Raw genomic sequence first — 54,745 nt, 5'->3', positions numbered from 1 at the left:
CGGCGATAGCCCAGGATCGGATGACGGCGCATTCCGTACCGGGATGAAATGCGTCCCGGCACCGGCGCTATCAGACCGCCGCGCTGCTCACCCACTCCCGATGCCTCGTAGAAACGCCCCTCATCACCCCACCGCATCAATTGCGTGCGCGGCTGCCCGCCGCGGTCGATCCCCGCATAGAGCAAATTGCCCGCTTGCCGCTCGCCCGTCGCGGCGCGGCGATATGCGACAATAATGTCGAACTCATCGGACGCGCGCACCTCGCGGTTCAAGTTGATCTGGTTATCGAGCGCCTTGATATAGTCCTGAACGGCGCTTGCCGGGACACCTGCCGAGCGCATCGAACGGTACAGGCTCGACCCGACCTTGCCGCGCACGCGCAGCGGCGTGTCGTCGACCCGGATGACATTGCGCTGGAGCGCTAGCATGCCGGTCTCGCCGGTATCCGCATTGAAGCCGCGCCTGCCGATCTCCAGTTCCAGGTCGAAACGCGCGCGGAACTTGAGCGCGTCGAGCGGACGCGGCGTACCGGGCTGCATCCGGCGACCAAGGGTAATGTCGATCTGCGTGCCCGGTTCAATGTCCGAAAGCGGCATCGCATCGTCGATCAGTGCGCTAACCCGGCTGACATCGCTGCTCGACACTCCTGCCCGGCGCAGCATCGTCGCAAAGCTGTCACCCGGTGCGAGCGTGGCCAGGACGTCGATCTGCGGACGCTCAGGCGCGCTGGCGAGTGGAATGACCTGCGAGGTCGGCCCCATCTTGCGGCCGCTATCTGCCCCGTAGGCCAACGGCATGATCATCTGGCTGCGGAACTCGTCGCGGATTTCCTCGCCTTCTGGCATTGCAGAGCGAGCTTCGAGCGGAGCAAAATCGGGCCAGAACGCAAGCGCGACGGCACCCAGGGCAATCATCGTTCCGAGACCGCGAAACCATCGGCGACTGCCAATATTCTCGGCGAGGTCAGGCGCCAGATCCAGCTCGCCGAGCCATGTTCCGGCGTGTATTTTCCATTCGTCGTAGCGTTCGCCAAGGCCGCTCACACGGGGAATGACCCGGCGTCCCGCAGTGCTGGCTGGAGAGGGTTTGTCCTTGCGCGCCAGCCTTCCGAAATAGGCGGATATGGATTGCACCGTCGAATTCTGGCCATCTTCCGCGCGTGCGCGCGCCGCTGGCAGAGCAGGAGCGTCCGCTTCTGCCGACCCTTCTTCGCTATCGCAGCTAGGGGCAATCTCGCGCCCGTAATCCAAAGGTAATTCCCCCTGAGACCGCTTTCGGCCACCGACCGTGTTCCTAATGGCCCAAAACCTTGGCGGAACAAAGTAAATCTACACTTAACCAACGATCAGGCGAGTCAGCGATGCGACAAACCGTGCCGCGAAGCAGAGAAGGTGCAGTCGTCAGGCCATTGCTCCCGCTTGCCAACACTGACAAAAGCGCAGCCGTGAGCCCGATTTCCAGCGATTCCAGGGTCCGGGCGGTGCTCGGACCAACCAACACCGGCAAGACGCACCTCGCGATCGAGCGGATGTGCGGCCATTCCAGCGGGATGATGGGATTTCCGCTGCGCCTGCTCGCGCGCGAAGTTTACGACCGGGTTCGTGCAATCAAGGGTGACGATGCGGTCGCGCTCATTACCGGCGAACAGCGGATAGAGCCTCCGAATGCGCGGTATTTCTGCTGCACTATGGAGGCGATGGACCGGCTTGGCTGGGGACATGCCTTCGTCGCGATCGACGAGGCACAGATCGGTGCCGACCCGGAACGCGGACATATCTTCACCGACCGACTGCTGAATGCGCGCGGCCGCGAAGAGACGATGATCCTGGGTTCGGCCACGCTCGAGCCGATCGTCAGGGCGCTGATCCCGGGCGCGGAAATGGTCGAGCGCCCGCGCTTTTCCACACTCACGCATGCGGGCACCGCAAAGCTTTCGCGCCTTCCCCCGCGCAGCGCGGTCGTCGCATTCTCGATCGAGCAGGTTTACGCCATGGCCGAAGCGCTCCGCCGGTTTCGCGGTGGGGCGGCGGTCGTGATGGGCGCGCTTTCACCCGAAACACGCAACAGACAGGTTGAACTGTTCCAAAATGGTGAGGTTGATTACATCGTCGCCACCGATGCCATCGGCATGGGGCTCAATCTCGATCTCAATCACGTCGCCTTCGCGGCGCTTTCCAAGTTCGACGGCCAGCGAAAGCGCCGCCTTATTCCCGCCGAAATGGCGCAGATCGCCGGGCGCGCCGGGCGCCACCAGACCGATGGCAGTTTCGGGACTTTGGCCGGCGGTGGCACCCGTTCAGGCGCCCCGCTCGAATTCACAGAAGAAGAGATTTACGCGATCGAGGAGCACCGGTTCGCGCCGCTGACGAAACTCTATTGGCGCGAGGCCGAGCCTCGCTTCGACACACTCCCCGTCCTGATCGGCGATCTCGAAAGCCGTCCACGTCACGACGTGCTGCGCGCCGCGCCCGAAGCCATCGATCTATCGGTGCTCAAACGGCTCGCAGAGGATCCGATTGCCAGCACCGTGCGCGGAAGCGGCCTCGTCCGACGCTTTTGGGAGGCATGTTCATTGCCGGATTTCCGGCAGGTCGGTGTCGATCCCCACGCGCGGTTCGTCGCGAGATTGTGGCATGATCTGTCGGGTGGGTATCTCGGCGCGGATTTCGTTGCCGCCAGGATCGCAGAACTCGATCGCACAGGCGGGGATATCGACACCCTGCAGGGAAGGATAGCCGCGATCCGATCCTGGGCCTATATCTGCCAGCGACCCGACTGGGTGCTGGCGCGCGACGAAATGGCTGCGCGGGCCCGCGCAGTCGAAGCGAAGCTCTCGGATGCGCTGCACGCGCGCCTCACCGAGCGCTTCGTCAACCGAAGGACGACGATACTGATGAAATCGCTTGGGCAGGATGCAAGCGCTCTCCCCATCACGCTGGAGACCGATGGACGGCTTACGGTGGAAGATGAACCGATCGGCAGGCTCGACGGCTTCCGCTTCGTGGTCGATCCCGATGCGACCGCCGCCGATCGCAAGATGCTGCTCGCGGCAGGAGAAAAGGCGCTGCCCGGCATCCTTGCCAAACGGGCAGAGTGGCTACTTTCCGAGGGCCTCGGAGAGCTTTCGATCGAGCGCGGCGCAATCCGCTGGCAGGGCCGCGCGCTGGCCGGCATCGAGATATCCGACGATTTCGGCACAGCGCGACTCGATCTTTCGCGTGACGTTTCGCTGCTCGCCGAACCGGCGCGATCCCGGCTCGAGGCTGGATTGAGCGAATGGCTCGGTAGCCAGCTCGAACCATTGGAACCCCTCCGCAAATTGGCCGCTGCGGCGCGCGATCCCGAAGCAGGGTCGCAGGCGCGCGCGCTTCTCATTACGCTGATCGATGCGCGCGGCGTTGTTAGCCGCGAGGCTGCTGGCCTTCAGCATCTGCCCAAGGAAATGCGCCCGTTCCTGCGCAAACTGGGTGTGACGTTCGGCGCGCTCGACGTCTACGCCGCGCCGCTATTGAAGCCGGCACCGCGGCAATTGCTGCACGCGTTGGACCTGGATAAGCGGCCACTGCAGGACGCCATGCTCCCGGTTCTGCCAGAAGCGAAGAAACTGCCCGCAGGGTACCGGCCCGCGGGATCGCAGATCATCCGAGTGGATCTCGCCGAAAAGATCCTGCGCGCCGCGTTCGATGCGCGCAGCAAGGCCTCAGCAAAAGCCGGAAAAGAGCGCAACACTCGCTTTCTGCTCGACCTGTCCCTTCCGATCTCGATCGGGCTGGAGGAGGAAAATGCCCGCAGGTTGCTGGGCAGCGCCGGGTTCCGTTTACAGCGCGCGCGAACTTTGGGGGATGGCGTCTTCGGTCCCCCTGCCCCCGACACATGGACCTGGCGTCCACGCCGTTCGGGCGACAATCAGCAACGCGGTCGCAGGCCCGATGATCGACGCGCGAAGGGGCGGGGCGACAAGCGCCCTCGCGGGAAAAAGGGCCCGCCACGGCAAGTAAAGCCGAAGGTCGAAACAGGGCCCGCTAAAGCCGGCGGCGCATTCGATGGTCTCGCCGACCTGCTTGGCTAATGAAGGGGGAAGAGCGTTCCTGCGAAACTCAGCCGTCGATCCGGATCGATCGGCTGCTCGTCTATCTCCGCTTTGCCCGGACCCGTTCAGCCGCCCATGCCGTGATCGAAAGCCATGCGCTGCGACGAAACGGGCAGCATGTCCGGCGGGCGAGCGAGAATGTCTGTGTTGGCGATGTCATCACGCTCGTTCAGGGCGGCGAGGTTCGGATTGTCGAAATCCTCGCTCTTCCTGCGCGCCGCACATCGCCCGCTGCGGCGAAGTTTCACTACCGGGAACTAAACCGAAACTGATCCAGTCCGGTCATTTTGCAGGCTTGACCCACGCAAACAAATCGACATAGCAGGCCCCGTGCAATCCGCCCCTGTTTCGAGAGTTCGCTTAAATGACCTACGTCGTCACCGATGACTGCATCAAATGCAAATACACCGACTGCGTCGAGGTCTGTCCGGTAGACTGTTTCTACGAGGGCGAGAACATGCTCGTCATCAATCCAAGCGAATGCATCGATTGCGGTGTATGTGAGCCGGAATGCCCGGCAGAAGCGATCCTGCCGGATACCGAGGACGGGCTCGAAAAATGGCTTGAGCTCAATACGAAATTCTCGGCGGAATGGCCGAACATCACCAGCCAGAAAGAGCCGCCCGCCGACGCCGACGACCACAAGGGTGAAGAGGGCAAGTTCGAAAAGTACTTCAGCTCGAACCCCGGTGAAGGCGATTAATCTCGCGCGGTCGGTGGCGGATAAAAACCTAACAATTCTAGCGGCATAAAGCTGCGCCCACGCTCGCTAACATTGCGCCCAGCGGCCGCAACCTCCTTGCGAACCGAGCGGACTCGCAATTTTGTTGCGATTGTGCTATATAATCGATCAACCGCGCTTGGTGATACCGGCGCTGGCCGATTAGAAGTAGGAAGGTCGCTACCCAGCAACACAGCTTCGGACAAGATCGCAACGGCGCACGTCTCTCTCAGCAGGAGTCAGTGCGCCGCGTGGCAAATTGTCCCATCTGTGGCTGCTGAAGGCCGAATGAAAGGAACTCGCATGGCAAGCAATGCGCCCGCATTTGTCGTCGGAGATTACGTTGTTTACCCCAAGCACGGCGTTGGCCGTGTGATCGAACTTCAGAACGAAGAAATCGCCGGCATGCAGCTCGAACTGTATGTCCTGCGTTTCGAAAAAGAACGCATGACCCTGCGTGTTCCGGTCAACAAGGTTGAATCCATCGGCATGCGCAAATTGTCTTCGGACAAGACGCTGAAAGAAGCGATGGAGACACTCAAGGGCAAGCCCAAGGTGAAGCGCACCATGTGGTCGCGCCGTGCGCAGGAATATGAAGCGAAGATCAATTCCGGCGAGATCGTCCTGATTGCCGAGGTGACGCGCGATCTGTTCCGCCCCGACGACCAGCCGGAACAAAGCTATTCGGAACGTCAGATCTTCGAAGCGGCATCCAGCCGCCTCGCCCGTGAATTGGGCGCGATGGAAGAGACGGACGAAGCCACCGCGCTCGAGAAGATCCTCGAGGTTCTGCGCGAACATGCGCCGCAATATTATAACAACGATGACGAAGAGGGCTAAGCCCCGATCATCAGATACGCTTTTTGAAAGGCCGCCCTCGCTGGGGCGGCCTTTTTTGTGGTCGCCACACTCTTGCAATGGGTCACATGCTGTATTATGTCAGCAATACGCATTTGGGTGGAGGTATTATGATCGATCGGTTTGTTCGCGGCTGCGCCAAGAGCGCGGCACCCCTGGCAGTGTTGGCTCTGGGCACCGCACTGTCTGGCTGCGCATATATGGATGACTGGGACAATGTCGACGGAGTGCCACTCGCGGAGCTCGACACCAGCGGCGCTGCACCGTCTGAAATCGTGCTCGCAGGGCCGGACAGGATCATCATCACGGAAGCGAGCGAACTTGCCATCTCGGTTGAAGGCGATGCGAAGGCTGGCCAAGCCTTGCGGTTCGACCGAAACGGCGATCGACTGACGATCGCCCGTGATCGCAACATCTTCGACGGATCGGGCCGTGCCACAATTCTGGTGAGCATGCCACCACCCGCCGAGTTGGGTATTGCCGGAAGCGGCGCGATCGAAGCAGCGAGCATGGCAAGGCAGGATGCCCAGCTCGAGATTGCAGGGTCAGGCAACATCGTGGTTGGCGCAATCGATGCTGATCGGCTGGAAGTCGAAATTGCCGGGTCGGGTGATGTGACTGCTGCAGGCAGAGCAACGCGGCTGTCGATCGAAATTGCCGGGTCAGGCGATGTGAACTTCGCAGATCTCACCGCCGATGATGTGAGCGTAGAGATTGCAGGGTCGGGCGATGTCGAACTGGCCTCAGACGGCGTGGTCGCGGCGGAGATTGCCGGATCGGGCGATGTCACCGTGTATGGCTCAGCAAGCTGTTCGGTGGAGAGCGCGGGCTCCGGTTCGCTGACATGCCGTCCACCTGAAACGGCGGCCGCTGCGTCGAGACGAGAGGTGGCGGCGGACGAATAGCTCGTTAGCCGCTCTCGGCGGGTTGCATTCGCGCGTCAGCGCGCGCAAACACCCGGAATGCGAGCACTTTCCGTTCTTTCCGTCATCGCCATGTCGACCGTCCTGTCGGGCTGCCTTGTCAAGGCGGCCGCGGATGTCGCCACCGCCCCGATCCGGGTCGGCAGCAAGGCCGTCGATCTCGCGACAACCAGTCAATCCGAAGCGGATGAGAAGCGCGGGCGCGAAATTCGCAAGCGTGAAGAGCGATTGGGCAAGCTCGACCGTCGTTACAACGACGAGATCGAGGATTGCCGGGACGGCGACCAGGCAGCCTGTGAAGACGCGCGCGCAACCTACGCGGAAATTCAGGAAATAATGCCGACCGTTCCTGCCGAACCGGATCGCGATTAATCGGCCCCGGCACCTGGCGGCGTCGCCGCCCTCGCCAGCCGGTCGTTGATTGCGCGTCCAACTCCCTCGTGCGGAACCGGCGCAACGGCAATTGCTCGCTTGTTCGACAGCGCCGCTTCGTGAAGGCAGCTGTACAGGCGCGCGGCCGCCTCCTTCAGGTCACCTGCTGGTGACAGATTGCAGTCACCACGAACCGGTCCGAAACCTATCAGGAATTCGCCCGCTTCGGCACGCATCGCTTCCAGCCTCACTGGCTTTCCGGGAGAGTAATGGCGCGATAGTTGGCCGGGCGCTTCAATCATGTCGTCGGCATCGTCACTTTCCGTGCCAAGGATACGAACCAACGAATCCTTCGTGATCGGACCCGGTCTTAGAAGCGACCAACCACCCCCTGCCCGCAGCGCGATGATCGTCGATTCCACCCCGCGTTCGCACGGTCCGCCATCCAGCACCATCGGGATTTCCGAACCCAGCGATCCCAGAACATGCTCTGGGCGCGTCGGGCTGATCCCTTCGCTGCGATTGGCCGAAGGCGCAGCGAGCGGGTGACCGAGTTTCGCGAGCAAGGCTTTCATCATCGGGTGCGAAGGTTGGCGCAGCGCAATGGTCGAAAGGCCAGCTGTCACCGCGCTCGCAATCGACGCGTTATCGCACAGCGGCAACACAAGCGTCAGCGGCCCGGGCCAGAACCGTGCGGCCAGATCGAACGCGCGTTCATCGAAATCAGCGATTTCGAGCGCCTGCTCGAGATCGCGAACATGTACGATGAGCGGGTTGAAATCGGGGCGCCCCTTCGCCGCGTAAATCTTTGCCACCGCATTGCCGCTGTCGGCGCGCGCAGCAAGCCCGTAGACCGTTTCGGTGGGCACTGCGACCAGTCCGCCGGATTCGAGTATCTGCGCCGCGCGGGCGATCCCCGCTGCGTCCGCTGCCACCACTTCCGTAACGTCCTTGTCGCTCATCGCATGGTCGCTATATTCTGACGCAAGCGCTGCCAAGCAAAAGGCGCTTTTCCCGTTGCCCAGCGACCCATTAAACAGGACGAGATCCGCCCGTGACACCCTATACACCGCCGACCCAAGACCAGCTGCTCGCCATTAGCGTCAATGCCGGGATAGAGGAGCTCACCCAGAGCGAAAAATTCGCTCATGCCGAATCCGACCTGGTCGAGGCGATAGTCGAGGGTGTTGGCCAATTCGCCGCAGGCGAGTTCGCACCGCTCAATCGCATCGGCGACCTCGAAGGCGCGAAGCTCGAAAACGGCGTGGTCCGTCTGCCCGACGGGTTCAAGGAAGCGTACGATGCCTATGTCGAGCAGGGTTGGAACGCGATCGCCTCGCCTGAGGAATTCGGTGGTCAGGGCCTGCCCTTTACCCTGTCGTGCAACGTCCTTGAGAACCTCGGCGCGGCAAACATGGCTTTCAACCTGCTGCCGATGCTGTCCGTGGGCGCGATTGAGGCGCTCGAACACCATGGCAGCAAGGATCAGCAAACGAAATACCTGCCCGATCTCGTAAGCGGCAAGTGGTCGGGCACGATGAACCTGACCGAGCCGGCGGCCGGCAGCGATGTCGGTGCACTCCGCTCCACAGCGGTCCCGATCGAGGAAGGAGAGCACGCAGGCAAATACAAGATTGCAGGCCAGAAAATCTACATCACCTGGGGTGAACACGAACTGGCGGAAAACATCATCCACCTCGTGCTCGCCCGCCTTCCTGATGCGCCCAAGGGATCGCGCGGGATTTCACTGTTCCTCGTGCCCAAGTATCACGTCAACGACGATGGCTCGCTCGGCAACCGCAACGATCTTCGCTGCGTCAGCCTTGAGCACAAGCTCGGCATCAATGCCTCGCCAACCTGCGTCATGAGCTATGGCGATAACGACGAGTGTATCGGCGAGCTTGTCGGGCAGGAGAATCGCGGATTGTTGGCGATGTTCACGATGATGAACAACGCGCGCATCAATGTCGGCAATCAGGGCGCGCATATCGCCGAACGCGCCACCCAGCAGGCGCTGTACTATGCGATGGACCGCGTGCAATCAGCGCGCGCGGGCGCACCGGACAAAACGCCGGTCGCCATTATCGAACATCCCGATGTGCGCCGAATGATCCTCCGCATGAAGGCTCTGACCGAGGGCGTGCGCGCGCTTCTCTATTACTGCGCAGGCCAGGTCGATCGCGGCACGATTGGCGACGGTGATGCAAAGAACCGCGCCGAGATCCTCGTACCGTTGGTAAAGGCGTGGGGCACGGACACCGGGGTCGAAGTCACCGGCATCGGTATCCAGATTCACGGGGGCATGGGCTTCGTCGAAGAAACGGGCGCCGCGCAGCATTGGCGCGATTCGCGGATCGCTCCGATCTATGAAGGCACCAACGGCATTCAGGCCGCCGACCTTGTGACCCGCAAATTGGGGATCGAGGGCGGTGAAGCGATGATCGCCCTTTTCGATGAGATCGCCCGCGACGCCGCGGAGCAACCCACGCTGCTGGCTCTGGCCAAGGACTGCGCGCATATCGTCCGCTGGATGCGCGACGAAGCGAGCCTCGATGATCGGCTTGCGGGCAGCGTCCCGTTCTGCACGATGGCAGCGGTCGCCGTCGCAGGCTGGCAGCTTCTGAAGCAGGACAAGGCGGTATCGGCCGGTGCTGCGCCCGCCCTGGCGGAGAGCAAGCCCGTGAGCGTGCGCTTCTTCCTCGACCACATCGTGCCCGAGGCGCACGGATTGAAGGCGAGCGCGATTGCAGGCGCGGATTTGCTCTACACCCTGCCAAGCGACAAGCTTGTTGCCGGGTAGCGGAATCCGTCGGTGAGCGAGCCGCGCGATCCCCTGGAGCGTATCGCTGTGGCGCTCGAGAGGCTTGTCCAGCGACCGCCTCCACCGGTCGATTGGCGGGCCCATCCCGCCTACATCTGGGAGGGAGCGGGCGCGCGTGAGTTGCATGTGTTTCAAGCACTCGGCCTGAACCAGCTGCGCGCAATCGACACGCAAAAGAAGCGGGTTCATGACAACATAGGCCGGTTTGCGCGAAGGCAGGCAGCGCACGACATGTTGCTTTGGGGCGCGCGGGGAATGGGAAAATCGGCGCTCGTCCGAGCTTGCGTGAAAGACGTCCAGAGCGAGGATCCCCGGGCGCTTGCATTGGTGCAGGTCGCGGCGCACACGCTCGACAGCCTGCCAGAACTGTTTGAGGCGCTGTCGGGCGTATCGCGGCAATTCGTCATATTCATTGATGATCTGGGATTTGCCGAGGACGACATGGCAGGCCCTCGAAAATTGCGCAGCTGGCTCGAAGGCGGGGTCGAGGCGCGAGCCGACAACTGCCGCTTGGCTGTTACGTCCAACCGGCGCGCCATTCTCACTCGTCAGGCAAAGGAACAGGATCCCGGCTTAGACAATGGGCCTTTGAACCCGCGCGATGCCGTTGATGACAAACTTGCGCTCGCCGACCGTTTCGGCCTTGCAGTCGGCTTTCACCCGTGTGGCAGGGACGAATATCTCGACATTGTCCGCACCTATGTCGAACCGCTGGGTATAAGCTTCACGGATGAAGAAGCGCTGGCTTGGGCTGTGGAACGCGGCCAGCGATCGGGGCGCGCCGCGTGGCAATTCATGGTCGAGATTGCGGGTAAGGCGGGTAAGGCGATCGCGTCTTGAACGCTTATTGCGCCTGCCCTGCCTGCGTCCTCAGATAATCCTCTTCGAAAGTCGCGCGCGGATCGCGCAACTCCCGCTGCGGCGGCAAGGCTTCACCGCTGATCCGGGCGATGGCTGCACCGGGCTGCGCATCGGGCGCGGCAGCGCGCCAGATTATCCCGGCCGTGTCGTCCGACACCAGCAACGATCCGTCTCCGGCCCACTCAACCCAGGTCGGGCGGCCCTTTGTCGTGCCATCGTTGTTTAGGAAACCGCCCAGGAGTTCGACTGGCTTACCCACCGGGTTTCCGCGTTCGTCGAATTCAACATACACCACGTCGTAACCCGACGGCGGTTTGCGATTCCACGATCCGTGCCGAGCGATGAAGGCTCCGCTGGAGAAGTCCTCGCCCATGAGGTGGCCTTCTTTGGTGAACACAAGCCCTAGAGCGGCGACGTGCGGTCCGACGGCGTAGACAGGATTCCTTGTATATTCAATGAGATAGGCGGGCATTGGTGCTTCAACACGGCGATCAATGTTGTTCTTGTAATAGACCCACGGCCAGCCATATTGCGCACCGATCGGCACATTGGTGAGATAGTCCGGCACCAGGTCGGATCCCAGCATGTCGCGCTCGTTCACGGTCGTCCATAGCTCGCCCGACCAAGGGCTGAAATCGAGTCCGTTGGCATTCCGCAGGCCAAGAGCGAACTGGCGCTGACGGTTGGTGGTGAGGTTGTACTCCCAGATCATCGCGCGGCCTTGTTCTACGTCCATGCCGCTTTCGCCGATATTGCTGACCGAGCCGACAGCGATGAACAAACGGTCGCCATCCGGGTGGATTTCCATATTGCGCATCCAGTGGCCGCCGCCGGGGGGCAGGTCCATCAACTTGCGCGGGTCGCCCGAAACCGTGTTGCTGCCGAGCTCGTAATCGAATTCGAGCACCGCGTTGTGATTGGCGACATAAAGCTTGCCATCGTTCCAGCTCATTCCCGAAGGGGAGTCGAGGTCCTGTTCTCGGATGGCTGTTTGTATTTCGGCGATGCCATCTCCGTCGGAATCGCGCAGCATGACGATCTGGTTAGGCGATTCTCCGGCGGAACCGGCTTTTTCAAACAGGAAAGACGCAACCCAGCCTCGGATCGTATCCATGATGCCGCCGTCGCCGTCCGCTTCGACCTTGGGTGCGCGGGTCAGCGTGACGAGAACGTCGCCGTTGGGCAGCGTATATAGCACGCGTGGGTGATCCAGGCCCTCGGCAAAGCGATTGACGCTGAGACCCTCCGCCGCTGTCGGAAGGTCGCCGTCGGCCCAACCGACTGGCTCCGCGATCTGAACAGTTGGGAAGGTTTCGGGATCCGGCTCCTGCAGCGTCGGATCTAGTCCTGCGACTTCCTCGACCGACAGATCGGCAGTGTCGCCGCGCGACAGGAAATAGAATGCGATGCCGAGAACAGCGATCAGGACGACAAAACCAATTGCGAGCTTGCGAAGAATAGCCATGTGCGAAGGAAATAGAGCCGCAATCCGCTTGCGGCAACAGCGTAACGCATTCAAGGAAAGTCGATGTACGATTTTAAACCCGACACGGCGCTCGATACAGGAGAGCGGTATCGCCAGTTGTGCCAGGCCGCCGATGGGCTGACAGCTGGCGAGCCCGACGCGGTGGCAAACATGGCCAATGTCGCAGCGCTTCTCTGGGAATTTCTGCCGAACCTCAATTGGGCGGGATTTTATCGTGTCGGCCCGTCGAAGTCAGGCGGAGACGAGCTGGTCCTGGGGCCGTTTGTGGGTCGCCCGGCATGCATTCGCATTCCATTAGGCCAGGGTGTGTGCGGGACGGCCGTATCCACTGGCGAAACGCAGCTCATCGAAGACGTACACGCCTTTCCGGGCCACATCGCCTGCGACGCTGCGAGCCAGTCGGAACTTGTCGTTCCGATATTCCGCGATGGCGCGGTTACCGCCGTGATTGATCTCGATAGCCCGGAGAAAGCGCGATTCACATCGCAGGATGCCGCAGGTCTGGAGCAATTGGCAGGGTTGCTGGCCGGCCGTATCTAGGCCCATCCCTGCCATTGTGGCGCGCACAAAAGTCGCGCGGCGCAACTTTTCCCGGTGGCTCAGAAATCTCCGCCCGTCAGACGCTGGCAAACCAGATCGAGCTGATCGAGTGAGCCGTAGCGGATCGAAATCGAGCCGGTACGCGGATCAGCATCCGCCTTGATCCGAACGGGCAGCCCGAGAAACTCCTCCAAATGATTTTGAACAGCCGCGATGTCGGCATCGTCCGCCGAACTGCGATTGTCGATAGGCTTGGCAGTCCCCTCTTTCACGCTTTTTGCGACCTTGCGGACCATTTTCTCGATCTCGCGCACCGACAAGTTTTCACTTACGGCCTGATTGGCCAGCGTTGCCGCGTCCTCGTGGCCGATCAAAGCGCGCGCATGCCCCATTGAGAGTTTCCCGCCTTCGACCAGATCGAGAATCGCCGCAGGGAGACCTAAGAGTCGCTGAATATTGGCCACATGGCTGCGCGATTTTTCGACCATCCGGGCGATTTCTGCCTGGGTCATACCCTCATCGTCAGCAAGTCTTTGATAAGCCCGCGCTTCTTCGACCGGATTGAGATCTTCGCGTTGAAGGTTCTCGATCAGCGCGAGCGCCATCACTTCGCGGTCATCGAGTTCACGGACAAGCGCCGGCAGCTCGTGCAGCCCGGCCTTCTGTGCCGCGCGCCAACGCCGTTCCCCCGCGACGAGCTGATATCTTCCATTACCCTGCGGACGGACGATGATGGGCTGGATTACGCCGCGTTTCGCGATCGATGCTGCTAGTTCATCCAGCGCTTTCTCATCGAAGTGCTTACGAGGGTTGCCCGGTAGCGGTGAAATCGACGCCGTAGAAAGTGTCTTGAGCGGCGATCCACTATCCGAATCCGGCTCGATATCCGCATCGGGCCCAGGGGCTCTGACAAGCGGTTCTTCGCGCCTCGTCTCCCCCAGCAGGGCACCGAGCCCCTTCCCCAGCTTCTTTTTCTTGTCAGCAGGGCCCCGTTGAGGGACCGAAAAACGTATTGGATCGGTGTTCTTGTTCATGCGGCCTGCCTTTCAGGCGGAAAACGACCGATCAATTCGCGCGCTAGCGAAATATAGGCGCGGCTGCCCGTGCAGGCATGGTCGTAAACAAGCGCGGGGAGCCCGTGACTGGGGGCTTCGGAAAGCCGGACATTGCGCGGAATAACGGTTTCAAACACCAAATTGCCGAGACAGTCGCGGACATCGTCGGAGACCTGGTCGGTGAGGCGATTGCGTCGGTCGAACATGGTCAGCGCGACACCGATGATGTCGAGCGATGGGTTGAACCGCTGCTGCACCCGCTCCACCGTCTGCAGAAGCTGGCTGAGGCCCTCGAGCGCGAAAAATTCGCATTGGAGCGGGACTAGCAGCGTGTCCGCGGCGCACAATGCATTCAGCGTAAGAAGACCCAGCGAGGGTGGGCAATCGATAAAGCAAATCTCGTGCCCACGGTGATCATTTAGCGCCTTGCGCAATCGCGCGGTCCTCTCTTCGACCGAAACAAGTTCGATTTCAGCGCCGCTTAAATCCTGAGTCGCCGGAACGAGGTCCAGGCCAGGTATGCTCGTTTCAACTACAGCATCGGCTAGCGGAGCTTCATCGACGAGCAAATCGTAGCTCGAAATCCCACGTGCGGCTGAATCCACGCCCATTCCGGTCGATGCGTTCCCTTGGGGGTCGAGATCGATAAGAAGTGTTCGCCACCCAGTCGCCGCCATGGCGGTTGCCATGTTGATCGCTGTTGTGGTCTTGCCCACCCCACCCTTTTGGTTCGCTATCGCTATGGTCAGCATGATTTTCGTGCCTGATGGCCCTTTCTGCGCCCGATTTGCGCTATTTGTGGCTCGGAGAACTCACGATGATGCCTGCATCGCGATCGGTCAATGACTGTTCCACGTGAAACATTTTCCGAATCGGTGCTTTTTGCTGTTCCAATTCGTGCGCCGCAGACCGTCCTTTGGGCAATAGATGGGTGGTGGCCGCTGTGGAGAAGGGTGCGGATAATCGCAAAAGTTTATCGAGGGGCGCGAATGCACGTGCCGATATGACACTGGCGTGGAATGGCTGAACACGCTCTAGCCGATCGCCCAGGACTTGGCATCGATCCAAACCGAGTTTTTCGACGCAATCCTTAAGGAAAGCAACGCGGCGTGCCCGCGATTCTACCAGTCTAACCTGTAGATCAGGCAGCAGAGCGGCGATAACCAGGCCCGGAGGCCCGGCCCCCGTCCCGAGATCGAGCCAAAGCGCCTCTTCGCGCTCGAGTGTTTCACGTGGAACATGCTCCAGTAGTTGCGCGCTATCGGCGATGTGTCGCTGCCAGATATGTTTTTCGGAGGCCCTGCTGATCAAATTCTGATGCTTGTTCTCTTCAATCAGAAGTTCTGCGAACCGTCCAAGCCGGTCCGTGGCGGCGGCATCCACAAACTTCCCAACATATGCCCGGGCATCGGCTTCGGATTCCACAAGCGTGACAGGTGTCATGCCGCAGCCTGACCCCTCTGCTCATAACGCCGCGCATAGACGAGCAATGCCGACAGGGCGGCAGGTGTGATGCCTGGAACGCGTCCTGCTGCCGCAAGCGTCGCCGGGGAAGCAATCGTTAGCCTCTCCACCATCTCATTCGAAAGACCTGGGACCTCCCCGTAGGGAAAATGACGACTTAACACCATTTCCTCTGATGCGCGCAGATTCCGCAGCTCCGCATCCTGCCGAGCCAGATAGGGGGCATAGGCTGCATCCTCAGCCATTTCCGCGGCAAGATCAGGGTTGTCCTGCGTTATGTCACCCAGCCACGGCGAGAGTGCGCCGAGATCCAGCCCATCATGCCTGAGCCAATCGGCCAACGCCTTGTCACCACCATCTCTACGTACGGGCAGACCGGCGTCTGCGATTTCCTTGGCACTTACCATCCGGGAAAAGGCGTCCTCAAGCGCCGCTCTGCCTTGCTCGCGCTGTTGATACCACGCGCGTCGCTGATCGCCGATACATCCAGCACCAATTCCGAGCGGCGTCAGCCGTGTGGACGCGTTGTTCGCCCGCAGACGCAGCCTGTATTCGGCCCGGGCGGTCAGCATGCGGTAAGGCTCGGTCACGCCTTGCAAAGTCAAATCGTCGACCATCACCGCGATGTACGAATTGGCGCGATCGAGCTTAGGCGGATCGATACCCAACGTCGCCGCAGCCGCGCCAAATCCGGCCACCAGGCCCTGCGCCGCCGCTTCTTCATAGCCGGTGGTACCGTTGATCTGGCCGGCACAATACAGTCCCGGTATCGCACGCAATTGAAGGTCTGGCGTGAGAGCGCGCGGATCGATGTGATCATATTCGACCGCATAGCCGGGAACAGCCATCTCGACACGGTGCAGCCCCGGCATTGATCGAAGCATGTCCTGCTGCACGTCCACCGGCAGCGAAGTGCTAATCCCGTTCGGATAGACCAAATGCGTTGTCAGGCCCTCGGGCTCCAGAAACACCTGATGGCCATCGCGGTCACCGAAGCGGTGGATCTTGTCCTCGATGGAAGGGCAATATCGGGGCCCTGCAGCATCGATCGCTCCCGAAAACAAAGGCGAACGGTGCAGGTTTGCGCGAATGACATCGTGTGAGGCCTCGGTAGTGCGCGTGATTGCACAGAAGACCTGAGGGTTTACACGCCTGCCGGTGAGGGGTGACATCGTCCATTCATCGGCTTCGGACATTTGCTCCTCAAGCACGCCCCAATCGATTGTGCGCCCATCAAGACGGGGCGGCGTACCGGTCTTGAGGCGAGCCATTGGCAGCTCCGCTCCTCGCAATTGATCGGCAAGACGCTTGGCGGCGTTCTCTCCGATACGCCCCCCTTCGAAACGCTCTTCTCCGCGGAAAAGCACCCCGCCAAGGAACGTCCCGGTGCAGAGGATAACCCGCGGTGCCCGGAATATTGTCCCATCGGCAAGTTCAAGACCGCATACATGACCGCCCTCAAGGACGAGCGCCGCCGCCTCCCCGGCAATCAGTGTGAGATTGCCCTGAGTGTGCACTGCATGCTGAACAGCCACCTTGAAGAGAACTCGATCTGCCTGCACGCGCGGACCCCACACCGCGCTACCCTTCGACCGGTTGAGCATGCGGTAGTGAATCGCTCCCGCATCGGCGGCTCTTCCTATGATACCATCGAGAGCATCGACTTCGCGCACCAGATGACCCTTACCCAAGCCTCCGATTGCGGGGTTGCAACTCATTGCGCCGATAGCGTCAAGATCGAAGCTCACGAGGCCAGTACGCGCACCCATCCGCGCGGAAGCGCACGCTGCTTCCACACCGGCGTGTCCGCCGCCGACGACCAGGACATCAAATTCGTGCATGGTTGGCGAGATAGGTGGTGTCCGCCCCGAGGTCAAAACCTGTTTGCAGGTGTTTCACGTGAAACACTCATGCGGACAGCGTTTTACTTTCCAATACAAAACCGTCCAAAAAGCGCATCGAGCATGTCCTCCGTGGTGGACCGGCCAACCAGCCTGTCGAACGCGACCCTCGCCCGCCGCAATTCCTCACCGATCAACAAGGGATCGCGAAGCGCACCGACGGACCTAAGTGCACTTGCAGCCTCTTCTAAGCGCCGATGCTGTCGGGCATTCAGGGACGCCTGGCTTGGCTTTGGAAGGAACGAACGCGCCGCATTCACCAGCGCGTATTTCAACTCAGCCAGACCTGCTCCGGTGGCTGCAGACACATGATGCACACCGTCACCCGATTTTCGGGAAGAACCCTTAAGGTCAGCCTTGGCCGAAACCTCCCACGCATTGATCGGCCCCTCACCCTCTTCTCCGAGCCAAAGCACGATATTCGCGCCGGTCAAAGCCTCGCGCGCACGGTCGATACCGATCGCTTCGATCGGATCCGCTGTTGGATCCAAAGACAGGTCGCGCAGGCCTGCCGTATCAATAAAGGTGAACGGGACCCCCTCGACATCGACCGAGCGCTCAATCAGATCGCGGGTTGTCCCGGCGATGGAAGACGTGATTGCCGCCTCGCTTTCAACCAGCGCGTTGAACAATGTCGACTTGCCGGCATTGGGCGGTCCGGCAATGGCTACCCTGACGCCTTCCCCAAGCATTTCCGAACGCGGCCGGGCCAACCACTCATCAATCTCACCGAGAAGCGCTGAAGTGTTCCACGTGAAACTCTGGGGCAGTTCTTCGACGTCATCTTCATCGGAGAAGTCCAATGCAGCCTCTATCTGCGCAGACAGTCGCAGCAGTTCGCTACGCCAAGCCTCGACCTTCTGTGATAATGCCCCGTTGGCATTGGTTATCGCTGAGGCCCGTTGCAGCTCGGTCTCTGCTGCGAGCAGGTCGGCCAACCCTTCCGACTCCGCCAAGTCGATCCGACCATTGGCAAAGGCGCGGCGTGTAAACTCACCAGGCTCAGCCCTGCGAAACCCGTCCAATTTCGCCAGCGCCGCTTCAACCGCTGCAAGGACAGCCCGCCCTCCGTGGCAATGGAACTCAGCCAGGTCTTCTCCGGTTGCGGTATTCGGGCCGGGAAACCAGAGGACGAGCGCCTCATCGAGCACTTCACCGCGCGATCCGCGCAATTTGGCAAGACTAGCATGTCGAGGTTCGATGCACCTTCCGGCAAGCTCGCCAACTGCTCGTCCAGCACGCCCCCCACTCACCCGAACAACACCGATCGCGGCGGGAGGCGCGCCGCTCGAAACGGCAAAAATGGTATCGGTCATTTATTTGGCTTCGGTGGGAGGTATCAGTCGTCCGACTTGCTCGATGTCTTGCCCGCCGCTGCGGCTCCTGCGCGCATTCCGCCCTCGACGAAGCTCTGGAACAGCTTGAGGCCCACCTGGCCCATCGGAGCCAGCGCCTGAGCATATTGCTGCAACTGATCTGGGCTGCTCACGCCCTTCATCGCATTCGCGATGTTGTCGACATAAATGCTGTTCGCCTCCGACACATCGGGCAGCCCCATCAGGCTCCTCGCTTCTTCTGGGGTGCACTCCACCTCGACATTGACCTTCACAGCATATCTCCCGTTTCAACGCCGACATCTCGCAGCATCATTGATCGCTTTGTGGCATTTGGGTTTGGCAATGCCAAGGCGCAATGGATAGAAGCTTTGCCACGACATCACACGGCCTGGATATTACATGAGCCGCGTTTAATCTGCTGAAAAGGAGCTCTACCGTGGGCAACACGATCAAAATCTCGACACTCGAAGGCAGCGACAGCTTTAACGCCTATGTTGCCATGCCGGAAGGTACGCCCAAGGCGGCGATCATCGTCATCCAGGAAATCTTCGGAGTGAACGCCGGTATTCGCCGGAAATGCGACAAATTGGCGGCCGATGGTTATCTCGCGGTCGCACCCGATCTGTTTTGGCGTTTGACCCCCGGAGTGGAACTCGATCCCGATGTGGAGCCTGAATTCCAGAAGGCGCTCGATCTGATGGGCAAGTTCAACCAAGACCTCGGTATTCGGGATATCGAAGCGACAATTCATCACATCCGGCGCGAGATGGGCGTCGCCAAGGTCGGATGCGTCGGTTACTGCCTCGGTGGACGGCTTGCCTACATGACAGCAGCGCGCACCGATATTGATGCAACGGTCGGCTATTATGGAGTGGGCATTGACGGCCTCCTCAATGAGAAGCACGCGATCTCAAACCCGCTCATGCTCCACATCCCAACCGAAGACGGGTTCGTTGACAAGGATACGCAAAAGGCGATGCACGAAGGCCTCGACCATCACCCGCGCGTGACGCTGCACGATTACGTCGGTCTCGATCACGGATTTGCCACAGAGACAGGAAAGCGACGGGACGAAGAGGCGGCAACTGTTGCGGACGGCCGCACCGCTGCCTTCTTCGAAGGACATCTGGGCTAAGCGCTATGAAAATGGATGTGCACGCCGCCCTCGCCCGTTGGCACGAAGTCGCAGAGAACGGGAGCAAACCCGATGACCTCGAAGCGATCATGCGGGAAGACGCCGTCTTTCACTCGCCAGTCGTCCATACACCGCAAGAGGGCCGCGCCATCGTCGTCGCTTATCTCAGCGCCGCCAGTCAAACCCTCGGCAATGACAGCTTTCGCTATGTTCGCGAGGTGGTGAGCGGCGATACCGCTGTGCTGGAGTTCATGACCGAGATGGATGGCATTCTCGTCAACGGAATCGATATGATCGCCTTCGACGAGGAAGGGTTGATCAAGGATTTCAAAGTGATGGTTCGGCCACTCAAGGCCGTGAACAAGGTCTGGGAAATGATGGCAGCCCAGCTGGAAGCGCAAAAAGCGTAACTAATTCAATACCGCGAAGTTCATGATCACCTTGCGAAGACCGGCATCGAGGGTTTCCGGCAGCTCGGATTCCAGAAGTTCGCGCCGCTTCTCTGGGCTTTCCGCAATGACGATGCGCTTCATCGCCCAGTCAGGGCACGATCTGCGCTCGATACGGTTGCTTTCGAGGATCGAAATGCCTGTGTGACGCGGATCGTGGGTGATCCGAACCATGAGCGAAACCAGTTCCGCCTCATCACCTTCGAGCAATTGAAGAAAATTCCGCCCGTTATAGATCAGGAGACCCGTAATGCCATTTGCAGGATTATTCCGTGCACTGCTGTCCAGGATCGAATCGACCTCATCGCGCGACAGGCTCGGCGCGGTGCTGATATAGAGATACTGACTGATCATCGCCGATGAGCTTTAAGACCAGATTGGGCGATTGCCAATTACCAAAAAACCGCGACCCGGCCGAGCTTGCCATGAAGCAGCTCGACCAGGTTCAAATCGCTGATTTCCCTATTGGTTCATCGTGTCGAAGAAGTCTTCGTTGGTCTTGGAATCCTTCATCTTGTCGAGCAGGAATTCCATCGCATCGACGGTGCCCATCTGCATGAGGATGCGGCGCAGCACCCACATTTTCGACAGCTTGTCCTTCTCGACCAGCAGTTCTTCCTTGCGCGTACCGGACTTGCCAACGTCGAGCGCCGGGAAGATCCGCTTGTCCGAGACCTTGCGATCGAGCACGATTTCAGAGTTACCGGTGCCCTTGAATTCTTCGAAGATCACCTCGTCCATACGACTACCGGTATCGATAAGCGCGGTCGCGATGATAGAGAGCGATCCACCCTCCTCGATGTTACGCGCGGCGCCGAAGAATCGCTTCGGCCGCTGGAGCGCGTTGGCATCGACACCGCCCGTCAGCACCTTGCCCGAGCTCGGAACGACAGTGTTGTAGGCCCGACCAAGGCGGGTGATGGAATCGAGCAGGATGACGACATCGTTCTTGTGCTCGACCAGGCGTTTCGCCTTTTCGATCACCATTTCGGCAACCTGCACGTGGCGATTGGCCGGCTCGTCGAAGGTCGACGCAATCACTTCGCCTTTCACGCTGCGCTGCATGTCGGTCACTTCTTCCGGACGCTCGTCGACGAGCAGGACCAAGAGGAACACTTCCGGATGGTTGTCGGTGATCGCCTTCGCGATATTCTGCAGCAGCACGGTCTTACCCGTGCGGGGCGGTGCCACGATCAGGGCGCGCTGGCCCTTGCCCTGCGGCGAGATGATATCGATTACACGCGCCGACTTGTCTTTCTCTGTCGGATCGAGCGTATCGAGCGATAGCTTCTGATCGGGATAGAGCGGCGTAAGGTTATCGAAGTTCGTGCGCATGCGAACCTGCGACGGGTCTTCAAAATTGACCGTCGTGAGGCTCGTCAGCGCGAAGTATCGCTCGCCTTCTCTCGGTGCCCGAATTTCCCCTTCGACCGTGTCGCCGGTACGCAGACCCCATTTGCGGATCTGGTTGGGGGAAACATAGATATCGTCCGGCCCGGCGAGATAATTCGCCTCGGGCGAACGCAGGAAACCGAAACCGTCCTGCAGCACTTCGATCGTGCCGATGCCCATGATTTTTTCTTCATACTCATCGTCTTCGGCAAGTTCCCGGAGGATGCAGAACATCAAGTCCTGCCGGCGCATGGTCGACGCGCCCTCAACCCCAAGCTCTTCCGCCATCTGGACGAGCTCGGCCGGTGTTTTCTGTTTTAACTCTTTGAGATGCATTGCAAAATTATTCCAAAACTAAAGGATTGGCCGGATCGTCAGTACCTCTTTGGACGAGGCGCCTCTTGGATGAAAAAGGCTGGGGCTTGGAGAAAGCAGACGGGGCCGCACAGAAACGCGCAACCGCAACCGGATAAGGTGTTCGAAATAGGTTTCCCGCGGTCCGCGGTCAATCGCCAATCGTCAGAATGGTTTCAAATAAACGAGCGCAACGACGAGGACCAGCAGCAGTCCAGGCACCTCCCCGATCATGCGAAGCCGTTTCTCGGGCAGTGGCCGCTCGCCGCGAGCCATTTTCTTGGTCTGGGCGACCAACCAGCCGTGATAGCCGGTCAGCGCCAGAACGAGCGTCAGTTTGGCGTGAAACCACCCTTCACTGAAGGCGCCAATTGCGTAGGCGAGCGACAGGCCGAGGACCCAAACCACGATCAGACTGGGTGTCAGGATGATTGTGCGCAGCTTTCCCATGCGCTCGGCCCACTTCGCCTCGCCTGCGGAGCCTGGCGCGTGATCTAGCATGTAAATGCACTGGCGCGGGAGCATGAACAGCCCCGCAAGCCAAAACACCATGAAAATCACATGGCCGATCTTTAGCCACGGATAAATCGAGAGAAGGAATTGCTGCATCGCTGCGCTCTACCTTGCTCGCAGGGTTGCAAGCAACTGCTCGACATGTTCGATCGGCGTGAACTGGCCAATCCCGTGGCCGAGATTGAACACATGCGGACGATCCTCGAACGCCTCGATGATCGTATGCACTCGCCTGGACAAAGCTGGCCCGCCCGCTTCGAGCAATAGCGGATCGAAATTGCCCTGAACCGGCATTCCTTCCGGCAGACTCGCATGCGCCCAAGCAGGATCGAGCGTTTCGTCGAGGCCGACCGCATCGACACCCGTCTCGCGCGCATAGGCGGGAAGTTTCGCTCCTGCGCCCTTCGGAAAGCCGATCACTGGGGTGTCGGGGTGCGAAGCCTTGATCGCAGCCGTGATAGCCGCGTTCGGGGCGACCACCCACCGTTCGAACTGGTTCGGCGCGAGACTTCCCGCCCAGCTGTCGAACAATTGCACGGCTTCGGCACCGGCGTCGATCTGCCCGCGCAGATACTCGACCGAAACCTCAATGATCGCATCGCAGACCGCCTGCATGCGCTCCGGATCGCGGTAGGCAAGCAGGCGCGCCGGTCCCTGATCCTTCGAACCTTGACCTGCGATCATATAGGTAGCAACCGTCCAGGGAGACCCTGCGAAACCCAGCATCGTAACCTGGTCCGATATCATCGCCCGCGTCTTGCGCACGGTCGCGTAAATCGGATCGAAGCGCTCTTTCGCCTCGGTGAAGTCGGACAGTTCCGCCTCCAGCAGAGTTGGGCTGAGTTTCGGTCCTTCCCCTGCGAGAAATTCGAGTCCCTGCCCCATCGCATGAGGAACGATCAGGATATCGGAAAACAGGATTGCCCCGTCGAAGGAAAACCGGCGGATCGGCTGCACGGTAATCTCGGCAGCAGCATCGCTGTCATAAACCAGTTCGAGAAAGCCGCCCTTTTCGGCGCGCAATTCGCGATATTCGGGAAGGTAACGCCCGGCCTGCCGCATGAGCCAGACCGGAGCGACGTCTTGTTTGGTACCTTTGAGAGTATCGAGCAGCGGGCCCGGCATACGTGTTCCTCTAAACTAAAAAATAATATTTATATAAAGGGATGATGGAGTCTGTTGGCCCTGTGGATACCGGGAATTACCGGCTCCTGCCCGAATTCTCCGGCTGTGAACAGACCTTTGACATGGCAGCGACTCTGCCAAGCTTCGCGGTCAAGCGCAAACTATCCACGCTCTCCCCAGGCTGTTGATGGCTGCTATCCCGTGTCGATAAAGCGCTTTGCCAATACGCCGGTAGCGAGGATGAAATTTCCTCCCATGCTTGTCCGCGGTTCTGTCCCGTGGTTTATGCCTTGTTGTTTCCACAGGCCCGAAAGAACGCTTTGCAACCCGAACCGAACCGTCTGAATTTGCACCTTGTCTCGGATTCCACGGGCGAGACGCTGGAAATGATTGCAAAGGCCGCGCTGGCGCAATTCGACAACCCGAGCGTCAGCCGGCATTTCTGGCCCATGGTTCGTTCGCGTCAGCACCTTGACCGGATTGTCCCCGAGCTTGCCGATAACCCGGGACTGGTCCTGTTTACGCTTGTGAATCCCGAAACGAGGTCGCGGCTGGAGGAACATTGTCGCCATCTGGGCCTTCCCGCCGTTCCGGTGCTGGACCATGTGACCGCCGCGCTGGAATCTCAGCTCGGTCAGGAAGCGCATGGGCGTCCGGGTCGGCAGCACTTGATGGATGAGGACTACTTCAAGCGCGTCGATGCGATCCAGTACACGATCGCCCATGATGACGGGATCGGGCACCAGGATTGGGAGGAAGCTGATATCGTTCTGGCCGGAGTGTCGCGAAGCTCGAAAACGCCGACCAGCATCTATCTTGCCAATCGCGGGTACAAGGTAGCCAATATCCCCCTGGTCGTCGAAAGCCCGCCGCCCGACAATCTCTTCCGGTTGCGGCACCCGCTGGTCGTGGGTCTTACAACAGCGCCCGAACGCCTTGTGCAGATCCGCCGCAACCGCCTGTTGTCGCTCAACGAAGGGACCGAAACGTCCTATGTTGACAATGACCGGGTGAAGGCCGAGCTCCAATTCGCCCGGCGCATGTTTGCCGACAATGGATGGCCGGTGATCGATGTGACGCGCCGGTCGATCGAAGAAAGCGCCGCTGCCATCATCCGCCTCGCGCAGGAGCGTGAGCGCAAGGACCGCCAGGTTGATGGAGTGTCAAAGCCGATATGAACGGTGCCCGCCCTCCCCTTGTTCTCGCCTCCAAATCGGCCTCTCGCAGAGCCATGCTCGACGCCGCCGGTGTTTCCTACGAGGCTCAGCCTGCGGACGTGGATGAGCGCGCGATCGAGACAGAGCTTGCCGGTGCTTCCGCCCCCGAGATTGCCGAGGCGCTGAGTGTTGCAAAGGCGGCCGCGATTGCAGCGGAGAAGCCCGGCAATCTCGTGCTCGGCAGCGATTCACTGGTCGTTGTGGATGGCAAAAGGTTCGACAAGCCCACATCGCGTGAAGGCGCCGCTGAGCATTTGCGCTTTTTCTCGGGCAAGGTGATCGAACTGCATAGTGCGGCCGCTCTGGTGCGGGGCGATACCTGCGAGTGGGCGCACACGGATGCGGCAAGACTCCATGTGCGTGAGCTTTCCGACCATTTCATCGACCATTACCTCGATTTGGAATGGCCAGCGGTATCGTTCACCGTTGGCGTTTTCCGGATCGAGGCCGCAGGCGTGCAATTGTTCAACCGCATTGAGGGCGATCAGTTTACCGTTTTGGGCATGCCGCTGCTCCCGCTGCTTGGCGCCTTGCGCGAACAAGGCGTTCTGAAAACATGAATGTCCCGCACGCGCACGTCATCGGAGATCCGATCGCCCAGTCGAAATCGCCGCTCATCCATGGTTTCTGGCTGGAGAAACTCGGAATTGCAGGTCGGTACAAGGCGCGCCATGTCGAACCGGGCGAGCTGGGCGATTACCTTGGCAAATATCGCGGCGATGGAAGCTGGATCGGCTGCAATGTCACGATGCCGCACAAGCGCGCTATCATGGGCCATCTCGATCAGATCGATCCGGTCGCGCAGAAATTGGGCGCGGTGAACACCGTCGTGCGGCAGGAGAACGGAGCGCTGATAGGTTTCAACACCGACGCGGATGGGTTCCTTGAGCCGTTGATTCCTACTCTGAAAGCGCAGCACCTTTTCAGGATGGCGCGCATCATCGGGACTGGCGGTGCTGCGCGGGCTATCATCGCGGCACTGGCACACAATGGCTTCACGCTGGTGGTCGCCGGTCGCAATCCCGACAAGGCGCGCGCCTTGCTCGACGAAATCGCGCCCGAGGGGGAGCACCACGCCATTCACCTCTCTCACTTCGCCGACCCGACCGATTTCGCCTTTGACGACCGCGAGGGCTGCCTCGATTTGGTGATAAACGCGTCTCCCCTTGGCATGCGCGGCAATCCCGAATTGCGCTTCGATTGGAGCCATGCCCCGCCAGGTAGCATCGCCTACGATATCGTGACTGATCCGTTGGACACGCCTTTCCTAAAGGCTGCGCGGGATGTTGGGCATCCGGTCATCGACGGCCTGTCCATGCTGGTTGGGCAAGCGGCGATTGCGTTCGAGAAATTTTTCGGAGTTTCGCCCCCCCGCGAACACGACGACACCCTGCGCGCGTTGCTTATCCGATGACACGGCCGATCATCATAGGCCTTACAGGGTCCATCGGAATGGGCAAATCGACCGTTGCCGCCATGTTCGAACGCGCGGGTATCCCTGTTTTCGATGCCGATGCCGAAGTCCGGGCGATGCAGGGGCCTGGTGGTAAGCTCAATGCCGCGATCGAGGCCGAATTTCCCGGATCCACTGGGCCCGAAGGCGTGAACCGGGACGCTTTGGGCAAACTGGTGTTCGGCGATAAGCACGCCCTCGCCCGCCTGGAAGCGATCGTCCATCCGGCTGTTGGCGAGCGGAGAGAGCAGTTTCTTGTCCAAAACGTCGACAAGCCAATCATCGTGTTCGACATTCCGCTGCTGTTCGAACGCGGCGGCCATGAAACTGTTGACAGTGTGGTGGTGGTATCTGCTCCCGCTGAGGCCCAGCGTCAGCGTGTGCTCGCCCGGCCCCGCATGACCGAGGAAAAGTTCGAGCACATCCTTTCGCTGCAGGTGCCCGACGCCGAGAAACGCGCGCGCGCCGATCATGTCATCGATACAGGCACGACGCTGGCGAAAACCGAGATGCAAGTTCAGACGCTGATCGATGCTCTCACAAGCAAGGGCCAATAGGCGTCGGTATGGATGCAAACGCCCCTTGCGCCGCAGCTCTCTTGGGTGAATAACACCGTCAATGCGTGAGATAGTCTTCGACACAGAAACGACTGGCCTGGATCCCAAGACCGGAGACAGGATGGTAGAAATAGGCTGCGTCGAAATGGTCGGCCGGATCGAGACGGGAAACACCTACCACGCGTATTACAATCCGCAGCGCGATATGCCCGCCGCTGCCGAGGCGGTTCATGGCTTGTCGAGCGCGTTTCTCGCCACCAAGCCGCTCTTTTCCGAAATTGCCCAAGAATTGCTCGAGTTTATCGGGGATGCGCCGCTTGTCGCGCATAATGCGGGTTTCGATTTCGGCTTCCTAAACTCCGAACTGGTCATGATCGACCGAGAGCCGATTTCGATGGACCGCATGGTCGACACCGTCGCTATCGCGCGTAAACGCCATCCCGGCGCGAAATTGTCGCTTGATGCGTTGTGCACGCGCTACGGGATCGACCGCAGCCACCGCGTGAAGCACGGCGCGTTGCTCGATGCCGAACTGCTGGCGCAGGTCTATGTCGAGCTCAAAGGTGGACGCCAGATCGGCCTTGAACTGGCCGCCGACCCCGTTGCCGGCAGCATAAAAAGCGGCGGCGTACCGGGCGGCTATGCCGAGGAACCGGCTACCCCGGCGAAGCCGCACCGAGAGCCTCGACCACATCGCGCCAGCGCGGAAGAAATCGCGCGGCACAAAGAGTTTGTCGCCGGGATCGAGAACGCGATCTGGGCCAGCTGAATCTTGCCGCCATAAGCGGCGATCACACGCGGAAAAAATAACAAGGGAGACCTAGCGGCGATGGATATTCGGATATCGGGTCATCAGGTGGAAACAGGCGCAGCGCTTCAGGAGCACGCAGCCGATCGATTGGGCGGCATCGTCGACAAATATTTCGACCGCGCGCTGTCGTCCCATGTCACCTTCGGCAAAGCACCTGCGGGCGCGTTCTCTTGCGATATCGTCACTCATGTGAACCACGGTACGATCCTGAAAGCTCAGGGCAGCGCACATGATGCGCATCTCGCGCTCGATAACGCTGCGGCAAAGATCGAAAAGCAACTGCGACGCTACAAACGCCGGCTGAAAGATCGCCATGAACGCGCAAGTCAGGCCCGCGCCGAAGAAGAGGCCGCCTACACGATCTTCGCCGCCGAAGAGCCGCAGGAAGAAGCTCCTGCAGAAGCACCTCCGGTCATCGCAGAAACCAGTGTCGACGTGCCCACGGGCTCGGTCGCCGACGCTGTCATGATGCTTGATCTGCGCGACACGCCAGCGCTATTTTTCAAAAATGCTGGCACAGGAAGACATAATATGGTTTACCGCCGCGCCGATGGGTCGATCGGTTGGGTCGAGCCACAATAGGGCCATATATTTGGTGTCTTAACCGACACCGAAAACGGCGCTCGGTAACGCAAGTGGCTCTGTACACGAACCAATAGAGAGAGGCGCCGAACTACCCTGCCAGCGGCATGATTTGCTCGCGCGGGTATGACGCAGTTCCTGCGAGGCAGGACGCAGACAAATCGGGATTTAGAATTCACAATGGATGTAAATATCAGAATGCTGCCTGAAGCCGTCGCAATCGACCGGCTCGATAACAAGCAGCAGGTTCTAGAACAGATTTCCGGATGCTTTGCCGACACTTATGGGCTGGACCGCACGGAAGTGCTTGAAGGGCTGGAGCAGCGCGAGGCGCTCGGGAGTACTGGGTTTGGCCGCGGCATCGCGATCCCGCACTGCCGCAGTGCCCATGTACGCCGCCCTACCCTCGCTCTCCTGAAACTGGATCAACCGGTTGATTTCGGTGCGGCTGATGCCGTGCCCGTGTCGCTGTTTTTCGGCCTCGTATCGCCCGAAAATGCAGGGGCGACACACCTGCATGCACTTGCGGCGATCTCGCGGTTTGCCCGCGATGAGGCGATGCTGCAATCGCTGGTGGATGCACCCGATGGCGAGGCGATATTCGCCTTGCTGACAAATCAATTCCTGCGCGATGCAGCCTGACAGCAGCGCCGAACAAGGTGCGGGAGATGGCCCTGCGCCTTCGAGCACAGGGGCGGACCGGCATCACCGCGCGCTCGAGAGGCTCTACCATTCCGCACCGATTAACGAGAAGTTTGCATCGTCGCTAGAGATCACAGGCGAAGGAAACGCCCGGATTCGCTTCACCGTCGATGAAAAGGTCTATCACGCCGCAGGCGCGGCGCATGGGACGATCTACTTCAAGATGCTGGATGATGCGGCATTCTATGCCGCCAACACTCTTGCAACCGACCGTTTCCTGCTGACAACCAGCTTCAACCTGCATTTCACCAAGCCCGTACGAGCGGGCGACGTTATGGCTGAGGGCCGCTGGGTCAGCGGAAGGCGACGGGTATTCGTCGCGGAATCGCGTCTGGTCGATGCGGAAGGCGACGAAATTGGCCGAGGCACCGGCACGTTCATGCGATCCAGGATCGCGCTTTCCAGCCTGCCGGGTTATTCTTCGGGCGAATGAGCGCCTCCATCCGCCTTCCCGCCCATCTTGAAATCGCCAGCCTGATCCGTCTTGCCGAATCGAATGGAGGAATGGCGACCGTCCTTTCCAAAGGCGAAAGAGACGCCGGAACCATCCTTGTGGTAACCATGTATCGCGGTGAAAACGCAAGACTTTTCGAGCGGATGCCCCAACTTGACGGCTCGCGTTCCTTCATCGTCACAAAGATAGAAGATATTGAAAATAAAGAAGAATTCTCCGAATATATCGCCCGCCGCGCGCAACAGGACCCCGATATTTGGGTTTTGGAGGTGGATATCGACAATCCAGAACGCTTCATCGCGCTTTTGCCGCGTTAACTTGACTTAGTTTCAGTTGTGACTAGTTGCCTCGCCAGCTTCCAGGTGCGCAGGCTCTCATCGCGGCAATACGGTCGTGAGATGGGCACGCAGACGGGGGGCAGCCGGCAGGCTAAGGACGGACCACCAAAACCAGCGTATAATCGCAACAGGTTCCCACCTGCGTCGGAGCTCGCTCACCGCACAAAAAGAAGATTAGATGAGTCGCAAGACTTATACCCTCAGCGCTGCTGCCATAGTCGCAGCAGCCGGATTGAGCTTCTCGAGCGCCGATAGCGCGGAAGCCATTGCTCAGGACGCGGCCGCTCTCCCGGCTGCTACCGAAACAGCAGCCACTGCTGAAGAATTGATCGAAATCGTGCCTGAACCGACCGTATTCGTGTCAGAAGAGGTCGTGCAGCCGGTCGATGACGCGGACGGCGCAGATTCAGACCGAGGTTCGTCCTACGGGGCTGCTTCACTGCGCGAGCTTGTCAGCATGGTCGACGCACCGGAGAGCATGTCCGAGCAGATGCGCTGCCTTGCCGGCGCGGTGTACTTCGAATCGCGCGGCGAACCGCTCCCCGGTCAACTTGCTGTCGCGAAGGTCGTCATCAATCGCGCCGAGGATCGCCGTTTCCCCGCGAGCTATTGCGGCGTTGTTTACCAGCGGGCGCAATTTTCGTTTGTGAAGAACGGCCGCATGCCACGCATCAATAGCGGTTCGGCTGCGTGGGAACGCGCGAAGACCATCGCTCGCATCGCCCATGACGACATGTGGGATTCAGAAGCGGACGATGCCGTCTACTTCCACGCGAACTATGTTCGGCCCAAATGGAGCTATCGCAAGCAGCGCACCGCGCAAATCGATACGCATATTTTCTACCGTTGATCCTCTGCCCCGGCAGATCTTCGACCCTGATTTCAGACCCCCGCCCTGATCCGGCGGGGGTTTTTGGTATCAGTCGGATATTGCCGCCCAGACGGGCGTGTGATCGCTGGCTTTTTCACGCCCGCGATGCTCGCGATCTACCCCTACGGCGGTCAGCCTGTCTGCAAGCTCGGGCGAAAGCAGGATGTGGTCGATCCGGAACCCGTGATCGCGCTGCCACGCACCTGCCTGGTAGTCCCAATAGGTCCATACCCCGCCCCGCGGATTGAGAGTGCGCACTGCGTCGGTCCATCCATCGGCAAGCAGAGTGAAGTACGCCGCGCGGCTTTCAGGTTGCATCAACGCATCCGCCGCCATCGCTTTAACCGAGTAGGTGTCGTCATCGTGGGGGATCACGTTATAATCGCCAAGCACGGCGGCTGGCACTTCTTCGGCCCAAATCTGACCCATTCTCGCCCGCAGCTTTTCCATCCAGGCCAGCTTGTAATCGAATTTCGGTCCTGGATGAGGGTTACCGTTGGGAAGGTAAATGCAGACAATTCGCGTTGTGTGGCCTTCTTTGTCTGTGATGTCCGCCTCAAGATAACGCGATTGTTCGCCCTCACCATCTTTCGGGCCGTCGATGCCAAGACCACGCTGAACCTCCTCAGGCGGTTCGTAGCCGGCCTCGCCATCGGTGAGGATTGCGACGCCGTTGAAGCTTTTCTGACCGTGCCAAATGGCATGATAACCAAGCTCCTCGAACTCCGACGCGGGAAAGCCTTCGTCTTGGCTCTTGATCTCTTGCAGGCACGCGACCGAAGGCCGCGTTTCCGCGAGCCATTCCTTCAGGCGCGGTAAACGCGCCTTGATTCCGTTGATGTTGTAGGTGGCGATTTTCATGAGGCCGTTACTGCCCCAGAATGCTGCCCTCGTCTAATTCAAATGCCGAAGCTTGACCCGCAGCCGCACCCGGCAGCTGCGTTGGGATTTTCCACGCGGAACGCCGCGCCGCCAAGTGATTCGACGAAATCGACCACACTGCCACTGACAAGATCGAGGCTGATCGGATCGACCACCAGCTTCACACCATCGGTTTCGCTGACGGTGTCCTCGCCATCGGGCCCTTCGGACAGGTCAAATTTGTACTGAAAGCCGGAACAGCCCCCACCCTCGACCGAAAGACGCAGGATCGCTGGCTTGGTCTGCTTTTCGGCGATCCAGGCGACGCGCTTCGCCGCGGCGGGCGTGAGGGTGAGTGTTTCGGCCATAAACAATATCTAGGTGCGAACGCCTCGTTCCTCAAGGCTCAGGCGGTCTGGATATAATTCCTGATTGCTTCCGCCTCGTGCTCGATCTCGTCGATCTTATGCTTCACGAGGTCGCCGATCGAGATGAACGCAACGAGCGCCCCATTGTCGACCACCGGAAAATGGCGGAACCTGCGCTTGGTCATCAAGGCCATGGCATCGTCGATCTTGGTCGAGGTTTCGACGGTAACTGCGGGCGAAGTCATGATCTCTTCGACCGGCATGCTCAGGACCGAGCCGCCTTTCTCAGAAAGGCAGTAGATGACGTCGCGTTCCGAAATAATGCCTACGACCGAACCGTTTCGCATCACTGGCAGGGCACCGATCCGTTTGCCTGCAAGGATGTTAACCGCTTCCGAAACGGGCGTGGTGCAATCGCACGAAACTATGTCCGCAGATGAGCGATTGGCGATGATCTTTGCGATGGTCATGATCTGGCGTCCTCTCTTTCGACACAAAATGCCACTTTCAAAGGCAAAAGGCGAGTCTGGCCCTTAACGCTGTCTATGCGGCGCTAAGGCATTGCAAAGCCGCAGTTCGAGGCTCATGTGAGCATCATGGCCAACAAATCTCCTCTCGATGATCCGGAAACGGCGGCCCATGCGTGGGCGCAGTACCGGCGCGTCATGCGCCTTTTGCTGCTGGTGACGATTGCCACCGTCGTGGTCGCCGTCGGACTGCTGTTTGCGTTCAATGGCGCGATTTCGGTGCATTTTTACATTGCGGCCGCCTTGGGCATCGCCTTCACCATGCTGCTTGGGGGAGGGCTGATGGGCCTCGTTTTCCTGTCCAATGGCACGGGGCACGACGAATCGGTCGACAATCGCCTGCCGAGCGCGGACGAATTGTTCGGCGATAGGAACGAGGACTAGATCGGCGGGGTCAGCCGGTATTCCTCGACTGGAACACCGCCGACCAAATGCTCTTCGATGATGCGTTCGAGCACTTCGGGTGTGCACGAATGATACCAGACGCCGTCCGGCCACACGACCGCCACAGGTCCTGATCCGCAGATCTGGAGGCAATCGGCCTTGGTGCGCTGGACACCGCCGCCCGGTCCGCGCGGATGGTCGGATGTCCGCTTTGGTCCTGCTAAGCCGCGTTCTTTCAAACGATCCTTGAGGAATTGCCACGCAGCCGCGCCTTCCGCGCGCGAGCAGCATTTCTGTTTTTCGGAAAGCGCGCACAGAAAGATGTGACGCTCGACCAACTTGTCCTTTGCTGCATCTCCGTATTTCTTTCCGAGCGCGGTTTGCGCTGCGAGCAGGTCCGTCTTGCTCATTCGCTTGCCTCGGCCTCCGGCTGTTCGCCGAGCCAGCGATCAAGCCACGCGAAGATCGTACGGTGCCATTGAAGCGAATTTTCCGCGCCGAGCACCCAGTGGTTTTCATCCGGGAAGACCAGCAATTGCGAGGGAACACCGCGTTCTTGCAAAGCCGTGAAGCTTTGCAGGCCTTGCGTGTAGGGGACCCGAAAATCCTGTTCACCCGCGATTACAAGCATCGGTGTCTGCCAATTATCGACGTGGTTGACGGGATTCCAGCGCTCGTACTCATCGCGCGCCTCGCTATAGGAGCCACCGAAATCCCAGCGCGGAAACCACAGCTCTTCGGTCGAGTAATAAAAGCTGCGCATGTCGAATAGGCCATCGTGCTGCACGAGGCAGTTGAACCGGTCCGGCCAGCGCCCGGCAATCCAGTTGACCATATAGCCGCCATAGCTCGCGCCCATGGCGCAGGCGCGGCTGCCGTCGATCTGACTGTCGAGCTGCAGCGCGGCTACGAGCCCCTTCTGCAGGTCCTCCAGAGGCTTACCGCCCCAATCGCGGTTGATCGAGTCGGTGAACGCTTGTCCGTATCCCGTGCTCCCATGGAAATCGACCGAGATAACGGCATAGCCTTGGCTGGCGACCACGCGCGGGTTCCAGCGCGAGGACCAGCCATCGCGAAAGCTGCCTTGCGGTCCGCCGTGAATGTAGAGAATGGCGGGAATCGGTCCCGTTTGTTTCTCAAGCCGCGTGATCTGGCCCCAGACAATATCGCCGCCCGCGCCTTCGAAGCTGAAGCGGGTTGTGATGGTCGATGCCATCTCTCCCATTCGGCTCGTGACCTTGTCCGTCAACGGGCGGGCCTGTCGATCGTTCGCCGCGAGGTACAATTCGCTCGGCGCGCCGATGGAATCCCGTGTGAACAGCAGCCTTTCACCCGAAAGCGGGACCAGATTGCCGATATGCGCCTCATTGCCGGCGATCAGGTTGAGCTCCGTCGTCTCGCCGGTTGACGGATCGATGCGAAATACCGGTGTGTCGAGTACGTCCGCGGCGGTTGCAAGCAGGTGCGAACCATCGGCGCTCCACATGAGGCCGCCGAAAGACAGGTCGACATCTTGCGTCAGCGCACGGGTTTCTCCCGTTGCCAGATCGCGCAGCTGAACAACCTGGCGGTCAGATTCGTATCCCGGCCGCGCCATGGCGAGATAGGCGAGATAGCGCCCGTCGGGCGAGGGTGCCGGTGCGGTGTCGACAGCCGTGTTGGCGGCGGTCAAATCGGTAGGGGCTGCTCCCGTCAGATCGGAGAAATAGATGTCGTGATCGGTCGATGTGGGCTCGCGGCCATCCGCGGCTCGCGCGACGAAGTAGATGCCCGATCCGTCGGGAGCCCAGGCGAGATCCTCTCCCCCGCCGAACGGCATCGTGGGGACATTGGCGGTGATACCGCTTGTGGGATCCGCGCCGTCGATCGGGGTGCCGTCGCCCGCAATCCTCCCGTTGTCCATGTCGAACACGAAAACCCGGTTGAAGGCGCCTGGTTCGATCCAGCGATCCCAATGACGGAAAAAGCCCGCATCGCCATCGTAGAGACGGGCAGAGCCGGTCGATGGCTTGGCGGTATCGCATCCAAATGTCGGGCAGTCGCGCGCGATCTGGGACCAGAGTGCGACTTTCTGCCCGGTCGGATCGAGTTTGAACCCGGCAATGTCCGCATCGGGCATATCGGCCACGAGCGTGGGTGCCGATGTTGTCCCGTCACCTTCGATAGTGGCCCGCCACAACCGCGAGCGAGAGGCCTGCGCGCTATCCGTATGGTCTGAGCTGAGGAAGTACAGGAAGCCATCCGGACCGAACGCCATCGAATTCGCGGAAAGACCCGGATCGAACGCGATTGGCGATGCGCCGCGTTTTGCAAGATCGAGGATGTAGTGTTGCCGCGTCCGGTCAAAACTCTGGGGGTCGATTTCCGTAACCGAATACACGGCGTAGCGATCATCCATGACAATCGCACCACTCAATCGCGGTATCGCGATGAGATCCTCGGCGGTCATTGGCGGTGCGGTCACACCGGGGATTGGCCGATCGGGGGAGTTGTCATCGGCTGCAAGCGGGGCCGAGGCGAACACCGCTGCGGCGAGAACCGCGCGGACTTTGTGCATCACGTTCATGGTCGGCAGAGTTAACGCGCTAATCCGCGCCGCGCCAGTGAAACTCTAGTGCAGGCAGCGGCTTGTCCGCATTGCGGTTTCAGGCCTCGGAATTCAGCCCTTTTTGCCAGCGATCCGCGCAATTTCGGCGCGCACAAGCTTGTCGACCATGCCTGGCAGGTTCTTGTCGAGCCATTCCGCCAGCATTGGGCGGAGCAATTCGCGAGTAAGTCCTTCGAGCGATGTCTCGCCCGAGCGGACGATCTGCGGGCGCGCACCGGGTTCCGCCAGCATGGCCAGGGCGGCGAGATTGTCCTGCATCGCCCCACGCACTTCGGCGGTGATCAGAGGTGCATCTCCCAGGTCGTCGGTGGTGTTGTCATCATCGCCAAAAGGATCATGATCAGCCAAAGGATTATGATCAGATCGAGCGGTGACATTCTCGTCGTCGATCTCCATATCGGAGAGATCGAGAACTTCGTCGCCTTCCGATCCGGCGGGCTCGGCGTCGCTGCGCTCCGCCGCTTCTTCACGCATGCGGCGCACTTCGAAAGCGCTTTCACGATTGTCCCGAGCGATCACTTTCTTGATCGATTCGAGTATCTCTTCGACAGATGATTCGCTTTGCGCCACGTCAGTCCTTGCCCCCGAAATTAACCATTCCGAATCGGAACGACCGGGCTATTCGCCGGGTTCCAATTGCGGCCCGATTGTTGCTTCGGCAGCGGGAATGTCAACGGTGCGCGTCGATTTGGCTTCGGGCTCGGGGTCACGTGCCCAATCCCATCGCTTGTTTTTCACGCGCTCGAAATTGAGCTGCGGATCGTAAAGCGGACCGCCCGTGTCGAGATTGAGGTCGCGCGCCTCGGCCCGGCCCATCAGCGCCAGGAGGTTGAAACCGGCGACATAGGCGTTGCGCCGTGCGGTGACCAACTGGGCGCGTGCGGAAAGCAGTTCCTGCTCCGCATTCAGCACGTCGAGAATCTGCCGGTTGCCGATCGAGTTTTCCGCGCGCACGCCTTCAAGACTAAGTTCTGCGGCTTCTACGGCGGCCTGCGAGCTCTCGATGACGGCCATGGCTGCCTGCCAGTTCGAATATGTCGCCCGTGTCTCGGCGATGATCTGACGCTCGATCCGGATGACCTCTTCGAGAGCTGCGCTTTCCCTAGCCCCAGCCTGACGCTGTTGGGCGGCGGGAAGCCCCCCTTGGAAGAGAGGGATCGTCAGGCGCACGCCGACATTTGCGGTCGTTTCCTGTTGTACGAAATTGGAGGCAACCGGTCCGCCGAGCGTGCCGAAGAAGTTGCTGTAATCGCCATTGGCGAACAGCCCGAGCGTAGGGAGTCGGCCTGCGCCTGCGACTTCGGTATCGAACCCGGCTGCCTGCGCGCGTTCTCTCGCCGCAATCAGATTGGGATTGCTTTCGAGCGATATCACGATGGCCTCGCCGACCGCTTCGGGGAGGCCGGGGAGAGGAGGGGGTGCTTGCAGATCGTCGGGCGCGCTTCCTACGAGCTGAACGTAGGTTTCGCGGGCGGCGATGAGGTTGGCCTGTGCTATGCGCAGATCGCCGCGAGCAACTGCAAGGCGCGATCGCGACTGAGCGACGTCGGTGACTGTCAGATCGCCGATTTCGAACCGATCGCTGGTCGCTTCGAGATTGATCGCGAGTACATCGACCTGGTTGGCGGAAAGAGATGCGAGCGCTTCGGTCCGGAGCACATCCATATATGCTGCAACCACCTGGCTGAAGAGCGCGCTTTCCGTATTACGGAGGCTGGCCTGGCCCGCCGAGACGCGTTCCTTGGCCGCTTTGATATTGTTCCGCACCGCACCGCCGGAATAGACCGGAACGAGCACAGCGGCATTGACGCCGAGGTTGCGTTCTGGCGCGGTAAAGGAGTTTGCCGACTGGCGAAGAAACTCGATATGCGTCGCGGTCACATTGACTGTAGGCAGGCCCGATGCCTTGGCAATCGGCACCCCCTCATCGGTCGCGCGCTGATCGGACCGCGCTCCCTGCAGTGTGGGGTTGGTGTTGTATGTCTCGACCAAGGCTTCGCGCAGCGTATCCGCCAGCGCAGGCCCGCTCGCGATGAGAGCGCCCAGACTGATCGTCGCAGACAGTCTGCGTGCAAGACCGGCGGACCGTTTCATCAGAACGTCCAGCCTTTCGGCTTGTCGAAATCATGCAGGACAGGAATTCCCAGATCCTCTACCGGTTGCAGCGAAACCTTTCCTGCCACTTTCCGACCCGACGCAAGGCGCGTCACCTGCCGCAGCAGAAGGCCCGAAACGATCCGCCCATCATCAGCGAGGCAGCTTGCGAACGCCGAAGGTATCTGTTCGATCGCTCCATCGACCATGATGAGCGAGTATGTCTTGCCCCCAACGAATTGACCGGCTGCAGCGTCTGTCGCCGCCACCGTTTCCACTTCCGCCACCAGCGGGCGGACCAGTTCGGCGAGGTATCCGGTACCGCCTTCCACGATCAGCACGCTATCCTCGACTCGCGGATCCGCCTCGATCAGCAGCTTTCCGTAGAACAGCGGGGATGCGAGAGCGGCTCCGTCGCCGAGGGGAACGCTGCGGTCGATGTAGGCGAGCGGGGCCTTGTCTTCGGGCAAGTAATCTTCGCGCGGGACGGCGATCATTCGAGCGAGCACGAATTCTTCGTTCACGCCGCTGGTGCGCAACTGGCTATCGATCATCGCTTTGCGGGCAGCGGCTGTATCGCGCTGCGTTGTGGTAGTCGTCATGTGAACTCCGGATGGCTGTATTAGGCATGCAACACAGCGCGTCAACCCTTCCTAGCTTTAGCGGCCCGATTGGCCAAGAGGTTTGGCCGGTTCCGCTGCTGCTTCAATCCCTTTGACCTCTAGCGTGCGCGATGCTTAGGGAGCCTACGCAATCTACCGAGACAAGGAACGCTTCGATGAGTGACATTGAGAACCGCCGGCATAATGATGGATCGATCTTCGGAGCGACAGGCGATGTTCGCATTGAAACCGACTCGCTCGGCGAGGTTGCCGTGCCGGTGGAGGCGCATTGGGGTGCGCAGACGCAGCGCAGCCTGGCCAATTTCGACATCGGCACGGAGACCATGCCGGAGCCTTTGGTCAAAGCGCTCGGCATCCAGAAAAAATCATCCGCGCGAGCAAATATGGAGCTGGGCGTGCTCGATGAGAAAATTGGCAATGCGATTGTCGAGGCTGCGGGTGAAGTGATCGACGGAACGCTGGCAGACCAGTTTCCGCTCAGCGTGTGGCAGACAGGTTCGGGTACGCAATCGAACATGAACGCGAACGAGGTGATCGCGAGCCGCGCGAACGAGATTCTGACCGGTGAGCGCGGAGGAAAGAACCCCGTGCATCCCAACGATCACTGCAATATGGGTCAGAGCTCGAACGACACCTTCCCCACAGCCATGCATATCGCGGCGGCGAGCGAAACCATCGAGCAGCTGGTCCCAGCGCTGCGGCATTTGCACGGGGCGCTGGATGGCAAGGCAAATGCCTTTGCCGATATCGTGAAGATCGGGCGTACCCACCTTCAGGACGCGACCCCGCTTACGCTCGGCCAGGAATTTTCGGGCTACGCCAAGCAGGTCGAATACGGCATTGCCCGCATCGAAAGCGCCCTTCTGCGCGTGCTGGAGCTGGCCCAGGGCGGCACCGCGGTTGGCACCGGAATCAACTCGAAAGCCGGTTTTGCGGAGAAGTTTGCGGCGCAGGTCGCGGACATGACCGGGCACGATTTCGTCACCGCGCCCAACAAGTTCGAAGCGCTCGCCGCGCATGACGCGTTGGTCGAGCTGTCGGGCGCGCTCAACTCCGTCGCGGTAAGCGGGATGAAGATTGCCAACGACATTCGCCTTCTTGGATCGGGGCCGCGCAGCGGCCTTGGCGAAATTTCTCTGCCAGCGAACGAGCCAGGCTCTTCGATCATGCCGGGCAAGGTCAATCCGACCCAATGCGAAGCGCTGACGATGGTGTGCGCGCAAGTGATGGGCAACAACACCTCTGTCAGCGTCGCGGGATCGCACGGCCACCTGGAACTCAACGTTTTCAAGCCGGTGATGATCTACAACGTGCTGCAATCGATCCGCCTGCTCAGTGATGCTGCGCGCAGCTTTAGCGACAATTGCGTCACGGGGATCGAGGCCAACACGGACCGAATCGACAAGCTGATGAATGAAAGCCTGATGCTGGTCACCGCGCTTAATCCCCATATCGGTTACGACAATGCCGCAAAAATCGCCAAAAAGGCACATGCTGATGGGACGACGCTGAAGGAGGCCGGCATAGAGCTTGGTCTGCTCACCGAGGAACAGTTCTCCGAATGGATCGTCCCGGCCGAGATGATCAAGCCGCGCGATTGAGCTGATTCAGTGCAGGAAAGCGCGTGCGAACCCGCCAGGCTTTCGACCAATTACTTACCCTGTCCGACGATCCGCCCGAGTGTTGCTGGTATACGACGATCCCAGTCGCTATCTCGCAACACACAGATGGTAACAGCTAATCCTTTGTCTGCGCCTGCGCACCATGATGAAGCAAGCGTCCCGTTTCGAACGGTGATTCTATCCATGGTCGCGCTGTGGGCGGTGTATTTCGTGCTGATCTCAGCGCGCGGAACCTTTCTCGGCATGGACATCCAGTTCGAGCTGTTCTGGCGCCGGTCGCTGGTTTGCGCCTTCGCGGTGCTCATCACGATGGCCCTGTGGTTTATCATGCGGCTGTTCGAAGCGCGTAAGCGATGGGTCCTGTTCGTCGTCGCGCTGATTGCGGCCCTTCCGGGCGCGCTCGCAATAGCAAAGGTCAATCAGGTCCTGTTCGCCCCTCTCAATGAGCGGATGGAGCAGCGCTATGCCGAGGAACGCGGCTTCACGTTGCGCCGGGACGAATCGGGCAATCTTCTGGCCGAGGTTGCTGCGCCGCGCGAATGGCAGTGGAAGAACAGCGAAGATTTCGACGCCGATGATCCACCGACCGTGACGCTTGTGCTGCAGGACGCGAAAGAGACCGGCGCGAATTGGTATTCGCTGATCGATGCGGGGCTCAGTCGGTATTACATCCTGCTTGGGTGGTCCGCGCTTTATATTGCATTGCTGGCTATCGCGCAGGCGCGAGTGGCGGAACGGCGTGAGCAAGAGTTCCGCTCGGCTGCGAAAGCTGCGGAGCTGAGATCGCTTCGCTACCAGGTGAACCCGCATTTCCTGTTCAACACGCTCAACTCGCTGTCGGCGCTGGTTCTGACGGGCAAGGCGGACCGCGCTGAGCGAATGATCCAGACGATCAGCCGCTTTTACCGTCATAGCCTTGCGGATGAGCCAACGAGCGATGTTCAGTTGAAGGACGAATTCGACCTTCAAAAACTGTATCTCGATATCGAGGCGGTTCGGTTTCCAGAGCGGCTGACCTGCGATTTCGATCTGCCCGAGGACCTCGAGGATGCGCGCGTACCGGGGATGATACTCCAACCGCTGGTAGAGAACTCGGTAAAATACGCCGTCTCTCCCGTGTCGCGGAAGGTGGCCGTCAGTGTCACCGCGCGCGAAGAGTTCGACCGCCTCGTGATCACCGTCGCCGATGATGGTCCAGGCATTCCTGAAGGTTCCGCACACGGGTTCGGCATCGGCCTTGCCAATGTGCGCGACCGGTTGGAGGCGCGCTTCGGATCGGACATCGGCTTTACATCGGGTCCGACCGCTTCGGGCTACAAGACTGAAATCAGGATACCTTTGACACGGCAGGCCCCACGATATGGTTGAAAAAGCGGATGGCGATACTGCACTGCGGACATTGATCGTCGACGACGAACCGCTCGCGGTTGAACGGATTCAGGTGATTTGCGCCGAGCTTCCCGCGATCCGCGTGGTCGGCACCGCAAGCGACGGCGCGGCAGCCCTGCGCCTGGCTGAAAAGCTTGATCCCGACCTGGTGCTGCTCGACATGACCATGCCAGAACTCGATGGGCTGGGCGTAGCCCGCAAATTCGCCGATGCCGAGAGCCCTCCGGCGGTGATATTCGTTACGGCGCACGATCATTTTGCAGTCGAGGCATTCGATCTCGAAGCAATCGATTACGTTCTCAAGCCGGTTTCCAGCGACCGCCTGGAACGGGCGATCGAGCGCGCCGTGGCTCGCCGCGGCGAGCGTAAGGAAAGCGCAAGCGAATGGCTTGAGGAGTTGTGGGTGCCGCATCGGTCGGAACTGCTCCGGATCGCGGTGAGCGAAGTGCACCAGATCGATGCGGAGCGCGATTACGTTCGGCTTCATGTCGGCACGCCGGAAGCTCCCCGGTCGTACCTGCTTCTGCAAACCATCGCGGGGCTGGAAGCGCGGCTGGACCCTGACAAGTTCATCCGGATCCACCGTTCGACCATCCTGCGCCGTGACAACATTCGCGGACTGCGGCATGACGGGCTCGGTGTCTGGTCGGCAGAACTGCAAGGCGGCGAAGCGCTTCGGATCGGGCGGACCTATCTTCCCAAGGTCAAATCGATGGCCGGCCGCTAAGATTTTTTGCCGGCTATCGCTCCCGGAATTCCTTTTCCGTTTTGAATCCATTACAAGAAAGTGACGGCCCGAACCCTGGGACTAAGTAGGGTTCGGGCCGTCATGTCTGCGCAGTCGCGTCATAGCGCGAGGCGCAGTACATCTCTGCCTAGGGTTCAACCGCCGCGTCGCTGGCTTTCGATCATGGCTGCGACCTGACGCTGCGCGCTTACGAGCGCCTTTTCATAGCAATCGCGAGACTTCGCCGAAGGGATGCGTGTACCAGTGCGGGTCTCACCGACACCGCAGACCTGGCGCGCGAGCTGATCGATCCGGCGGTCGAGCATATCCTGACCTTCGGGCGTCGAAAGATCGAGGCCTGCGGTGCTGATCGTCTGTGTTGTTCCGCCGTCCGATCCGGCGAAGGCAGGGGTGGCCGTAGCGATCAGGCTGAACGATGCGGCGGCAATTGCGAAAGTCTTCATATCTATTCTCCTCCTGCAGGCCTCGGCGCTCGAAAGGTTTGCGAGCCGGGGATGCCAAGCGTCCTGTCGATTAGAGAAATACGCCGCCGCGCCGCATCAATCACGCGAGGTTCGACCAAACAGCGCGCGCCAGTCGATTGGTGTAGGGGGGGCAAGACCGGCGTTACAATTCCGCCGACCAACGGATGTTTTGATCCGACGAGCGATTACGCCATAATGTAATCATGTGGACCGCCGTCATTATCATTTTCGTGCTGGGTATCGGGAACTTCACTCTGAACCGCGCAGTGTTTGCAAGCAATCACCCCGTAATCGAGCAAATGCCGCCCTTCGTGCATATGCTCGGCGGACGGTTGACGCTGATAGCGGAGTTTCTGATCCTGCTCGCCGCAATGCTGCTGGCTGCAAACGGATGGCCCGGCCTCGCCTGGGGCTATCTCGCCTATAGCGCGCTCAATGCGCTGACCGCCTGGTTGCTGTTAACCGGACGGGTGTGACGTCGGGCATTGATTGGGCGTTGCATCGCGGGCGCTTTCCCGCTTTGAAGAGCGCCATGCCTACACGCTTGTTTCATATCAGTGACGTGCATTTCGGGGTCGAGGATCCTGAGGCGATCTCCGTCGTCGAACGCGCCGTCGCAGCAGAGCGACCCGACGTAGTATTGTGCACAGGCGACCTTACACAGCGCGCCACGAAACGCCAATATGCGGATGCGGCACAGTGGTTCCGGGGACTGAAGGTGCCGATCCTGTTCGATCCGGGCAATCACGACATGCCCTACTACAATCTGTGGGAGCGCTTCACCGATCCGTACCGCCGCTATCGCCAGCTGAACGATAACGCGGGAACCGCCTATGAATCCAAAGACGCCGTATTCGTCCCGCTGAAGACTACGGTACGCGCGCAGCCGCGTTTTCCCTGGTCCGATGGTTTCGTGACCGATCGCGCACTTGAGAATACGCTCACCCGTTTGGGCGAACTCAAAGATGACCCGCGCACAATCATGGTCACCGCGCACCATCCGCTGCTCGGGCCCAAGGATGACGAGAACCCGACAATCGGTGGTGACAGAGCGTTTGCCGCGATCGCGGCAGCGGGCGCCGATGTCATCGTTTCAGGTCATGTCCACGTGCCCTTTGACGAGGTGCGCGAAAGAGATGGGCATTCCATGCGGATGCTGGGGACCGGAACGTTATCGACGAGGCTGCGCCACGGGGCGCCTCCATCATACCGGGTCATCACCTGCAAGCAGGGTGGCGATGTCGAGACCGAGCTGCGCACGTTAACGCCAGCCCATATTTAAGCGCCTGCGCGCTTGGTTGGGCGTCCGCTTACACGTTTAACCTTTCTTAGCTGATCCTCGTTAAGAACTTGTTCTCCATGAACAGGGGAACTCCCCTAGCCGTTCTGGGGGAAGAAGATCGACGTTTGGCGAACACCTATGGAGGGGGCGCACGCAATGGACATGTTGAAAGCATTCGTATTGGGAGCGGTACTGACACTGGTTGTTGCCATTGTGGTCGGCTCGCAGGGATCGAGCGGCGGGGCCTTGGCAGTCCATTCCATGGCGCTCGGCGATCACAAAGTGTTCTGGTCCTGGCCGCTCTTCCTGTCTGGCACGGGGCTATCCTGGGGTATCCTCGCGCTGCAGCGCTGATCGAAGACTGAGCGCAAATAAAAAGGGCGGCATCCCCGTGGGGAGCCGCCCTTTCGTATTCGGGTAGCTGTCGTAAGCGAATTAGCGCTTCGAGAACTGGAAGCTACGGCGGGCTTTCGCGCGGCCATACTTCTTACGTTCGACCACGCGGCTGTCGCGGGTGAGGAACCCGGCCGACTTAACGGTCGCGCGGAGCTCCGGTTCGTACTTCGACAAGGCCTGGCTGATGCCATGCTTGACTGCACCGGCCTGGCCGGAAAGACCGCCGCCTTTTACGGTTGCCACGACGTCGTACTGACCTTCGCGTTCGGTAATCGCGAACGGTTGGTTGATGATCAGACGCAGGGTCGGACGTGCGAAGTACACTTCCTGATCCTTGCCATTGACGGTCACTTTGCCGGAGCCGGGCTTTACCCAGACGCGGGCGGTTGCATCCTTGCGTCGGCCGGTTGCATAGGCGCGGCCCTGAGCGTCAAGCTCCTGCTCACGCAGCGGGGTAGGCGGGTTCTGCGAAACGGTTTCCGCGATTTCAGCGGCATCCGCAGCCGGAGCGTCGCCAGCGATTTCCTTGAGATCCGAAAGATCGGAAACGGTGTTGTTTTCGTCAGCCATTACGAGGTGACCTTGTTCTTGCGGTTCATGGAAGCAACGTCGAGCACGGTCGGGCTCTGCCCATCATGCGGATGCTCGGTTCCGTTGTAGAGGTGGAGAGCCTTCATCTGCTGACGGCCCAGCGGACCGCGCGGAATCATGCGCTCGACAGCTTTCGAAAGCACGCGCTCTGGGAAACGACCCTCGAGGATCTTCGCAGGAGTGGTTTCCTTGATCCCGCCCGGGTGGCCGGTGTGCTTGTAATAGACCTTCTTGGTCGCTTTGTTGCTGGTGAACTTCACCTTGTCGGCGTTGATGACGATCACATGGTCGCCGCAATCGACGTGCGGGGTGTAGCTCGGTTTGTGCTTACCGCGCAGGTGATTGGCGATGATCGCGGCGAGACGGCCAACGACGAGGCCATCCGCGTCGATGATGTGCCAGTTCTTCTCGACCTCTGCCGGCTTGATCGACCGGGTCTGCTTGCTGATAGCCTTCATGGCTGCTTTATCCTTAAACCAAAATCGGTTGTGTTGATGCCAGATTCCGGCTTGCGGACAGTGTCCCGAGACAGGTCTGGCGAATCTCGCTCCGGCCGATGCCGGAAGCTTTGAGTGCGGCGCATTTGTGCGGCAATCGGCTTCAAGTCAAGCAAAACCGGGGTGCTCGGTGGAGGTAAAATAATACCGCAGCGATTCTCGGGTAGGAAAACTCGGCACGCAAAGAGCGTTTGATAACAAGACGGCACAGCTTGGCGCGCTTGCTCATTCCGCTCCGGTGGCCACTCCGCAATTCCAGACGCCAATGGTTGGTCGCGCAATGGGTGAATGTCAAAGGAGCGGTTCTCCCATAGACTTTTCCCTTCAGGCGTTTATCTGGGCGGGTATCGGCCATTCTGTAAAGATTTATGACGCTGAAGCAGCGAGCCATTCCGGACTTTAACCATGATTCGGCTGTTGCATTCAATGATCGGATGCGCTGAAAGCACCAGAATAAAAGGGAAACTAGCATGGGTTTGGGATCGGCTCGATCGCAAATACGCACGGATGTGCGATTGCCGTCAATCGAGAACGTGAAGGTCGGAGTGATCGGGCTTGGCTATGTCGGGTTGCCGCTCGCAGCTGCATTCGGGCGGTATTACAATACCATCGGATTCGACATCAGCAAAACCCGGGTTGAGCAGCTCATCGCGGGACATGACAGCACTGCAGAGCTGGATATGGAGGATCTTCGGGCCGCATCGAAGCTGAAATTCTCATCCAGTGAAGAAGATCTTGTTGGATGCGATGTCCTTGTGGTCGCGGTTCCTACGCCGATTACCTCTGCCCGAACCCCTGATCTGCAGCCACTCCTCGCAGCCTCCGAGATTGTGGGACGAGTGATCCGCAAAGGCGGGGTCGTTGTCTATGAGTCAACCGTCTACCCTGGCGCGACCGAGGAGGATTGTCTTCCCATTGTCGAGAAGTATTCCGGACTTCGGTTCAATAGTGATTTCTTCGCCGGATATAGCCCCGAGCGTATCAATCCCGGCGACAAGGAGCGCCCGATCCACAAGATTATCAAAGTTACCTCTGGATCCACACCGGAAGTCGCCGATTTTGTGGATTCGTTGTATGGCCGGATCATCGAAGCAGGCACCTTTAAGGCAAGCTCGATTAAGGTCGCTGAAGCGTCGAAAATTGTCGAGAACACACAACGCGATGTGAACATTGCCCTTGTGAACGAACTATCTATTATCTTTTCCCAGCTCGGCGTTGATACCAACGAAGTACTTGATGCCGCCGCTACAAAATGGAATTTTATAAACATGCGTCCCGGCCTTGTTGGCGGTCACTGCATTGGCGTTGATCCATACTATTTGGTGCACAAGTCGATGGCTGCGGGATTCATCCCTGACATTATCCGCACCGCCCGCGAGATTAACGATGGTATGGCTAGGAATACCGTGGTCAGACTGATCAAGAAAATGATCGCAACTGATATTGCCGTAAAGGGCGCAAAAGTGCTGGTCGTCGGGTTTTCCTTTAAGGAGAACTGTCCTGACACCCGCAATACCAAGGTCGTAGATCTTGTCACGGATCTGGAAAGCTTTGGTATGGCCGTCGACATTGCTGACACCTGGGCTGACCCGAGCAGCGTGCAGCGGGAATACGGGCTCGAGATCGCAACTTCATTGCCCGACACCGGAGATTATGATGTCCTGATATTGGCGGTGCCGCACGATGATGTGATGCAGGGGGGCGCCCTGGCGCTGCGCAAACTGGTGAAGCCGGGCGGAATTCTATTTGACCTGAAAGCCGTCTTTGAAATCGAAGACAGCGATCTGAGGCTGTAAACATGGGCCGCGAAAAGAATGTTGGAGAAGTGTCCGCCGCTACGATAGGTGACTTCGACCCGGAATGGTACCGTTCGCAATATCCAGATGTCGATATGCTCAGAATGGACCCGGCGGACCACTTCGAACGCTACGGCGCGCGACTAGGGCGCCTCGGCAAGCCGGGCGGCAGTCACCAAAAGCATGCCGCTGCCGCCAAGCCATGGAATAAGTTGCCTGTTGGTGGTGAAGGTGGCGATCCGATCGACATTCGTGATTTCTGCAAAAAAGAGTGGGCGCGATACCGCAGGCGCAAAGAAGTCCTTAACTTACTGACGCGACCGGACCTGCCGAAGGTCACTGTCGTAATGACCTCACACAACGCCGAGGACACGGTGGAAGCGGCGGTCCAATCCATGCTGATGCAGAGTTATCCGAACTTGGAAGTGGTCATATGCGACGATGCCAGCACTGATCGTACATGGAGCGTCTTACAAGCGCTCGAAGTGCAAACCGGAAGTGCTGTACGAGCGATCAGGTTGGCCAGGAACAGTGGCACCTATCTCGCAAAAAACATTGCGATAAAAGAGGCGAAGGGTGACTTCATTCTTTTCCAGGACTCCGACGATTACTCGCATGCCCATCGTGTTGCTTGTCAAATCGAACCACTTATTGATGATGAAACCCTAATCGCGACGCGAACAAAATACGCGCGCTTCAACCCCGACAACTTCAGTGTTATTGCACGTGAAGGCGACTTCGCAAAACTTGGCTTGATTACGTTGTGTGTCCGACGTCGCGTTTTCGATGAGATCGGATTCTTTGATGCCGTTCGCAAGGCAGGTGACGATGAATGGTTCCGTCGCCTTCGACATCTGTGCGGAAGCCACAGCGTCCAAGATCTCCCGGTATCGCTGTACAACGCTGAATTGCGGCCGAATTCGCTTATCGCCGACATGGTCACTGTTAGGGCCGACGGTTCTATTGGCCAAAGCTCAAGCAAAAGCAGAAGAGCGTATGTCTCGATATTTTCCAAAAGACTTGAAGAAAACGGCTCGAAACCTGACTGGTACCGATCCAATTTCCCGCCCGTTCCCAACAAGGCGCAGCAGGCTTATCCTCCTGAAATAGCAGCGATCACCCCCTCACGAGCACCGGTGATTGGGGCTGTTTGCAGCATTCCCAGCCGGATTGGCGCCTTCGAAAAAGTGATTGAGCGCCTCCTTCCGCAGGTTGATGAGCTGCATGTGTATCTCGATAAATATGCGCGCATTCCAGATTTCCTGAGCTCGAAAAAGGTCGAAATTTATAGATCTGAAAACTACGACATAGATTTTCGAGACAATGCGAAATTCCTGATGTTCGACCAGTGCAAGAAGAGATTCCCAGAGGGCTTCTACTATTTCACCTTCGATGACGATATCGTATATCCTCATGATTACGTGCGGCACCTCATCGCAGGCATTGACGAGTTCGACCGATCTGCAGTTGTGGGGGTTCATGGTGTTCTGTTGGTGGAAAACCCACAGAAGTATTCCAGACAGAGAGTGGTTTTTCACTTTTCCGCAGACGATTTGGCGAACCCTGTTCTAGTCAACAATCTAGGCACTGGCACAGTAGGATTCTGGTCAGGTGCGTTTGACAAGATCGCCCCTGAAGCTTGGGGAGCAGGAGGTATGGTCGATATCGAGTTTTCCGTTCTTGCTCGCCAGATGGGAGTTCCCATGGTGTGCATCCAGCGCCATGCTGGTTGGCTGGCATCGGGTGAGCTGGCCGAGGACGACGTTCCCTTGTTCAGAGAGAACAAGAAAAAGGAGGGAGTAATCAGGGACAAGCTCGCGGCCGCAAAGCCCTGGGGCTACGAGGGTATCGAGAAATCCTTGCAGAAATTGAACAACTCTACTGCGGAGAAGTTGGAGAAACTCTTGCCGAGGTTCAGGGACGAGCTCTACGTCAGCCGATTTTTCCAAAGAATGCGCCGGAAATGAGCGAGCAAAATTGGCCGGAGTTGTCTTTCCCTAAGGATGAGGCAGAACTCGTCCGCGCCATTTATGAAAAAGCCACGGTGATCCTAGAGTATGGCTCAGGCGGGTCCACAATAATCGCGGCGGAAAAGCCGGGAAAGCTGGTGTTCAGCGTGGAGTCCGATCGAGAATGGGCTCTTCGGCTCCAGCACGAGATCGACTCACGCAAGCTTTCGTCTCCCGCAACCGTTTATCATGTCGACATCGGCCCCACGGGCGACTGGGGGCGCCCACTCAACTCGGACAGCTGGACCAATTTTCACAACTACCCACTCGCGATTTGGGACGAGCCCTTCTTTCGACAACCTGATGTCGTGCTTATCGATGGTCGATTTCGACCGGCCTGTCTCATGGCAGTGGCGCTTCGAACCAGGCAAACCGTCACTCTTCTTTTCGACGATTATAAGTCCCGCCCCGCCTATCATAGTGTTGAGGGCTTCCTGAAACCGACAAAGATCGTCGGCCGATTGGCGGTATTCAGAGTCGAGCCGCGCCAGCTAGACGCTTCGGAGATTCGAAAACTCATGGAAAATTTTTTCCGAGCGACCTATCACGGTATGGACCAGCCACCTTACAAGAACAATCTTCGCAATAAATCGTCGTCTCCGGGCGATGGTCGAAATATCACATGAGCAATATGCCCACATCTACAAACGGTCCCACGACGATCGCAGATCTTACCAGCGATCCTTTCGCTCCGGCAGCGTTTGAGACTCTCTTCCTGCGACCTCGCTATCTGGTCGACAGTCCTTCGGTAGCTCACGTGCCGTTTCTTTTCTGGGCATGTGCAACGCTCCGTCTTCGCAATGTAGCGGTCGTCGGAGCAGGCGACGGCGTTCTGCATTTCGCGCTTTGCCAGACGCTGGAGCAGATGAGCGATACCGGAATATGTGTCGGCCACGGTTTCTGGGAAGATGCCGAAAATGAGGAGCGGCCTTCCGGCGTTCCTCCTGAGCTCGCAAGGCACGAGGACATGCTCTACGAGGATATTTCTAGGCTCGCACCCGGCGCGGACCTCGACAAGCTAGTTGACAGTATGCCGGAATCATCCCTCGATCTGATTATTCTCGATCTTGCAGCTGCACCGGAAGGCTTGGCGCAGAGATTGGAAGTCTTGGCCAGCAGGCTCAGCAAGTCTGGAATTTTGTTCGTCCATGGCGAGAATACAGTGCAAGAAAACGGTGCAGATGCGGCGGCACTTGAACGCTTTATGAAAGCGCATCGCTCAGTTCACTTTTCTTCTGAACAGGGCTTCAGAATGTTCATCCTGACAGGTGATAAGCCGCACCATCTGGGTGCGCTGTTTGAGGCAAGTGAAAGTGGGCATACCACTTTCGCGGTCGAAAAAGTATTTCGCCGCGTTGGCCAAGGGCTGCTCGGGGTCGTACGCGCTGCTAAAGAGAAATCAGCTAGAATTGAGGCGGAGGGGCTGGCGACCGAAAACCGCGCCGCATTTGAAACTACGCAGAGTAAGTACGAAACCCTTGTTGAAGCTTATGACCTTCGTACGCGGAGAATCGCGGAGATCGAGAGCCAGCTGTTCGATGATCGAGCAATTATAGCCGAATTGCGAGCCCAAGCTGCCGTTCGTGAAGTTGAGCATGAGTCGCTTAAAGCTGCGCACAAAGTCGAACTTGCCGATCTCGAAAAAGAGCTCGCTGAGCATGTGTCGGCGCTGACAAAAGAAACAGCGCGGTACGTGTCTCTAGAGAAGGATTTCAAGGCTGAGCGTGAGATGCGCTTCTCAGAAACCACTGCTCTTACCCGAATGACAGAGTCCTTGAGGAAAGAGATCGCCGCACTCAAAACCAAACACAACTCTGCCTTGGAATCTCAGCATGATCAGTTCGCAAGACGTAGCAATATAACTGCCCAATTGACCGCCTCGAAGAACCGCTTGCAGGCGGATCTCCTGCAGTTCCATCGGTTGCGCGCCAGAAAGAAAGCGAAAGACAGAATCGCCAAGGAAATCGATCTAGTCAAAGCGTCTGAGTGGTTCGATCCCGAGTGGTATGTCGCGACTTACCCTGACATTGCAAACAGCGGAGCGGAACCTGCTCGGCATTTCGTGCTGCATGGCGGATACGAATTGCGCAATCCGGGCCCAGATTTCGATTCGCTGGAGTACCACAAGGTGCATGCCGACGTGACCGAGGCAGGCATACCTGCTTTCATCCACTACTTAGATAACGGCCGGATAGAGAGCCGCCAGACTTTCAGAGTCGATGATAGCGCCTGAGCTAGAGGGATCATGCGCTCTCCAATCATCAGTTCCCAAAGACTGATCTCGCCCCCAGGGCGTTGACGTTTTTGCACCGTGCTCGGCATTGCATTCTTCCTGAACACTTTGGCCCACTGCAATTTTTGAATTTCCAAGCTCAAAGGCGCTGATTTTCTTCGGCGCAACCTCGTAGTCCTTTTCGAGGACAGAGGCTAAGGAATGTCTCTGCGTGAAAAATCGATCGCTAAGACACACGGCTCTAAGCGAAAACCGATATAGCGCATCAATGCGTAAGGCGCCGATATTCGGACGGCGTAACCTCGACGAATTTCTTGAAGGTGGTAGTAAAGTGCGCCTGATTTGAGAAGCCGACCGCCAGGGCGATGTCGGCGATCGACCAGGCGGTGTTGCGCAAGAGGCGCTTCGCTTCGCCGATGCGCTGCGTGATCAGGAAGTTGTACGGTGACGTACCGAACCGCGCATGGAATTGCCGGGTGAAGGACGATTCGCCGAGACCGCAAAGCTCGGCGAGCTCTTCGATCTTAACGTGCTCATCGAGGTGGTGATCTATGTAATCGCACACCTTGTTCGCATGGGCTTCGCTCAGCGCCGACTTTTGCGGCCCCTCGCTTTCGAGCAGACGCTTGCAATCGACGCTTGCCTGGCTTGAATCGTAATTGGCCAGCGCCGTGCTTACGAGGGCATCGACGGAGGCCGAATCGAACGGCTTTATGAGGTACCCGTTGGGCCGGATTGCGGAGGCTTTCGCCACCGTCTGCTTGTCGGCATGACTCGTCAGAAATGCCAGCGCCATGGAGTGGTCTTCGCGTAGCTCGGCTGCGAGCGCGATCCCGTCTTTATCGCCATCAATGTGAATATCGATCAGCGCGATTTCGGGCGCATGTTCGGAGGCCAGCGCCTTCGCATCGTCGAAATTGGTCGCGATGCCGACCGGTTCGTGTTCGAGCGATTTGACTATCTCGAACAAATCTCGGGCCGCGATGCGGTCATTCTCGATGATCAGCACTTTTGCCATGCGAAGCCCTTAAGCGCTGTCTGAGAATTTGAGATGATTGGGATCAGGCAGTGTAATACTCCATCCGCTTTCGCCGGCTAGATTTGTGGGCTGCATGTCACCCGCGTGTTCTCGCAGCAATTCAGTCAGCACGACTCTACTTACTTCACTCTCCTCGTCGATCAAAGGTGCGAGCTTGATCCGGAGGACGATTTCGTCCGGCATTCGGGTAAACTCGAAACTGGCCTCGGTCCCGTCATCGGATGACCGACCGCGCATCCAGGCAATAAGCACTTCGTTGATTATGAGGGCGATACCGCGGCTTTTGCGATGGGAAACGACCCCACCGACTTCGATCGCGAGACCACTCAAGGTGAATTTATAGCGGTCGTTCATCAGCTCGATCAGCGCGGCCAAAAACTCGTCCGCCGGGAGAGTTGGACTGCCGTTTTTAGCGAAAACGAAGTTGTCGATAAAGGAAAGTATCTCGATCCTGAGGCTGAGCGCCCGCAAGGCCTTTGCGCAATCGGCAAAGCAATCGGGAAGAAGATTGCGTCGTTCTATGTTCAGCAGGCTGGAGATGAACTGAACATCGTCACGGACAAGTCGCTGTGCGATCTCGGTTTTTTCCGACATGGTATCAGCGACCTTTCGCAACATGAGGGCCAGATAGGCGTGTTCGGAGAATCCGTGAGCATGACCCTCGACCCCCAACCGGCGATCCGCTTTCGAAATCGCGGCACGGTTTTCGTGATTCGCTGCTGAAAACAGGTTCTTTTGCGTCCGAAGCTTCGAAAATTGCGCTGCGTCCGGGATTTGAACAATTTCGCGCTGATCGTGAAATACCGCAGCAGCGAAAAACACCACCTTACAAATCACGAACCAAGGTGGGTCGTCGAGAAGCGGAGGGCGGCATGAGCCTCTACCAAAACACAATAACGACCGAGGGCGCCGGATCCGTGGCGCATCCGCGGGGCTTCCCTTTCGAGGGCAGAGTGAAGCACCAACGCTTCAAGCTTCCCGACGTTGCCCGCCGACCGACAACGGCCGAGGCTTACGTTGGATACGAAGACCCGCCAGCCTGGCGTTCGCTCATGAACCGCTCCTTGATCGGCGATAAGCGCGCTTTCGGGCAGCTAATGCAGGAATTCGAGATTTGCCTTGAGATCTATTTCTCACAAAGAAACACGGATGAAGTCGCGCTGCGGCTGGTCGAAGAGACCCTCGTCTCCGTAAACGAAAAGCGCCGTACCTGGGACATCACAAAGTCCGTTCTGGGTTGGTTGCTTGCGATTGCCGACTATCGGGCTGAACATCCACTCCAGGGTTCGATCCAATAGTAGGAAAGCGCCGCGCCCAGTCCCTGACCCCCCCCAAGGGCGCGCGCACTTAGCCCGGTGTCTGACTTCGACCCTCAGACACCGGGCCTTTTCCATTCACCAGGCAACGCGGCGTGCTCTTGCACATCATAGGGCTGACATCACCCAGGTGTCGGACGATCTGCGCTCGTCATCGCCGATCGCAGTGACGATGGTTCGCTGCGCATGGGCGAGCCACGCATTGTTACGGGCCCGCTTGGCGACGTAACGAACAATGAAGCGGCCCGTCTGACCACCTGCCATTTCGATCTTGCGCGTCATTTCGCGTGGAGTGTCACTGGCCGGAAAGAAGAGGTCGGGCGGGAGTTGGTCCAACAAGGCACCGCCGGCTTTCTGCAATTGGGCGATGTTGGTCCGATGCAATGCTTTCGCATCTGCGCTTTCCGGCCGTTTCGCGATGATCGACCTTGCCTGTGAAGCAGCCGCGTCGATATCGTGCTTCTGGGTGTATGTCCCCGCAGCGGCTATCAGACCGTTTTCCGCAAGCAGGATGGCCCACATCGCCTCGGTCGAACGGTCCTCCTCGATGCGAGCAAGCGCTGCGAGCGCGGCGGGCGCCTCGACATGGGCGGACAATTGGCGACCGCCGATTGCAATCCCCTGGCCCTGCACCGCGAAGCGCACCTCCCACTCCCGTTCGATCACCAGCGTCGCGCCGTCGCGGAGCGCACGCTCTATCCGCCGCTTGAGCAGCATCGGCCCCTGAGGAGCGGTGATCGGTGTTTTCGCGTGCAATGGTAAGGGGACAATGGCGGCTCCGGCACCAAAGCCCAAACCGGCCAATCCCGCAACGGCCCCGCGACGAGTTGCTCTCGTCATTTCAATCTCCGACCCTGTTATTTGCCGCGACTGACTGACGGCATATTATTTCTTGCTCGTGCGGGTCTGCAGTATCAGCCAATCCAGCGTCGCTGGATGGGCCTGTTCGCAAGACCAGCCCGTGATCGCAGGCGTATCATAGGGGTGGAGTTCGCCCAAACGACTAACGAGGTCTTCCAGCCTTTCACCGGTTGTTTTGAACAAGACTGCGATTTCTGTGCCACTCGAGCGCGTCTCCTGCCAATCGAAGATCGCTTCGATCTCGCCGATGATGTTGGCGCAAGCGATCAGCGATTCGTCGAGCAGCGTTCCGGCGGCACTGCGCGCCGTCTCGCGGTCGGGAAAAGGACACCAGACGAGAGCGGCGCCCTTTCCGCTCATTGCGCCTGACGCATCTGGCGCTGGACACCATCGCTGTGCATCGCCCACGCGGTCGCCGCCACCAGCAGTGCGCCGGTCAGCTGGTGCATTGCCGCCATCCAGAGCGAAACACCTGACAGGACAGTCGCAATGCCGAGCAGGACCATCAGCCCGAACGCGCTATGGACCAAAATCGAGGCCAGACGGTCGGTTTTTCGAACCCTCCGGGCGAGCCAGACCAGCGCGATCACCGCGATCCATGCCCACCAGCGGTGCAGGAAATGCAGCAGAAACGGATCGTGGGTCAGCGTCCAGA

Annotated in this window: 62 protein-coding genes (2 of these 62 running past the window's edge); 33 read left to right on the top strand and 29 right to left on the bottom strand. The window is 59.3% G+C overall.

What is annotated here, in order from left to right; genetic code table 11:
• Positions 1-1,250 carry the 5' portion of a M23 family metallopeptidase gene (locus KCG45_RS05435; RefSeq protein WP_255547962.1) on the bottom strand. 493 nt of this gene lie to the left of the window's left edge, so 1,250 of the gene's 1,743 nt are visible here — the first part of the coding sequence; it begins with the start codon at positions 1,248-1,250; the stop codon falls past the left edge of the window.
• A 194-nt stretch (positions 1,251-1,444) separates the two neighbouring features.
• On the opposite strand from KCG45_RS05435, the gene KCG45_RS05430 reads away from it, so the two are divergent.
• From KCG45_RS05430 to KCG45_RS05405, 6 genes are all read left to right on the top strand, one after another.
• The gene (locus KCG45_RS05430) at positions 1,445-4,069 is read left to right on the top strand and encodes a helicase-related protein (RefSeq protein ID WP_439648906.1); all 2,625 of its coding nucleotides are present in this window, start codon (positions 1,445-1,447) and stop codon (positions 4,067-4,069) included.
• Positions 4,069-4,362 (top strand): S4 domain-containing protein, encoded by a 294-nt coding sequence (locus KCG45_RS05425; protein WP_255547961.1) that lies wholly within the window; start codon positions 4,069-4,071, stop codon positions 4,360-4,362. The genes KCG45_RS05430 and KCG45_RS05425 overlap by 1 nt, the downstream gene beginning before the upstream one ends.
• A gap of 92 nt (positions 4,363-4,454) precedes the next feature.
• Complete coding sequence (gene fdxA / locus KCG45_RS05420; RefSeq protein ID WP_218316047.1) at positions 4,455-4,793, top strand: ferredoxin FdxA; 339 nt, start codon at positions 4,455-4,457, stop codon at positions 4,791-4,793.
• A gap of 321 nt (positions 4,794-5,114) precedes the next feature.
• The gene (locus tag KCG45_RS05415; protein WP_218316046.1) at positions 5,115-5,651 is read left to right on the top strand and encodes a CarD family transcriptional regulator; all 537 of its coding nucleotides are present in this window, start codon (positions 5,115-5,117) and stop codon (positions 5,649-5,651) included.
• A gap of 128 nt (positions 5,652-5,779) precedes the next feature.
• A complete protein-coding gene (locus KCG45_RS05410) occupies positions 5,780-6,574 on the top strand; it encodes a head GIN domain-containing protein (RefSeq protein WP_255547960.1) in 795 nt (264 codons plus the stop codon).
• Between the two features lie 57 nt (positions 6,575-6,631).
• A complete protein-coding gene (locus tag KCG45_RS05405) occupies positions 6,632-6,964 on the top strand; it encodes a hypothetical protein (RefSeq protein ID WP_218316045.1) in 333 nt (110 codons plus the stop codon).
• Here the strand turns inward: KCG45_RS05405 and KCG45_RS05400 are convergent.
• Positions 6,961-7,926 carry an L-threonylcarbamoyladenylate synthase gene (locus tag KCG45_RS05400; RefSeq protein ID WP_218316464.1) on the bottom strand — a complete coding sequence of 322 codons (966 nt, stop codon included), beginning with the start codon at positions 7,924-7,926 and terminating at the stop codon, positions 6,961-6,963. The two genes, KCG45_RS05405 and KCG45_RS05400, sit on opposite strands and share 4 nt — an antisense overlap.
• Before the next feature lie 92 nt (positions 7,927-8,018).
• On the opposite strand from KCG45_RS05400, the gene KCG45_RS05395 reads away from it, so the two are divergent.
• On the top strand, positions 8,019-9,764 hold the full coding sequence (locus KCG45_RS05395) for an acyl-CoA dehydrogenase family protein (protein WP_218316044.1): 1,746 nt from the start codon (positions 8,019-8,021) through the stop codon (positions 9,762-9,764).
• 12 nt (positions 9,765-9,776) lie between these two features.
• Positions 9,777-10,625 carry a DUF815 domain-containing protein gene (locus tag KCG45_RS05390; RefSeq protein ID WP_218316043.1) on the top strand — a complete coding sequence of 283 codons (849 nt, stop codon included), beginning with the start codon at positions 9,777-9,779 and terminating at the stop codon, positions 10,623-10,625.
• Between the two features lie 4 nt (positions 10,626-10,629).
• On the opposite strand, the gene KCG45_RS05385 is transcribed toward KCG45_RS05390, so the two are convergent.
• The gene (locus KCG45_RS05385; protein ID WP_218316042.1) at positions 10,630-12,111 is read right to left on the bottom strand and encodes a PQQ-dependent sugar dehydrogenase; all 1,482 of its coding nucleotides are present in this window, start codon (positions 12,109-12,111) and stop codon (positions 10,630-10,632) included.
• Between the two features lie 63 nt (positions 12,112-12,174).
• Between KCG45_RS05385 and KCG45_RS05380 the strand changes: the two genes are divergently transcribed.
• Positions 12,175-12,672 (top strand): free L-methionine (R)-S-oxide reductase MsrC, encoded by a 498-nt coding sequence (locus tag KCG45_RS05380; protein ID WP_218316041.1) that lies wholly within the window; start codon positions 12,175-12,177, stop codon positions 12,670-12,672.
• Between the two features lie 59 nt (positions 12,673-12,731).
• Here KCG45_RS05380 and KCG45_RS05375 read toward each other — a convergent pair whose 3' ends face one another.
• The 6 genes from KCG45_RS05375 to KCG45_RS05350 form a co-directional block, all read right to left on the bottom strand.
• Positions 12,732-13,706 (bottom strand): ParB/RepB/Spo0J family partition protein, encoded by a 975-nt coding sequence (locus tag KCG45_RS05375; RefSeq protein WP_218316040.1) that lies wholly within the window; start codon positions 13,704-13,706, stop codon positions 12,732-12,734.
• A complete protein-coding gene (locus tag KCG45_RS05370) occupies positions 13,703-14,479 on the bottom strand; it encodes a ParA family protein (protein WP_218316039.1) in 777 nt (258 codons plus the stop codon). The genes KCG45_RS05375 and KCG45_RS05370 overlap by 4 nt, the downstream gene beginning before the upstream one ends.
• 40 nt (positions 14,480-14,519) lie before the next feature.
• Complete coding sequence (gene rsmG, locus KCG45_RS05365) at positions 14,520-15,170, bottom strand: 16S rRNA (guanine(527)-N(7))-methyltransferase RsmG (protein ID WP_218316038.1); 651 nt, start codon at positions 15,168-15,170, stop codon at positions 14,520-14,522.
• Positions 15,167-17,032, bottom strand: a complete 1,866-nt coding sequence (gene mnmG, locus KCG45_RS05360; protein ID WP_218316037.1) for a tRNA uridine-5-carboxymethylaminomethyl(34) synthesis enzyme MnmG — start codon at positions 17,030-17,032, stop codon at positions 15,167-15,169. Before mnmG ends, rsmG begins: the two co-directional genes overlap by 4 nt.
• Positions 17,033-17,115: 83 nt before the next feature.
• Positions 17,116-18,408, bottom strand: a complete 1,293-nt coding sequence (gene mnmE / locus KCG45_RS05355; protein ID WP_218316036.1) for a tRNA uridine-5-carboxymethylaminomethyl(34) synthesis GTPase MnmE — start codon at positions 18,406-18,408, stop codon at positions 17,116-17,118.
• Positions 18,409-18,431: 23 nt separating this feature from the next.
• The gene (locus KCG45_RS05350) at positions 18,432-18,701 is read right to left on the bottom strand and encodes a DUF6489 family protein (RefSeq protein WP_218316035.1); all 270 of its coding nucleotides are present in this window, start codon (positions 18,699-18,701) and stop codon (positions 18,432-18,434) included.
• A 164-nt stretch (positions 18,702-18,865) separates the two neighbouring features.
• On the opposite strand from KCG45_RS05350, the gene KCG45_RS05345 reads away from it, so the two are divergent.
• Both KCG45_RS05345 and KCG45_RS05340 read left to right on the top strand, forming a co-directional pair.
• Positions 18,866-19,564 carry a dienelactone hydrolase family protein gene (locus KCG45_RS05345; protein WP_218316034.1) on the top strand — a complete coding sequence of 233 codons (699 nt, stop codon included), beginning with the start codon at positions 18,866-18,868 and terminating at the stop codon, positions 19,562-19,564.
• Between the two features lie 5 nt (positions 19,565-19,569).
• Positions 19,570-19,974, top strand: a complete 405-nt coding sequence (locus KCG45_RS05340) for a nuclear transport factor 2 family protein (RefSeq protein ID WP_439648905.1) — start codon at positions 19,570-19,572, stop codon at positions 19,972-19,974.
• Here the strand turns inward: KCG45_RS05340 and KCG45_RS05335 are convergent, their stop codons facing one another.
• The 4 genes from KCG45_RS05335 to hemE all read right to left on the bottom strand — a co-directional run bounded on the left by KCG45_RS05335 (position 19,975) and on the right by hemE (position 23,397).
• Positions 19,975-20,367, bottom strand: a complete 393-nt coding sequence (locus tag KCG45_RS05335) for a BLUF domain-containing protein (RefSeq protein ID WP_218316033.1) — start codon at positions 20,365-20,367, stop codon at positions 19,975-19,977.
• A gap of 108 nt (positions 20,368-20,475) precedes the next feature.
• The gene (gene rho / locus KCG45_RS05330) at positions 20,476-21,741 is read right to left on the bottom strand and encodes a transcription termination factor Rho (RefSeq protein ID WP_218316032.1); all 1,266 of its coding nucleotides are present in this window, start codon (positions 21,739-21,741) and stop codon (positions 20,476-20,478) included.
• 183 nt (positions 21,742-21,924) lie between these two features.
• Entirely contained in the window at positions 21,925-22,368 is a 444-nt protein-coding gene (locus KCG45_RS05325) for a CopD family protein (RefSeq protein WP_218316031.1), read from the bottom strand.
• Positions 22,369-22,377: 9 nt separating this feature from the next.
• Positions 22,378-23,397, bottom strand: coding sequence for a uroporphyrinogen decarboxylase (gene hemE, locus KCG45_RS05320; protein ID WP_218316030.1), 1,020 nt, complete (start codon positions 23,395-23,397; stop codon positions 22,378-22,380).
• 386 nt (positions 23,398-23,783) lie between these two features.
• Between hemE and KCG45_RS05315 the strand changes: the two genes are divergently transcribed.
• The 10 genes from KCG45_RS05315 to KCG45_RS05270 all read left to right on the top strand — a co-directional run bounded on the left by KCG45_RS05315 (position 23,784) and on the right by KCG45_RS05270 (position 30,361).
• Positions 23,784-24,575 carry a pyruvate, water dikinase regulatory protein gene (locus KCG45_RS05315; RefSeq protein ID WP_255547959.1) on the top strand — a complete coding sequence of 264 codons (792 nt, stop codon included), beginning with the start codon at positions 23,784-23,786 and terminating at the stop codon, positions 24,573-24,575.
• On the top strand, positions 24,572-25,174 hold the full coding sequence (locus KCG45_RS05310) for a Maf family protein (protein ID WP_218316029.1): 603 nt from the start codon (positions 24,572-24,574) through the stop codon (positions 25,172-25,174). Before KCG45_RS05315 ends, KCG45_RS05310 begins: the two co-directional genes overlap by 4 nt.
• Positions 25,171-26,028: a shikimate dehydrogenase gene (gene aroE, locus KCG45_RS05305; RefSeq protein ID WP_218316028.1), complete on the top strand. Its 858-nt coding sequence runs from the start codon at positions 25,171-25,173 to the stop codon at positions 26,026-26,028. Before KCG45_RS05310 ends, aroE begins: the two co-directional genes overlap by 4 nt.
• Positions 26,025-26,624 carry a dephospho-CoA kinase gene (coaE, locus tag KCG45_RS05300; protein WP_218316027.1) on the top strand — a complete coding sequence of 200 codons (600 nt, stop codon included), beginning with the start codon at positions 26,025-26,027 and terminating at the stop codon, positions 26,622-26,624. Before aroE ends, coaE begins: the two co-directional genes overlap by 4 nt.
• 61 nt (positions 26,625-26,685) lie before the next feature.
• Positions 26,686-27,393, top strand: a complete 708-nt coding sequence (dnaQ, locus tag KCG45_RS05295; protein WP_218316026.1) for a DNA polymerase III subunit epsilon — start codon at positions 26,686-26,688, stop codon at positions 27,391-27,393.
• Positions 27,394-27,453: 60 nt separating this feature from the next.
• Complete coding sequence (gene hpf / locus KCG45_RS05290; RefSeq protein ID WP_218316025.1) at positions 27,454-28,017, top strand: ribosome hibernation-promoting factor, HPF/YfiA family; 564 nt, start codon at positions 27,454-27,456, stop codon at positions 28,015-28,017.
• Positions 28,018-28,197: 180 nt separating this feature from the next.
• Entirely contained in the window at positions 28,198-28,659 is a 462-nt protein-coding gene (locus KCG45_RS05285; RefSeq protein ID WP_218316024.1) for a PTS sugar transporter subunit IIA, read from the top strand.
• Positions 28,649-29,152, top strand: coding sequence for a PaaI family thioesterase (locus tag KCG45_RS05280; protein ID WP_218316023.1), 504 nt, complete (start codon positions 28,649-28,651; stop codon positions 29,150-29,152). The genes KCG45_RS05285 and KCG45_RS05280 overlap by 11 nt, the downstream gene beginning before the upstream one ends.
• Complete coding sequence (locus KCG45_RS05275) at positions 29,149-29,490, top strand: DUF1491 family protein (RefSeq protein ID WP_218316022.1); 342 nt, start codon at positions 29,149-29,151, stop codon at positions 29,488-29,490. Before KCG45_RS05280 ends, KCG45_RS05275 begins: the two co-directional genes overlap by 4 nt.
• Positions 29,491-29,689: 199 nt before the next feature.
• Positions 29,690-30,361 (top strand): cell wall hydrolase, encoded by a 672-nt coding sequence (locus tag KCG45_RS05270; protein WP_218316021.1) that lies wholly within the window; start codon positions 29,690-29,692, stop codon positions 30,359-30,361.
• Between the two features lie 69 nt (positions 30,362-30,430).
• Here the strand turns inward: KCG45_RS05270 and xth are convergent, their stop codons facing one another.
• Genes xth through KCG45_RS05255 form a run of 3 tightly spaced genes read right to left on the bottom strand, consistent with a single transcriptional unit; the run spans position 30,431 to position 32,081 of the window.
• The gene (gene xth / locus KCG45_RS05265; RefSeq protein WP_218316020.1) at positions 30,431-31,243 is read right to left on the bottom strand and encodes an exodeoxyribonuclease III; all 813 of its coding nucleotides are present in this window, start codon (positions 31,241-31,243) and stop codon (positions 30,431-30,433) included.
• 38 nt (positions 31,244-31,281) lie between these two features.
• Positions 31,282-31,611 (bottom strand): HesB/IscA family protein, encoded by a 330-nt coding sequence (locus KCG45_RS05260; protein ID WP_218316019.1) that lies wholly within the window; start codon positions 31,609-31,611, stop codon positions 31,282-31,284.
• Between the two features lie 38 nt (positions 31,612-31,649).
• On the bottom strand, positions 31,650-32,081 hold the full coding sequence (locus tag KCG45_RS05255; RefSeq protein ID WP_218316018.1) for a CBS domain-containing protein: 432 nt from the start codon (positions 32,079-32,081) through the stop codon (positions 31,650-31,652).
• 126 nt (positions 32,082-32,207) lie between these two features.
• On the opposite strand from KCG45_RS05255, the gene KCG45_RS05250 reads away from it, so the two are divergent.
• The gene (locus KCG45_RS05250; RefSeq protein ID WP_218316017.1) at positions 32,208-32,522 is read left to right on the top strand and encodes a hypothetical protein; all 315 of its coding nucleotides are present in this window, start codon (positions 32,208-32,210) and stop codon (positions 32,520-32,522) included.
• Here the strand turns inward: KCG45_RS05250 and KCG45_RS05245 are convergent.
• The 5 genes from KCG45_RS05245 to KCG45_RS05225 form a co-directional block, all read right to left on the bottom strand.
• Complete coding sequence (locus KCG45_RS05245; protein ID WP_218316016.1) at positions 32,519-32,932, bottom strand: (2Fe-2S) ferredoxin domain-containing protein; 414 nt, start codon at positions 32,930-32,932, stop codon at positions 32,519-32,521. The two genes, KCG45_RS05250 and KCG45_RS05245, sit on opposite strands and share 4 nt — an antisense overlap.
• Positions 32,929-35,079 carry a S9 family peptidase gene (locus KCG45_RS05240; protein WP_255547958.1) on the bottom strand — a complete coding sequence of 717 codons (2,151 nt, stop codon included), beginning with the start codon at positions 35,077-35,079 and terminating at the stop codon, positions 32,929-32,931. Before KCG45_RS05240 ends, KCG45_RS05245 begins: the two co-directional genes overlap by 4 nt.
• 102 nt (positions 35,080-35,181) lie before the next feature.
• The gene (locus KCG45_RS05235; protein ID WP_218316015.1) at positions 35,182-35,700 is read right to left on the bottom strand and encodes a DUF2497 domain-containing protein; all 519 of its coding nucleotides are present in this window, start codon (positions 35,698-35,700) and stop codon (positions 35,182-35,184) included.
• Positions 35,701-35,748: 48 nt separating this feature from the next.
• Complete coding sequence (locus tag KCG45_RS05230; protein ID WP_218316014.1) at positions 35,749-37,224, bottom strand: TolC family outer membrane protein; 1,476 nt, start codon at positions 37,222-37,224, stop codon at positions 35,749-35,751.
• Complete coding sequence (locus KCG45_RS05225; RefSeq protein ID WP_218316013.1) at positions 37,224-37,826, bottom strand: protein-L-isoaspartate O-methyltransferase family protein; 603 nt, start codon at positions 37,824-37,826, stop codon at positions 37,224-37,226. The genes KCG45_RS05230 and KCG45_RS05225 overlap by 1 nt, the downstream gene beginning before the upstream one ends.
• Positions 37,827-38,002: 176 nt before the next feature.
• On the opposite strand from KCG45_RS05225, the gene fumC reads away from it, so the two are divergent.
• The 3 genes from fumC (at position 38,003) to KCG45_RS05210 (ending at position 41,585) form a co-directional block, all read left to right on the top strand.
• Positions 38,003-39,448, top strand: a complete 1,446-nt coding sequence (fumC, locus tag KCG45_RS05220) for a class II fumarate hydratase (RefSeq protein WP_218316012.1) — start codon at positions 38,003-38,005, stop codon at positions 39,446-39,448.
• A 204-nt stretch (positions 39,449-39,652) separates the two neighbouring features.
• Entirely contained in the window at positions 39,653-40,837 is a 1,185-nt protein-coding gene (locus KCG45_RS05215; RefSeq protein ID WP_255547957.1) for a sensor histidine kinase, read from the top strand.
• Entirely contained in the window at positions 40,830-41,585 is a 756-nt protein-coding gene (locus KCG45_RS05210) for a LytR/AlgR family response regulator transcription factor (RefSeq protein WP_218316010.1), read from the top strand. Before KCG45_RS05215 ends, KCG45_RS05210 begins: the two co-directional genes overlap by 8 nt.
• Positions 41,586-41,740: 155 nt before the next feature.
• On the opposite strand, the gene KCG45_RS05205 is transcribed toward KCG45_RS05210, so the two are convergent.
• On the bottom strand, positions 41,741-42,049 hold the full coding sequence (locus KCG45_RS05205) for a UrcA family protein (protein WP_218316009.1): 309 nt from the start codon (positions 42,047-42,049) through the stop codon (positions 41,741-41,743).
• Between the two features lie 224 nt (positions 42,050-42,273).
• Between KCG45_RS05205 and KCG45_RS05200 the strand changes: the two genes are divergently transcribed.
• From KCG45_RS05200 to KCG45_RS05190, 3 genes are all read left to right on the top strand, one after another.
• Complete coding sequence (locus KCG45_RS05200; RefSeq protein WP_218316008.1) at positions 42,274-42,546, top strand: hypothetical protein; 273 nt, start codon at positions 42,274-42,276, stop codon at positions 42,544-42,546.
• A gap of 56 nt (positions 42,547-42,602) precedes the next feature.
• Positions 42,603-43,352 (top strand): metallophosphoesterase family protein, encoded by a 750-nt coding sequence (locus KCG45_RS05195; protein WP_218316007.1) that lies wholly within the window; start codon positions 42,603-42,605, stop codon positions 43,350-43,352.
• Between the two features lie 156 nt (positions 43,353-43,508).
• The gene (locus tag KCG45_RS05190) at positions 43,509-43,706 is read left to right on the top strand and encodes a hypothetical protein (protein ID WP_218316006.1); all 198 of its coding nucleotides are present in this window, start codon (positions 43,509-43,511) and stop codon (positions 43,704-43,706) included.
• A gap of 81 nt (positions 43,707-43,787) precedes the next feature.
• On the opposite strand, the gene rpsI is transcribed toward KCG45_RS05190, so the two are convergent.
• Both rpsI and rplM read right to left on the bottom strand, forming a co-directional pair.
• Positions 43,788-44,318: a 30S ribosomal protein S9 gene (gene rpsI, locus KCG45_RS05185; protein WP_218316005.1), complete on the bottom strand. Its 531-nt coding sequence runs from the start codon at positions 44,316-44,318 to the stop codon at positions 43,788-43,790.
• Positions 44,318-44,797, bottom strand: a complete 480-nt coding sequence (gene rplM / locus KCG45_RS05180; protein ID WP_218316004.1) for a 50S ribosomal protein L13 — start codon at positions 44,795-44,797, stop codon at positions 44,318-44,320. Before rplM ends, rpsI begins: the two co-directional genes overlap by 1 nt.
• 509 nt (positions 44,798-45,306) lie before the next feature.
• Here rplM and KCG45_RS05175 point away from each other — a divergent pair.
• From KCG45_RS05175 to KCG45_RS05160, 4 genes are read left to right on the top strand one after another with little or no spacing between them, the layout of a single operon-like run.
• Positions 45,307-46,632 (top strand): nucleotide sugar dehydrogenase, encoded by a 1,326-nt coding sequence (locus KCG45_RS05175; protein ID WP_255547956.1) that lies wholly within the window; start codon positions 45,307-45,309, stop codon positions 46,630-46,632.
• A gap of 2 nt (positions 46,633-46,634) precedes the next feature.
• Positions 46,635-48,599, top strand: coding sequence for a glycosyltransferase family 2 protein (locus KCG45_RS05170; protein WP_218316003.1), 1,965 nt, complete (start codon positions 46,635-46,637; stop codon positions 48,597-48,599).
• Positions 48,596-49,267 carry a hypothetical protein gene (locus KCG45_RS05165; protein ID WP_218316002.1) on the top strand — a complete coding sequence of 224 codons (672 nt, stop codon included), beginning with the start codon at positions 48,596-48,598 and terminating at the stop codon, positions 49,265-49,267. Before KCG45_RS05170 ends, KCG45_RS05165 begins: the two co-directional genes overlap by 4 nt.
• Positions 49,264-50,874: a hypothetical protein gene (locus KCG45_RS05160; protein ID WP_218316001.1), complete on the top strand. Its 1,611-nt coding sequence runs from the start codon at positions 49,264-49,266 to the stop codon at positions 50,872-50,874. The genes KCG45_RS05165 and KCG45_RS05160 overlap by 4 nt, the downstream gene beginning before the upstream one ends.
• A gap of 265 nt (positions 50,875-51,139) precedes the next feature.
• On the opposite strand, the gene KCG45_RS05155 is transcribed toward KCG45_RS05160, so the two are convergent.
• Together KCG45_RS05155 and KCG45_RS05150 are read right to left on the bottom strand one after the other, a co-directional pair.
• Positions 51,140-51,892 (bottom strand): response regulator transcription factor, encoded by a 753-nt coding sequence (locus tag KCG45_RS05155; protein ID WP_218316000.1) that lies wholly within the window; start codon positions 51,890-51,892, stop codon positions 51,140-51,142.
• Between the two features lie 9 nt (positions 51,893-51,901).
• Positions 51,902-52,507 (bottom strand): hypothetical protein, encoded by a 606-nt coding sequence (locus KCG45_RS05150; protein WP_218315999.1) that lies wholly within the window; start codon positions 52,505-52,507, stop codon positions 51,902-51,904.
• A 278-nt stretch (positions 52,508-52,785) separates the two neighbouring features.
• On the opposite strand from KCG45_RS05150, the gene KCG45_RS05145 reads away from it, so the two are divergent.
• A complete protein-coding gene (locus tag KCG45_RS05145) occupies positions 52,786-53,211 on the top strand; it encodes a hypothetical protein (protein ID WP_218315998.1) in 426 nt (141 codons plus the stop codon).
• Positions 53,212-53,337: 126 nt separating this feature from the next.
• Here KCG45_RS05145 and KCG45_RS05140 read toward each other — a convergent pair whose 3' ends face one another.
• The 3 genes in view from KCG45_RS05140 to KCG45_RS05130 are tightly spaced (at most 45 nt apart) and all read right to left on the bottom strand, a layout consistent with a single transcriptional unit that may run on beyond the window.
• Positions 53,338-54,069: a hypothetical protein gene (locus tag KCG45_RS05140; protein ID WP_218315997.1), complete on the bottom strand. Its 732-nt coding sequence runs from the start codon at positions 54,067-54,069 to the stop codon at positions 53,338-53,340.
• 45 nt (positions 54,070-54,114) lie between these two features.
• On the bottom strand, positions 54,115-54,450 hold the full coding sequence (gene cutA, locus KCG45_RS05135) for a divalent-cation tolerance protein CutA (protein ID WP_218315996.1): 336 nt from the start codon (positions 54,448-54,450) through the stop codon (positions 54,115-54,117).
• Positions 54,447-54,745: the final stretch of a COX15/CtaA family protein gene (locus tag KCG45_RS05130; protein WP_218315995.1), read on the bottom strand. It continues 781 nt past the right edge of the window; only the last 299 of its 1,080 coding nucleotides appear in the window; its start codon lies off the right edge, out of view; the stop codon is at positions 54,447-54,449. The genes cutA and KCG45_RS05130 overlap by 4 nt, the downstream gene beginning before the upstream one ends.

This window comes from Erythrobacter ani (assembly GCF_019204025.1).
In the GTDB taxonomy this organism is placed as follows: Bacteria; Pseudomonadota; Alphaproteobacteria; order Sphingomonadales; family Sphingomonadaceae; genus Erythrobacter; species Erythrobacter ani.
This window is presented reverse-complemented; position numbering and strand designations above follow the sequence as displayed.

Bases quoted from the DNA above. Each gene is read 5' to 3' on its own strand.
- KCG45_RS05370 (WP_218316039.1), bottom strand. From the start codon at position 14,479: ATGCTGACCATAGCGATAGCGAACCAAAAGGGTGGGGTGGGCAAGACC.
- KCG45_RS05230 (WP_218316014.1), bottom strand. From the start codon at position 37,224: ATGAAACGGTCCGCCGGTCTTGCACGCAGACTGTCTGCGACGATCAGT.
- KCG45_RS05285 (WP_218316024.1), top strand. From the start codon at position 28,198: ATGGATGTAAATATCAGAATGCTGCCTGAAGCCGTCGCAATCGACCGG.
- xth (WP_218316020.1), bottom strand. From the start codon at position 31,243: ATGAAAATCGCCACCTACAACATCAACGGAATCAAGGCGCGTTTACCG.
- rsmG (WP_218316038.1), bottom strand. From the start codon at position 15,170: ATGACACCTGTCACGCTTGTGGAATCCGAAGCCGATGCCCGGGCATAT.
- fumC (WP_218316012.1), top strand. From the start codon at position 38,003: ATGAGTGACATTGAGAACCGCCGGCATAATGATGGATCGATCTTCGGA.
- KCG45_RS05270 (WP_218316021.1), top strand. From the start codon at position 29,690: ATGAGTCGCAAGACTTATACCCTCAGCGCTGCTGCCATAGTCGCAGCA.
- aroE (WP_218316028.1), top strand. From the start codon at position 25,171: ATGAATGTCCCGCACGCGCACGTCATCGGAGATCCGATCGCCCAGTCG.
- KCG45_RS05205 (WP_218316009.1), bottom strand. From the start codon at position 42,049: ATGAAGACTTTCGCAATTGCCGCCGCATCGTTCAGCCTGATCGCTACG.
- rpsI (WP_218316005.1), bottom strand. From the start codon at position 44,318: ATGGCTGACGAAAACAACACCGTTTCCGATCTTTCGGATCTCAAGGAA.
- KCG45_RS05240 (WP_255547958.1), bottom strand. From the start codon at position 35,079: ATGCACAAAGTCCGCGCGGTTCTCGCCGCAGCGGTGTTCGCCTCGGCC.
- mnmE (WP_218316036.1), bottom strand. From the start codon at position 18,408: ATGACCGATACCATTTTTGCCGTTTCGAGCGGCGCGCCTCCCGCCGCG.
- KCG45_RS05340 (WP_439648905.1), top strand. From the start codon at position 19,570: ATGAAAATGGATGTGCACGCCGCCCTCGCCCGTTGGCACGAAGTCGCA.
- KCG45_RS05325 (WP_218316031.1), bottom strand. From the start codon at position 22,368: ATGCAGCAATTCCTTCTCTCGATTTATCCGTGGCTAAAGATCGGCCAT.
- KCG45_RS05400 (WP_218316464.1), bottom strand. From the start codon at position 7,926: ATGAGCGACAAGGACGTTACGGAAGTGGTGGCAGCGGACGCAGCGGGG.
- KCG45_RS05335 (WP_218316033.1), bottom strand. From the start codon at position 20,367: ATGATCAGTCAGTATCTCTATATCAGCACCGCGCCGAGCCTGTCGCGC.
- KCG45_RS05315 (WP_255547959.1), top strand. From the start codon at position 23,784: ATGATTGCAAAGGCCGCGCTGGCGCAATTCGACAACCCGAGCGTCAGC.
- KCG45_RS05425 (WP_255547961.1), top strand. From the start codon at position 4,069: ATGAAGGGGGAAGAGCGTTCCTGCGAAACTCAGCCGTCGATCCGGATC.
- KCG45_RS05200 (WP_218316008.1), top strand. From the start codon at position 42,274: ATGTGGACCGCCGTCATTATCATTTTCGTGCTGGGTATCGGGAACTTC.
- KCG45_RS05280 (WP_218316023.1), top strand. From the start codon at position 28,649: ATGCAGCCTGACAGCAGCGCCGAACAAGGTGCGGGAGATGGCCCTGCG.
- KCG45_RS05210 (WP_218316010.1), top strand. From the start codon at position 40,830: ATGGTTGAAAAAGCGGATGGCGATACTGCACTGCGGACATTGATCGTC.
- KCG45_RS05380 (WP_218316041.1), top strand. From the start codon at position 12,175: ATGTACGATTTTAAACCCGACACGGCGCTCGATACAGGAGAGCGGTAT.
- rplM (WP_218316004.1), bottom strand. From the start codon at position 44,797: ATGAAGGCTATCAGCAAGCAGACCCGGTCGATCAAGCCGGCAGAGGTC.
- KCG45_RS05405 (WP_218316045.1), top strand. From the start codon at position 6,632: ATGCGAGCACTTTCCGTTCTTTCCGTCATCGCCATGTCGACCGTCCTG.
- KCG45_RS05215 (WP_255547957.1), top strand. From the start codon at position 39,653: ATGGTCGCGCTGTGGGCGGTGTATTTCGTGCTGATCTCAGCGCGCGGA.
- KCG45_RS05250 (WP_218316017.1), top strand. From the start codon at position 32,208: ATGGCCAACAAATCTCCTCTCGATGATCCGGAAACGGCGGCCCATGCG.
- KCG45_RS05410 (WP_255547960.1), top strand. From the start codon at position 5,780: ATGATCGATCGGTTTGTTCGCGGCTGCGCCAAGAGCGCGGCACCCCTG.
- rho (WP_218316032.1), bottom strand. From the start codon at position 21,741: ATGCATCTCAAAGAGTTAAAACAGAAAACACCGGCCGAGCTCGTCCAG.
- KCG45_RS05225 (WP_218316013.1), bottom strand. From the start codon at position 37,826: ATGACGACTACCACAACGCAGCGCGATACAGCCGCTGCCCGCAAAGCG.
- KCG45_RS05245 (WP_218316016.1), bottom strand. From the start codon at position 32,932: ATGAGCAAGACGGACCTGCTCGCAGCGCAAACCGCGCTCGGAAAGAAA.
- KCG45_RS05190 (WP_218316006.1), top strand. From the start codon at position 43,509: ATGGACATGTTGAAAGCATTCGTATTGGGAGCGGTACTGACACTGGTT.
- KCG45_RS05165 (WP_218316002.1), top strand. From the start codon at position 48,596: ATGAGCGAGCAAAATTGGCCGGAGTTGTCTTTCCCTAAGGATGAGGCA.
- KCG45_RS05260 (WP_218316019.1), bottom strand. From the start codon at position 31,611: ATGGCCGAAACACTCACCCTCACGCCCGCCGCGGCGAAGCGCGTCGCC.
- mnmG (WP_218316037.1), bottom strand. From the start codon at position 17,032: ATGCACGAATTTGATGTCCTGGTCGTCGGCGGCGGACACGCCGGTGTG.
- KCG45_RS05275 (WP_218316022.1), top strand. From the start codon at position 29,149: ATGAGCGCCTCCATCCGCCTTCCCGCCCATCTTGAAATCGCCAGCCTG.
- coaE (WP_218316027.1), top strand. From the start codon at position 26,025: ATGACACGGCCGATCATCATAGGCCTTACAGGGTCCATCGGAATGGGC.
- KCG45_RS05255 (WP_218316018.1), bottom strand. From the start codon at position 32,081: ATGACCATCGCAAAGATCATCGCCAATCGCTCATCTGCGGACATAGTT.
- KCG45_RS05155 (WP_218316000.1), bottom strand. From the start codon at position 51,892: ATGGCAAAAGTGCTGATCATCGAGAATGACCGCATCGCGGCCCGAGAT.
- KCG45_RS05415 (WP_218316046.1), top strand. From the start codon at position 5,115: ATGGCAAGCAATGCGCCCGCATTTGTCGTCGGAGATTACGTTGTTTAC.
- KCG45_RS05375 (WP_218316040.1), bottom strand. From the start codon at position 13,706: ATGAACAAGAACACCGATCCAATACGTTTTTCGGTCCCTCAACGGGGC.
- dnaQ (WP_218316026.1), top strand. From the start codon at position 26,686: ATGCGTGAGATAGTCTTCGACACAGAAACGACTGGCCTGGATCCCAAG.
- KCG45_RS05170 (WP_218316003.1), top strand. From the start codon at position 46,635: ATGGGCCGCGAAAAGAATGTTGGAGAAGTGTCCGCCGCTACGATAGGT.
- hemE (WP_218316030.1), bottom strand. From the start codon at position 23,397: ATGCCGGGCCCGCTGCTCGATACTCTCAAAGGTACCAAACAAGACGTC.
- KCG45_RS05145 (WP_218315998.1), top strand. From the start codon at position 52,786: ATGAGCCTCTACCAAAACACAATAACGACCGAGGGCGCCGGATCCGTG.
- KCG45_RS05195 (WP_218316007.1), top strand. From the start codon at position 42,603: ATGCCTACACGCTTGTTTCATATCAGTGACGTGCATTTCGGGGTCGAG.
- KCG45_RS05160 (WP_218316001.1), top strand. From the start codon at position 49,264: ATGAGCAATATGCCCACATCTACAAACGGTCCCACGACGATCGCAGAT.
- cutA (WP_218315996.1), bottom strand. From the start codon at position 54,450: ATGAGCGGAAAGGGCGCCGCTCTCGTCTGGTGTCCTTTTCCCGACCGC.
- KCG45_RS05310 (WP_218316029.1), top strand. From the start codon at position 24,572: ATGAACGGTGCCCGCCCTCCCCTTGTTCTCGCCTCCAAATCGGCCTCT.
- KCG45_RS05150 (WP_218315999.1), bottom strand. From the start codon at position 52,507: ATGTCGGAAAAAACCGAGATCGCACAGCGACTTGTCCGTGACGATGTT.
- hpf (WP_218316025.1), top strand. From the start codon at position 27,454: ATGGATATTCGGATATCGGGTCATCAGGTGGAAACAGGCGCAGCGCTT.
- fdxA (WP_218316047.1), top strand. From the start codon at position 4,455: ATGACCTACGTCGTCACCGATGACTGCATCAAATGCAAATACACCGAC.
- KCG45_RS05385 (WP_218316042.1), bottom strand. From the start codon at position 12,111: ATGGCTATTCTTCGCAAGCTCGCAATTGGTTTTGTCGTCCTGATCGCT.
- KCG45_RS05140 (WP_218315997.1), bottom strand. From the start codon at position 54,069: ATGACGAGAGCAACTCGTCGCGGGGCCGTTGCGGGATTGGCCGGTTTG.
- KCG45_RS05175 (WP_255547956.1), top strand. From the start codon at position 45,307: ATGGGTTTGGGATCGGCTCGATCGCAAATACGCACGGATGTGCGATTG.